This is a genomic window from Flavobacterium sp. LMO8 (assembly GCF_009495755.1).
GTDB lineage: Bacteria > Bacteroidota > Bacteroidia > Flavobacteriales > Flavobacteriaceae > Flavobacterium.
In genome coordinates this window covers 136930-194600 of the sequence record NZ_WIBJ01000028.1, presented here as the reverse complement: position 1 = coordinate 194600, position 57671 = coordinate 136930, and the positions used below count along the sequence as shown (strand labels likewise).

Annotated in this window: 49 protein-coding genes, 2 tRNA genes and 1 riboswitch (2 of these 52 only partly in view); of the genes, 26 read left to right on the top strand and 25 right to left on the bottom strand. The window is 31.2% G+C overall.

Annotated elements, in window-relative coordinates; genetic code table 11:
• Positions 1 to 688, top strand: partial view of a lipid-A-disaccharide synthase gene (gene lpxB, locus GFJ94_RS05765; protein ID WP_153200620.1) — the 3' portion only. Its footprint begins 428 nt before the window's first position; 688 of the gene's 1116 nt are visible here — the last part of the coding sequence; its start codon lies beyond the left edge, outside the window; it ends in the stop codon at positions 686 to 688.
• Positions 689 to 700: 12 nt separating this feature from the next.
• Complete coding sequence (locus GFJ94_RS05760) at positions 701 to 2713, top strand: ComEC/Rec2 family competence protein (RefSeq protein ID WP_153200619.1); 2013 nt, start codon at positions 701 to 703, stop codon at positions 2711 to 2713.
• A gap of 3 nt (positions 2714 to 2716) precedes the next feature.
• Here GFJ94_RS05760 and GFJ94_RS05755 read toward each other — a convergent pair whose 3' ends face one another.
• The 5 genes from GFJ94_RS05755 to GFJ94_RS05735 form a co-directional block, all read right to left on the bottom strand.
• Entirely contained in the window at positions 2717 to 3184 is a 468-nt protein-coding gene (locus tag GFJ94_RS05755; protein WP_153200618.1) for a thioredoxin family protein, read from the bottom strand.
• Between the two features lie 53 nt (positions 3185 to 3237).
• The gene (locus GFJ94_RS05750) at positions 3238 to 4740 is read right to left on the bottom strand and encodes a peptide MFS transporter (protein ID WP_153200617.1); all 1503 of its coding nucleotides are present in this window, start codon (positions 4738 to 4740) and stop codon (positions 3238 to 3240) included.
• A gap of 1 nt (position 4741) precedes the next feature.
• On the bottom strand, positions 4742 to 6400 hold the full coding sequence (locus GFJ94_RS05745; RefSeq protein ID WP_153200616.1) for a peptide MFS transporter: 1659 nt from the start codon (positions 6398 to 6400) through the stop codon (positions 4742 to 4744).
• Between the two features lie 78 nt (positions 6401 to 6478).
• Positions 6479 to 8197: a peptide MFS transporter gene (locus GFJ94_RS05740; RefSeq protein ID WP_153200615.1), complete on the bottom strand. Its 1719-nt coding sequence runs from the start codon at positions 8195 to 8197 to the stop codon at positions 6479 to 6481.
• A gap of 26 nt (positions 8198 to 8223) precedes the next feature.
• A complete protein-coding gene (locus tag GFJ94_RS05735) occupies positions 8224 to 10395 on the bottom strand; it encodes a S9 family peptidase (protein ID WP_153200614.1) in 2172 nt (723 codons plus the stop codon).
• A 561-nt stretch (positions 10396 to 10956) separates the two neighbouring features.
• Between GFJ94_RS05735 and GFJ94_RS05730 the strand changes: the two genes are divergently transcribed.
• The 4 genes from GFJ94_RS05730 (at position 10957) to GFJ94_RS05715 (ending at position 18688) form a co-directional block, all read left to right on the top strand.
• Positions 10957 to 14859 (top strand): PAS domain S-box protein, encoded by a 3903-nt coding sequence (locus GFJ94_RS05730; RefSeq protein WP_162523799.1) that lies wholly within the window; start codon positions 10957 to 10959, stop codon positions 14857 to 14859.
• Positions 14860 to 14904: 45 nt separating this feature from the next.
• On the top strand, positions 14905 to 16221 hold the full coding sequence (locus tag GFJ94_RS05725; protein ID WP_153200612.1) for a hydroxymethylglutaryl-CoA reductase, degradative: 1317 nt from the start codon (positions 14905 to 14907) through the stop codon (positions 16219 to 16221).
• Positions 16221 to 17135 carry a GYDIA family GHMP kinase gene (locus GFJ94_RS05720; protein WP_153200611.1) on the top strand — a complete coding sequence of 305 codons (915 nt, stop codon included), beginning with the start codon at positions 16221 to 16223 and terminating at the stop codon, positions 17133 to 17135. Before GFJ94_RS05725 ends, GFJ94_RS05720 begins: the two co-directional genes overlap by 1 nt.
• 257 nt (positions 17136 to 17392) lie before the next feature.
• The gene (locus GFJ94_RS05715; RefSeq protein ID WP_153200610.1) at positions 17393 to 18688 is read left to right on the top strand and encodes a site-specific integrase; all 1296 of its coding nucleotides are present in this window, start codon (positions 17393 to 17395) and stop codon (positions 18686 to 18688) included.
• Positions 18689 to 18706: 18 nt separating this feature from the next.
• Here the strand turns inward: GFJ94_RS05715 and GFJ94_RS05710 are convergent, their stop codons facing one another.
• Positions 18707 to 19252 (bottom strand): hypothetical protein, encoded by a 546-nt coding sequence (locus GFJ94_RS05710; protein WP_153200609.1) that lies wholly within the window; start codon positions 19250 to 19252, stop codon positions 18707 to 18709.
• Positions 19253 to 19422: 170 nt separating this feature from the next.
• On the opposite strand from GFJ94_RS05710, the gene GFJ94_RS05705 reads away from it, so the two are divergent.
• From GFJ94_RS05705 to GFJ94_RS05670, 8 genes are all read left to right on the top strand, one after another.
• Positions 19423 to 21456: a class I SAM-dependent DNA methyltransferase gene (locus GFJ94_RS05705; protein WP_153200608.1), complete on the top strand. Its 2034-nt coding sequence runs from the start codon at positions 19423 to 19425 to the stop codon at positions 21454 to 21456.
• The gene (locus GFJ94_RS05700; protein ID WP_153200607.1) at positions 21453 to 22664 is read left to right on the top strand and encodes a restriction endonuclease subunit S; all 1212 of its coding nucleotides are present in this window, start codon (positions 21453 to 21455) and stop codon (positions 22662 to 22664) included. Before GFJ94_RS05705 ends, GFJ94_RS05700 begins: the two co-directional genes overlap by 4 nt.
• Before the next feature lie 23 nt (positions 22665 to 22687).
• The gene (locus GFJ94_RS05695; RefSeq protein ID WP_153200606.1) at positions 22688 to 23212 is read left to right on the top strand and encodes a hypothetical protein; all 525 of its coding nucleotides are present in this window, start codon (positions 22688 to 22690) and stop codon (positions 23210 to 23212) included.
• A gap of 175 nt (positions 23213 to 23387) precedes the next feature.
• Positions 23388 to 23852: a mobile mystery protein A gene (locus GFJ94_RS05690; protein WP_153200605.1), complete on the top strand. Its 465-nt coding sequence runs from the start codon at positions 23388 to 23390 to the stop codon at positions 23850 to 23852.
• Positions 23843 to 24439 (top strand): mobile mystery protein B, encoded by a 597-nt coding sequence (locus GFJ94_RS05685; protein ID WP_153200604.1) that lies wholly within the window; start codon positions 23843 to 23845, stop codon positions 24437 to 24439. The genes GFJ94_RS05690 and GFJ94_RS05685 overlap by 10 nt, the downstream gene beginning before the upstream one ends.
• A gap of 2 nt (positions 24440 to 24441) precedes the next feature.
• A complete protein-coding gene (locus GFJ94_RS05680; protein WP_153200603.1) occupies positions 24442 to 27642 on the top strand; it encodes a type I restriction endonuclease subunit R in 3201 nt (1066 codons plus the stop codon).
• 193 nt (positions 27643 to 27835) lie between these two features.
• Positions 27836 to 27939: riboswitch (SAM-I-IV-variant riboswitch) on the top strand.
• 200 nt (positions 27940 to 28139) lie between these two features.
• Positions 28140 to 28439: an AlpA family transcriptional regulator gene (locus GFJ94_RS05675; RefSeq protein WP_153200602.1), complete on the top strand. Its 300-nt coding sequence runs from the start codon at positions 28140 to 28142 to the stop codon at positions 28437 to 28439.
• A gap of 103 nt (positions 28440 to 28542) precedes the next feature.
• Positions 28543 to 29985, top strand: coding sequence for a hypothetical protein (locus GFJ94_RS05670; RefSeq protein ID WP_153200601.1), 1443 nt, complete (start codon positions 28543 to 28545; stop codon positions 29983 to 29985).
• Positions 29986 to 30015: 30 nt separating this feature from the next.
• Here GFJ94_RS05670 and GFJ94_RS05665 read toward each other — a convergent pair whose 3' ends face one another.
• From GFJ94_RS05665 to GFJ94_RS05655, 3 genes are read right to left on the bottom strand one after another with little or no spacing between them, the layout of a single operon-like run.
• The gene (locus GFJ94_RS05665; protein ID WP_153200600.1) at positions 30016 to 30183 is read right to left on the bottom strand and encodes a hypothetical protein; all 168 of its coding nucleotides are present in this window, start codon (positions 30181 to 30183) and stop codon (positions 30016 to 30018) included.
• 3 nt (positions 30184 to 30186) lie between these two features.
• Positions 30187 to 30624 carry a hypothetical protein gene (locus tag GFJ94_RS05660; RefSeq protein WP_162523798.1) on the bottom strand — a complete coding sequence of 146 codons (438 nt, stop codon included), beginning with the start codon at positions 30622 to 30624 and terminating at the stop codon, positions 30187 to 30189.
• 17 nt (positions 30625 to 30641) lie between these two features.
• On the bottom strand, positions 30642 to 30812 hold the full coding sequence (locus tag GFJ94_RS05655) for a hypothetical protein (protein WP_153200598.1): 171 nt from the start codon (positions 30810 to 30812) through the stop codon (positions 30642 to 30644).
• Positions 30813 to 31054: 242 nt separating this feature from the next.
• Between GFJ94_RS05655 and GFJ94_RS12735 the strand changes: the two genes are divergently transcribed.
• Complete coding sequence (locus GFJ94_RS12735; RefSeq protein ID WP_153200597.1) at positions 31055 to 31273, top strand: helix-turn-helix transcriptional regulator; 219 nt, start codon at positions 31055 to 31057, stop codon at positions 31271 to 31273.
• Positions 31274 to 31596: 323 nt separating this feature from the next.
• Here GFJ94_RS12735 and GFJ94_RS05645 read toward each other — a convergent pair.
• Positions 31597 to 31669: transfer RNA gene (locus tag GFJ94_RS05645), tRNA-Phe, on the bottom strand.
• Between the two features lie 122 nt (positions 31670 to 31791).
• Here GFJ94_RS05645 and GFJ94_RS05640 point away from each other — a divergent pair.
• The 7 genes from GFJ94_RS05640 to GFJ94_RS05610 all read left to right on the top strand — a co-directional run bounded on the left by GFJ94_RS05640 (position 31792) and on the right by GFJ94_RS05610 (position 39396).
• Positions 31792 to 32523, top strand: coding sequence for a type III pantothenate kinase (locus GFJ94_RS05640; RefSeq protein ID WP_153200596.1), 732 nt, complete (start codon positions 31792 to 31794; stop codon positions 32521 to 32523).
• On the top strand, positions 32520 to 33785 hold the full coding sequence (locus tag GFJ94_RS05635) for a hypothetical protein (RefSeq protein WP_153200595.1): 1266 nt from the start codon (positions 32520 to 32522) through the stop codon (positions 33783 to 33785). The genes GFJ94_RS05640 and GFJ94_RS05635 overlap by 4 nt, the downstream gene beginning before the upstream one ends.
• A 21-nt stretch (positions 33786 to 33806) precedes the next feature.
• Positions 33807 to 35168: a lipopolysaccharide assembly protein LapB gene (locus GFJ94_RS05630; RefSeq protein ID WP_153200594.1), complete on the top strand. Its 1362-nt coding sequence runs from the start codon at positions 33807 to 33809 to the stop codon at positions 35166 to 35168.
• A gap of 34 nt (positions 35169 to 35202) precedes the next feature.
• Complete coding sequence (gene lptC / locus GFJ94_RS05625) at positions 35203 to 35730, top strand: LPS export ABC transporter periplasmic protein LptC (protein ID WP_238989442.1); 528 nt, start codon at positions 35203 to 35205, stop codon at positions 35728 to 35730.
• A gap of 47 nt (positions 35731 to 35777) precedes the next feature.
• Entirely contained in the window at positions 35778 to 35966 is a 189-nt protein-coding gene (locus tag GFJ94_RS05620) for a hypothetical protein (protein WP_153200593.1), read from the top strand.
• 7 nt (positions 35967 to 35973) lie between these two features.
• On the top strand, positions 35974 to 37239 hold the full coding sequence (locus GFJ94_RS05615) for a hemolysin family protein (protein WP_153200592.1): 1266 nt from the start codon (positions 35974 to 35976) through the stop codon (positions 37237 to 37239).
• A 99-nt stretch (positions 37240 to 37338) separates the two neighbouring features.
• Positions 37339 to 39396, top strand: a complete 2058-nt coding sequence (locus GFJ94_RS05610; RefSeq protein ID WP_153200591.1) for a peptidylprolyl isomerase — start codon at positions 37339 to 37341, stop codon at positions 39394 to 39396.
• A gap of 52 nt (positions 39397 to 39448) precedes the next feature.
• Here the strand turns inward: GFJ94_RS05610 and GFJ94_RS05605 are convergent, their stop codons facing one another.
• The 4 genes from GFJ94_RS05605 to lepA all read right to left on the bottom strand — a co-directional run bounded on the left by GFJ94_RS05605 (position 39449) and on the right by lepA (position 47386).
• Positions 39449 to 39886 (bottom strand): LexA family transcriptional regulator, encoded by a 438-nt coding sequence (locus GFJ94_RS05605; RefSeq protein ID WP_153200590.1) that lies wholly within the window; start codon positions 39884 to 39886, stop codon positions 39449 to 39451.
• Positions 39877 to 41142, bottom strand: coding sequence for a Y-family DNA polymerase (locus GFJ94_RS05600; protein WP_153200589.1), 1266 nt, complete (start codon positions 41140 to 41142; stop codon positions 39877 to 39879). The genes GFJ94_RS05605 and GFJ94_RS05600 overlap by 10 nt, the downstream gene beginning before the upstream one ends.
• Before the next feature lie 61 nt (positions 41143 to 41203).
• Positions 41204 to 45418, bottom strand: a complete 4215-nt coding sequence (locus tag GFJ94_RS05595) for a T9SS type B sorting domain-containing protein (protein WP_153200588.1) — start codon at positions 45416 to 45418, stop codon at positions 41204 to 41206.
• 171 nt (positions 45419 to 45589) lie between these two features.
• Positions 45590 to 47386 (bottom strand): translation elongation factor 4, encoded by a 1797-nt coding sequence (gene lepA, locus GFJ94_RS05590; protein WP_153200587.1) that lies wholly within the window; start codon positions 47384 to 47386, stop codon positions 45590 to 45592.
• Positions 47387 to 47715: 329 nt separating this feature from the next.
• On the opposite strand from lepA, the gene dusB reads away from it, so the two are divergent.
• Positions 47716 to 48717 (top strand): tRNA dihydrouridine synthase DusB, encoded by a 1002-nt coding sequence (gene dusB / locus GFJ94_RS05585; RefSeq protein ID WP_153200586.1) that lies wholly within the window; start codon positions 47716 to 47718, stop codon positions 48715 to 48717.
• A gap of 8 nt (positions 48718 to 48725) precedes the next feature.
• Positions 48726 to 49073, top strand: a complete 348-nt coding sequence (locus GFJ94_RS05580; protein WP_153200585.1) for a hypothetical protein — start codon at positions 48726 to 48728, stop codon at positions 49071 to 49073.
• 1 nt (position 49074) lies between these two features.
• Here the strand turns inward: GFJ94_RS05580 and GFJ94_RS05575 are convergent, their stop codons facing one another.
• The 7 genes from GFJ94_RS05575 to GFJ94_RS05545 form a co-directional block, all read right to left on the bottom strand.
• Positions 49075 to 49434, bottom strand: coding sequence for a nuclear transport factor 2 family protein (locus GFJ94_RS05575; RefSeq protein ID WP_153200584.1), 360 nt, complete (start codon positions 49432 to 49434; stop codon positions 49075 to 49077).
• 40 nt (positions 49435 to 49474) lie between these two features.
• Positions 49475 to 50368: a pseudouridine synthase gene (locus GFJ94_RS05570; RefSeq protein WP_153200583.1), complete on the bottom strand. Its 894-nt coding sequence runs from the start codon at positions 50366 to 50368 to the stop codon at positions 49475 to 49477.
• 103 nt (positions 50369 to 50471) lie between these two features.
• Entirely contained in the window at positions 50472 to 51392 is a 921-nt protein-coding gene (locus GFJ94_RS05565) for a geranylgeranylglycerol-phosphate geranylgeranyltransferase (RefSeq protein WP_153200582.1), read from the bottom strand.
• Positions 51393 to 51478: 86 nt separating this feature from the next.
• Positions 51479 to 52417, bottom strand: coding sequence for a mevalonate kinase (locus GFJ94_RS05560; protein WP_153200581.1), 939 nt, complete (start codon positions 52415 to 52417; stop codon positions 51479 to 51481).
• Positions 52418 to 52448: 31 nt separating this feature from the next.
• Complete coding sequence (locus GFJ94_RS05555; protein ID WP_153200580.1) at positions 52449 to 52742, bottom strand: type II toxin-antitoxin system RelE/ParE family toxin; 294 nt, start codon at positions 52740 to 52742, stop codon at positions 52449 to 52451.
• Positions 52742 to 52951 (bottom strand): hypothetical protein, encoded by a 210-nt coding sequence (locus tag GFJ94_RS05550; protein WP_238989441.1) that lies wholly within the window; start codon positions 52949 to 52951, stop codon positions 52742 to 52744. The genes GFJ94_RS05555 and GFJ94_RS05550 overlap by 1 nt, the downstream gene beginning before the upstream one ends.
• Before the next feature lie 42 nt (positions 52952 to 52993).
• Positions 52994 to 54073, bottom strand: coding sequence for a diphosphomevalonate/mevalonate 3,5-bisphosphate decarboxylase family protein (locus tag GFJ94_RS05545; protein ID WP_153200579.1), 1080 nt, complete (start codon positions 54071 to 54073; stop codon positions 52994 to 52996).
• 82 nt (positions 54074 to 54155) lie between these two features.
• Between GFJ94_RS05545 and GFJ94_RS05540 the strand changes: the two genes are divergently transcribed.
• Positions 54156 to 54632 (top strand): TspO/MBR family protein, encoded by a 477-nt coding sequence (locus GFJ94_RS05540; RefSeq protein WP_153200578.1) that lies wholly within the window; start codon positions 54156 to 54158, stop codon positions 54630 to 54632.
• Here GFJ94_RS05540 and GFJ94_RS05535 read toward each other — a convergent pair whose 3' ends face one another.
• The 4 genes from GFJ94_RS05535 to rplU all read right to left on the bottom strand — a co-directional run bounded on the left by GFJ94_RS05535 (position 54633) and on the right by rplU (position 56828).
• Positions 54633 to 55853: an NAD(P)/FAD-dependent oxidoreductase gene (locus tag GFJ94_RS05535; protein WP_153200577.1), complete on the bottom strand. Its 1221-nt coding sequence runs from the start codon at positions 55851 to 55853 to the stop codon at positions 54633 to 54635.
• Between the two features lie 74 nt (positions 55854 to 55927).
• Positions 55928 to 56009, bottom strand: a tRNA-Leu gene (locus tag GFJ94_RS05530).
• Between the two features lie 117 nt (positions 56010 to 56126).
• Positions 56127 to 56387: a 50S ribosomal protein L27 gene (gene rpmA, locus GFJ94_RS05525; RefSeq protein ID WP_008254927.1), complete on the bottom strand. Its 261-nt coding sequence runs from the start codon at positions 56385 to 56387 to the stop codon at positions 56127 to 56129.
• A gap of 18 nt (positions 56388 to 56405) precedes the next feature.
• Entirely contained in the window at positions 56406 to 56828 is a 423-nt protein-coding gene (rplU, locus tag GFJ94_RS05520) for a 50S ribosomal protein L21 (protein ID WP_111567424.1), read from the bottom strand.
• Between the two features lie 189 nt (positions 56829 to 57017).
• Here rplU and GFJ94_RS05515 point away from each other — a divergent pair, with 189 nt between their 5' ends.
• Positions 57018 to 57671 carry the beginning of a pitrilysin family protein gene (locus GFJ94_RS05515; protein ID WP_153200576.1) on the top strand. Its footprint extends 672 nt past the window's final position, so only the first 654 of its 1326 coding nucleotides appear in the window; its start codon is at positions 57018 to 57020; its stop codon lies beyond the right edge, outside the window.

Sequence of the window (57671 nt, the reverse complement as noted above, 5' to 3'; positions counted from 1 at the left end):
TGAGAAAGATTTTTACGAGAAAAAACACAATTTTCCAGTTCATTTTGTTGGACATCCTTTAATTGATGCTATAGCAAGTAGAACTGAAGTTTCGGATGAAATTTTCAGACAAGAAAATCAGTTATCTGAAAAACCAATTATTGCTTTGTTACCGGGAAGTCGTAAGCAAGAAATTTCCAAAATGCTTTCGATTATGCTTTCGGTAACCAACGATTTTCCAGATTATCAGTTTGTAATTGCTGGCGCTCCAAGTCAGGAATATGAATTTTACAAAACGTTTTTGACCAATGAAAACGTGAAATTCATTTCTAATAAAACGTATGATTTATTGAGTCATTCGCACGCAGCTTTGGTAACTTCTGGAACTGCAACTTTAGAAACGGCTTTATTTAATGTACCTGAAGTGGTTTGTTATAAAGGAAGTTACATTTCGTACCAAATTGCCAAACGAATCATTACTTTAAAATACATTTCATTGGTTAATTTAATTATGGATAAAGAAGTAGTGAAAGAATTGATTCAGGAAGAATTGAATACGAAAAACTTAAAAATAGAATTGAATAAAATTCTAAATTCAGAAAGTCGTGCAGTGTTATTGAACAATTACTCCGAATTGAAACAAAAATTAGGAGGTGAAGGCGCAAGTAAAAAAACGGCTGAATTAATTGTGAATAGTTTTAGAAAATAAAACAAATAAGCATTGAAAGTATTCAAGTTTCCATTACTCACCATTACCATTAGTTTTGCAATAGGCATTATTGCAGCATACTATTTGCAATGGAGTTTTGCAACTCTTATTGTTTCATTGTTTTTGTGTTTAAGTATTTTTTGTTTTCTATTTTGGAAAAGTAAAAAAGCTTTGCTTCAAAATACTCTTTTTGGAATCACCACTTACCTACTCGCTTTTACTTTAGGAATGATGAGTTTTTATATTCATTCCGATTTAAATTCGAAGCAACATTACTCTAAAAAGTCATTTGAAGAAACGAATTCAATTCGTGCTATAGTTACAACTACATTAAAGCCAAATGAAAAATACAACAAATATTTTATAACACTCTCACATTTTAATGATTCAATAGCTTCTGGGAAAATATTAATTTATGTTCCAAAAGCAAACAATAAAACTTTACATTCAGGTGATGAAATTTGGTTAAGTAATGCCGTTTATCCTATTCCAAAAGCTTTTAATCCGTACCAATTTGATTATTCAAAATATTTAGAAAAGCAAAACGTATTTCATCAAATTTATGCGCGTGAAAATCAAATTAAAATCATTCAAACACATAAAACGATTGATTTTCACATTGAAAATTTAAGAAACAATTTGAGTAAAAGTTTTGAAATTCATCATTTTGAACCCAAAACCAAAGCCATTATTGATGCTTTAATTTTAGGTCAACGATTGGAATTAGACAAAGAAACCATTGCCGATTATTCCAATGCTGGTGTGATTCACATTTTAGCGATTTCGGGTTTGCATATTTCCATCATTTACTTCTTTATTGTGTTCTTATTGAAACCTTTAAAAAGAGTTCGTTTTGGCGCGGAAATTCAATTGTTAATTGTCTTGGGAGTTTTATGGTTGTTTGCTTTACTTACGGGTTTGCCAGCTTCGGTAACCAGAGCTGTGACATTGTTTAGTTTCATAAGTATTGGAAATTACTTTAATCAACCGAAGGCGATTTATAACGCTTTAGCAATTTCTGCTTTTCTTATTTTATTAGTAAAACCTAATTCCATTTTCGATATTGGCTTTCAATTGAGTTATGCAGCTGTTTTATCCATTGTTTTGTTTCAACCTTTTTATAAAAAGTTTTATTTTACCGAAAACAAAATCGGAATATACTTAACTGACATTGTTTTGGTTTCATTAGCGGCACAAATTGGTGTTTTGCCATTGAGTTTGTATTACTTTAATCAATTGCCATTGCTGTTCTTGTTAGCGAATTTGGTCATTATTCCGCTTTCTACAGCGGTTTTAGTTGGGGGACTAATTATTCTATTTTTCAATTTTGTTCTTCCTGATGTTGCTATTCTTCTTGGAAAATTATTATCATTAATAATCGATTTAATGAACGATTACATCCATTGGATTGCCCAAATCAAAAGCGGAATTATTACTAATATTTCGTTTTCAGGTTGGCTGACTTTTTCGATGTATTTAGTGATAATTGCTTTTGTGTATTGGCTTTATCATATAAAAAATAAAAACATAAAATATGTTTTAGTAACCATTTTAATTTTTCAATTGAGTTACATCAGTATAAAATGGAGCGAAAATAACAGTAGTGAATTGGTAATTTTCAATGAAAAATCAACTTTAATTGGAATTAAAAACCACAATAATGTAATTGCTTTTAGCGATATTCCGGAAAACCACAATACCACTTTACAACACTACACCCGAGGAACCTTTTCAGATTCGTTGCGCATTTTCCCATTGCAAAACACTATTCCGTTTAAAAGCAAAAGAATTTTAGTTATAGATAGTTTAGGAATTTATAAAACTTCAATTCATCCTGAAATTATTGTATTAACTCAAAACCCAAAAATTAATCTAACTCGATTGATAAATGAAGTAAACCCTAAATTAATTGTAGCGGATAAAAGCAACTACAAAAACACTATTAAACTTTGGGAAGCTACTTGTAGAAAAGAAAAAATCCCTTTCCATGCTATTGCCGAAAAGGGATTCTATAGATTGAAATAATTCTTATTTTTTCTGAATAATCTGATTGGCTCCGCTAAGCCAAGCTTGTGGACCTCCCGCTACATATCCCGTACTTCCTAAAGCGTTCAAATTTATCTTAGCTTCAGCGGTTTTTGTAGCACTTACAAACCAAACCGTTGGATAACCTCTAACTTGAAGCTGTTGTTGCAATTGTGCATTTTGCAATTTAACTTCTTCGGTTTGGTTATTTTTTCTTGGAAAATCCAATTCAACTAAAACAACATTTTCTTTTGCCCATTTGATAAATTCTGGCGTTTTGAAAACTTCTTTTTGCAAACGAATACACCATCCACACCAATCTGATCCTGTAAAGAACAAGAACATTGGTTTATTTTCTTTGATGGAAATATCGGTTGCTTTTGACATATCGGTATGCCAAGTTAATTCTTCTTGCGCTTGCATTGACATACTAGTCAAAGTTAAAAACGCTATTACTAAAATCTTCTTCATATTTTAAATTTTATAAAACAAAATTAAGCAAATTGGATGCCAAAAAAAGTTAACTACTTAACTTCTTGCATTAATTTTTTAACTAAAGGTGAAATAATTATAAGTAAAACTCCTAAAATAAGGGCATAAATAGCCAACTGTTTATAACCATCTGCGTACAAAACAAGTTTATCTAAGTTAGAAGCATTTTCAGAAGCTTCAGCAATATTTGCACCTAAAATCCCAGCAAAATATTGACCATATGCACTAGCTAAAAACCACATTCCCATCATAACTGCTTGAGTTTTTTTTGGTGATAATTTTGTCATGGCACTCATTCCAATAGGAGATAAACACAATTCACCAAATGTAATCACTAACCAACCTAAAGTAAATATCCCTAAAGATGTTTTTCCGTTTAAATCAGCGAAAAATTGTGTGTAATAGAATACCCAGAATCCTCCAGCTAAAAACAAAAAGGCTAAACCAAATTTAATAATGGTATTTGGCTCGATTTTTTTCTTTGCCATCCATAACCAAACCAAACCAACCAATGCCGCAAAACCAATAACAAATAATGAGTTAGCTGAATTATTAACCCCATTTGGACTTAATTCTACTCCTGCAATGGTATTATTCAAATTATTGGCAGCAAACAAACTTAATGAACCTCCACTTTGTTCAAAAAATGCCCAAAAGAAAATAGAGAAAATAATGAACACTAAAGCAGCCAAAAGTTTCTTGTTCTCTGAAACTGAAAAATTCTTCATTTCATAGAACAAATACAAGATAGAAGCTGGTCCGATAAACATCATAAAATAATCTGTATATTTTGTATTCGCAACCATGATGATAATGATTGGAATTACTAATAATGAACCTAAATAAGTTGCAATTTCCAATCCTTTACGTTTTGAAGTTGCTACTTCTTGTAAAGGAGAAAGTCCAATAGTACTTAATGTTTTTTGTGTTTGTGTAAACGTTAACAAACTAATAATCATTACAACAGCAGCAAATCCAAAACCAACATTCCATCTTAAATTTTCTGGGACAATAGATTGCCACATAGAACCTTCGGCAACAGCAATACAAACATAACCTCCTAACAAGGCTCCTAAATTAACTCCCATATAGAAAAATGAGAATCCGGCATCTCTTCTTGGATCACCTTCTTTGTATAGTTGACCTACCATTGATGAAATATTTGGCTTGAAAAAACCTGTTCCAACAATAGTAAAACTGATTCCAATGAAAAATAGGTTCTTTGGATCGATTGCCAAAATAATACTTCCCAAAATCATTAGAATTCCACCCCAAAAAAGTGACTTTCTTAATCCCAATATTTTATCCGCAAATAAACCTCCAATAAATGTAAAAGCATACACCCAAGCCTGAGTTGCTCCATATTGCAAATTAGCAGTTTTTTCATCCATAGCCAAATGACTTACCATGAAAACCACCAACATTCCACGCATTCCGTAGAAACAGAAACGCTCCCACATTTCGCTGAAGAATAAATACCAAAGTTGTTTTGGATATTTTCCTTTAAAATCTTGAATTTGTTCTATTGTTTGCATCTTAATGAATCCCTTTTTCTTGCATTACCTTGTTTAGTTGTTTCAATAAAATGAACATCAACATTGTAGCAAACATTAATAATCCGAAGTTAATCCAGAAGAAGTCTTGCTTGTCGTCATACGTATCCCAAAGACTCGCTAAAACCCCACTTAATTTATTTCCGATAGAAGTGGATAAGAACCAACCGCCCATCATTAATGAAGTAATGTTCGTTGGGCTCAATTTAGAAACTACCGATAATCCCATCGGACTTAAGAATAACTCTCCGATGGTGATAACTCCGTAATTAGCAACCAACCACCAAACACTTACTTTTTCAGAACCATTTGCTCCCATTTTTACAGCAGCAATCATTACTAAAACAGATAAAGCCGATATTAATAACCCGAAGGCGATTTTTGTTGGAGTTGAAGGTTCTTTCTTTCTGCTTCTTAAGAATGTAAAGAATGCTACTATCAAAGGTGTTAAAATAATCACCCAACCCGGATTTATGGATTGACTTAAATTGGTTGCCCAAAGCGATACTTTAGAACCTTCTTCAGGTAATTTATCTTTCGCAACGTTTCTAAAGTAAACTGGATAATCTACTGTTTTTTGAACTTCTCCATTTACTTTTTGAATACGGAAGCTCGCATCGTATAATTCAACTGTATCCTTTTTGTATTCTACTTCTTTGGCTAGTTTCAATCCGTTGAAAACCGTTTGAGTGTTTCCTGTGATTTCTCTATCTGTATAACGATCTGCCCAAGTGTTAAGTGCTGAACCATTCAATTTGAAAACACCCCAGAATAAAATTACCACTGCGAAAATGGTTAACAAAGCACCGATTGGCCTTTTGTCTTCCGCTTTAGCTTTGAAGTACAAACTTCCATAGAAGAAAATTACCGGAATACAAGCAAAAATAAAGGCATCGGTACTATCCGAACCAAAAATATAACCATTCGGATTTGCTTCAGAAGTCACTCCTTTTAACAACCAACCAATAATTCCAAAAACTGCTGATGGAACTAAAATAAACATCACAATTTTCCAGAAAGGCATGTCACCAGGCTGTACACCTTTTTTCTCGGTTTGATTTCCGTAGTGTTTTGTTCCCAATAAGAAAACAATTACACCAACGAACATTCCTACTCCAGCCGCCATGAAAGCATATTGCCAACCTAATAAAATTTGCAAAGCAGCTCCAAAGAAGTTACAAATGAACGCTCCAACATTAATCCCCATGTAGAAGATGTTGTACCCTTCGTCTTTTTTATCTTTGAATTTATCTTCGGTATAGAAATTACCTAAAAGTGTTGAGATATTTGGTTTGAAGAAACCGTTACCTACAATTACCAGTGTCATGGCAATGTAAAGCATCGTAATATCATGAATTCCCATCATGAAATAACCTGCTCCCATCATTAAACCACCAATAACGATTGATTTTTTGTAGCCCCAATATCTATCGGCAACTAAACCACCAATGAAAGGAGTTAGAAAGACCAAAGCGATAAAAGTTCCATATAAATCGGATGCTTCTTTCTCGGTCATGGCGAATCCGGCTTCTACATCTTTTAGATAAAGGGTAAAAATACCAATCATTAAATAGTAACCGAAACGTTCCCACATTTCAGATAAAAACAAGTAAGGCAATGCTTTAGGATGACTTTTCCACATAATTTATTGTATTAAAAAAACAAACCTACAAGGGTTTCTTGTAGGTTTGAAAGATATAAAAAATATTTATAATGACAATTAGGTCATCCCATTCATCATTTTTTTCAATCTTGGAGATAAAACAGCTAAAATAACAGCTGCAATTCCACATAAAACGACAAATACCATAAAGAATTCGTACAAGTTATGAATTTCAAAACCTGCAAAAGAAGTATACTCAACTGGTAATTGTTCCTTTTCAAATAAGGCAACCTGCTCTGGAGTTAAAGTCACTTTTTTGTCTAGAACATCTTGAAGATTTACTCCTATTACTTCGGCTTTCTGAAACTTATCACCTGTTGCAGGAATAATTGCTCCTAACGAACCCGCTAAAGCATAACCTGCAGCATTTGAGATAAAGAATACACCATACAATAATGAAGCAAAACGTTTTGGAGCTAATTTACCAACCAATGACAATCCGATTGGAGATAAACAAAGTTCTCCCATAGTTTGAATTAAGTATAACAACATTAACCATTTAATAGCTAATAAACCTGAGTTACCTAAATCTTTTACATTGTGTGCGATGATAAAATAACTTATTGCAATTAAAGCTAATCCCATTGCTTGTTTTAATGGCGATACTGGTTCTTTCCCTTTAGCTCTTAATTTATCCCACAATAAACTGAATGGTAATGCTAACATTACAACGAAAATACCATTAAAAATTTGCACCATTGATGGCGGCATATTCCATCCAAAAATATCTCTATCGGTTTGATTATCTGCAATAAAAGTTAACGAAGAACCCGCTTGCTCAAATGCTGCCCAGAAGAAAATAATAAAGAACGAAACAATATAAATTACCCAAATTCTTTGTCTTTCCACTTTATTTTCGGCAGAACTCATAATTAAGTAAGCTAAAGCAATACCAGCAGAATAAATAAATGGATAAATAATTCCTTTGATTAATTGACCCATTCCTACAGAAGAGAAACTAAATTCGCCAACTAATAAATATCTAAATATAAAAAATAAGGCTACAAACAATCCGAATGCAATTCCAATAGCTTTACCAGTGAATTTTGCTGTTTGCGTTTCACCTTCTTCAAAATCATCATTTACATTGTTCTTTGGTAAACCTCCAATTGGTCTTCCCTCTGGAGTAACAACATATTTATTCTTTAATACAAAGAAAGTTATTGTTCCAATTATCATCGCAATAGAAGCCGCTAAGAATCCCCATTTAAAAGCGAAAATATCTCTAACTCCTGTTTCTGCATCTTTAACATCACCAACCCAAGGACAAATAAATTGGCCTAAGAAGGCTCCAATGTTAATCCCCATGTAGAAAATAGTAAAAGCTGAATCTAATTTGTTTTTTTCTTGTTTTGGATACAAACTTCCCACCATTGATGAAATGTTTGGTTTAAAAAATCCATTACCAAAAATGATAATAAATAAGGCAATCCACATGAATAATTTTGCACTTCCTAAACTCGAATCAAAAGTTGATGCACTAATAAACAATAAGAATTGACCAATTGCCATTAAGGTTCCACCCAACATAATACTATATCTATTTCCGATATATTTATCTGAAATAAATCCTCCTAAAAGCGGAGTTAAATAACATAATGCTAAAAATCCACCATAAATAATGGCAGCATCTGCTTCTTTAATTAATAATGAATTCACCATGAACAATGTTAAGATTGCTCGCATTCCGTAGAAATTGAAACGTTCCCACATTTCGGTTCCAAATAAAACCCATAGTCCTTTTGGGTGGCTTTGTTTAGCTGCTACTTCACTCATATAAATTAGTTTTAGTTATTGGTTTATTATAATTTTTCTTTAATAAAATTTGTCATTTTAGTATACAATTGTAAGCGTGTTTTTCCACCGTAAATTCCGTGGTTTTTATCTGGATAAATTGCCCAATCGAATTGTTTGTTTGCTTGAACCAACGCTTCGACCATTTTCATGGTGTTTTGAACATGCACATTATCGTCAGCTGTTCCGTGAATTAACAAGAAGTTCCCTTTTAATTTACTTACATGATTGATTGGTGAATTATTATCGTAACCACTTGCGTTTTCTTGTGGAGTTTGCATGTAACGCTCAGTATAAATACTATCATAATATCTCCAAGAAGTTACTGGAGCTACTGCAATTGCCATTTTAAACACATCAGCACCTTGGAACAAACAGTTTGACGACATGAATCCGCCATAACTCCATCCAAAAATTCCGATTCTTGAAGCATCAACGTAGTTGTATTTTCCAATTACTTTTGCAGCATCGATTTGGTCTTCTACTTCGTATTTTCCTAATTCTTTTTGTGTGCACTTTTTGAAAGCGGCTCCTTTGAAACCTGTTCCTCTTCCGTCTACACATGCTACAATATAACCTTGTTGCGCTAACATCATAAACCAAAAATCATTAATCCCATTCCATTGATTTGCTACTTGCTGTGATCCTGGTCCTGAATATTGAAACATGAAAACTGGATATTTCTTAGTCACATCAAAGTTTTTTGGTTTAATCATCCAAGCGTTTAATTGCTGACCTTTTTCGGTAGTTAATACAAAAAACTCTTTTGGAGTAACATCATATTTTGCTAATTTAGTTTCAACCGCTTCATTAGAAACAATTGTTTTAACAACCGCTCCTGCTTTCGAATCGTTTAAAGTATACATTGGTGCTGAAGTTGCACTTGAATAAGTGTTTATAAAAAACTGGAAGTTAGGGCTAAATGTAGCTGAGTTTGTTCCGGTTTTTGATGATAATCTTGTTTTTGATTTCCCATCTACTTTAATAGCATAAACATCTCTGTTAATAGAACCATTTTCTACAGATTGATAATAAATCATTCCCGATTTTTCATCAAAACCATAATAATTGGTTACTTCCCAATTTCCTTTTGTTACTTGTTTTTTTAATTTACCTGATTTATCGTAGTGGTAAATATGATTGAATCCGTCTTTTTCTGATGTCCAAATAAAGCTGTTGTCTTTTAAGAACGTTAAGTTATCGGTTACATCAACATAGGCAGCGTCTTTTTCGTTCAAAACAATTTTTGTAGTTCCTGCATTAGCATCTACAAAATGTAAGTCTAAATTGTTTTGGTGGCGATTCATCACTTGAACGCTTAAAGTAGTCGCGTCATTCGTCCATTTGATTCTTGGGATGTAAAAATCTTTATAATCTCCTAAGTTAATTTTTTTAGTCGTTCCCGATTTTAAATCGAAAATATGTAACGAAACAATTGCGTTTTTTTCTCCGGCTTTTGGGTATTTGAAAACTGTTTGTGTTGGATATAAACCTTGATTATACATATCCATTGAAAATTCTGGAACTTCGGTTTCATCAAACTTAATGTAGGCGATTTTTGTTCCTGTCGCATTCCAATCATAAGCTTTTACGAATGCAAATTCTTCTTCATATACCCAATCCGTAATACCGTTGATGATTTTGTTTTTTTGACCATCTTGCGTGATTTGAATTGAAGCGCCTGAAATTAAATCATAAATATATAAGTTGTTTTCAAAGGCATACGAAATTTTAGTTCCGTCTGCGCTAAAAGTTGGTTCTTGAATTGCATTAGTTGTAAAACTACTTACTGTTTTTAAAGGAATATCATAGATAAAATATTCAGCTGTGAAAGAATGACGGAAAATAGGATTTGATTTGGTAGCAATTAAAATCTTTTTCTCGTTTTTGTCAAAAGTATAACTATCTATTGACGATACTTCTGAGTGATTTTTAGTATCAAAAAGTGTAATTACTTTTTCTAAAGTTGCAAAATCATACAAATCGATTTGATAACTTTTAGAATTTCTGTCGTAATTTAACACCGTATATTGGTTGGTGTTTTTCATGGCACTCAAGGCATCCATTCCTTTTGTTCTGAAGGCACCGCCCCAAATTTCTTCTAAAGTAATTTTTTGCTGAGCTACAACTGATAATGAGCTCACTACAAAAAGCAACACTGCTAAACTGTATTTTTTCATGATAAATATGTTCTTAAAGACCCCAATTTTAGTGAAAATATATGAATTAACCATAATTTTAACTTCATTTAATAAAGTTTTTGATTTTTAAAAAATATTTAACTACATTTATGTTTGAAATGGTAACATAAATAAATGGCAGTAACACTACAAAATGGATTCTTTTTTTTTTTCAGCTTAATAGCTGTTGCCAATATATATGTCTTTATTTATTTAATACTTCTTCTAACGGTTTTTAGTTTATTTTTCTATTTTCAGCTAAAATCATCCAATATCGATTTTAGAACTTTAAGAAATACTATAAATCATCATTCTAACACGCAATACAGATATTACTTTTTGTATCTCGGATTAATATTTCCGGTTGCCGAATTGTTTTATTTGATAATTAATGAATCGAAAAGTGTTAATTCATATTTTGAATTTCTAGTTGGTGCATTTTGTGTTTTCATATTTATAATAACTTCAAAAAAAGAAATAGCTAAATACAGTTATACCATTTTTAGAAATTGTTTTTACTTATTCTTTTTGTCAGTAATTTATGGCTTTTTCAAAGAGAGCATGAGTTTTTTTTTATTTTCAAAATATTTGTTATTACTATTTTTTGCATTTGCAATTTTTAAACGATTTACAACTTTTTTAATTTTTATTGGAATTAACTTCATCCTTTTATTCGTTCTTACTATTATAAAAAACGAAGAAACCTTAAACATTGTAACCCATACAAATGCTTTGTTTATTATTTTAATTATTCATTTAAGCCAAATAATCCAAAACATTAAAACAAATCAAAGACTAATTTTTACACATGACATTATAAACAATACAAACTCAATTATTATTGCTACTGATAATTTGGGAAACGTGCTTTATTGTAATGATTCAATAAAAAAAATATTAGGATACAATCCAGACGAAGTGTTAGGAAAGGCCTTTTGGCAATTAACCGAAGATGCTGAATTTGTAGCTGGCGACTACAACGATAAATTTAAAACAAATACAGTATATTTTAGAAAATTAAAATGCAAAAATGGCGAATATAAATTTATTCAATGGACCGATTTTAAACAAAAAAACGACACTTTCGTTGCTACAGGACAAGAAATAACCTCAAAAATTAGTTTGGAGAACAAGTATTCTAATTTAATTCAAAATGCTAAAGATATCATATATGAGAGTGACCGTTATGGGAATATCATTTACGCTAATAAATTTTCAATTCAAACATTAGGTTATGAATTAGAAGAACTTTTAGGGAGTCATTTTAGCGATTTCATTAGAGATGATTTTAAAAATACGGTGTCAAAATTTTATTCAGATTCAATCTCAGAAACTGATGAATTTGAAATATTAGAATTTCCAATAATAAAAAAAAATGGTGATGAAATTTGGGTATCTCAAAAAGTAACAATTAAAAGAGATGAGAATGATGTGGCATCTGGTTTTTCTTGTATTATTAGAGATATTACGACTACAAAACTTATTGAATTAGAAGAACACAAACGAATTGAAGAAATTAGTAGATTAAACTCTATTTCCAACAAACTATCAACTTTAAATTTCTTGAATTTTCCTGATTTTGAAACACTCTTAAAACATATTTGCAAAGAAACAGCGATTGGATTAAGGATTGATCGAGCTGCATTATGGGATTTTAATGAAGACCATATTAATTTGAAAAATATTTACGTTAAAAGTGAAGATAAACATTATGCAGACCTATCTATCCAAAAAAAAACTATCAGTAATTATATTTCAAATATCGAAACTGAACCAATGATTATTGCATCCAATGTATTCCATAGTGATTGTTTATCTGAATTTAAAACTGAATACTTTCCAAAATACGACATTAAATCATTATTAGATATACCTATCTACATTGGAGGGGAATTAAATAATATATTATGCCTTGAAGCTACTATTGAACATAGATATTGGACCAATGAAGATATTAATTTTGCAAAGACAGTAGCTGAAATAATTGCTCTTTCTATTGAAACAACTAGACGCAAAGAAGCTGAAAATCAAATTATATACAAAAACGAAATATTAACCGCAATTGCAAAGGTCACTAGTAACTTATTAATTCATAAAAACAAAGACAATATTTTTGATAAATCTATTGAACAAATTGGAAAAGTACTTAAAGTAGATCGTTTTTACTACTTCGAAAATAATGACAAAACTAATTTAGTAAGCCAAAGATTTGAATGGGTTTCTGACAATAACTTGACCGAAATTAACAATCCAAATCTTCAAAATATCCCTCATGAAGAGTTTTCAGATTTTATGCAAACTCTTTTAAGTAAAAAACCATTTATAAGCTTAATTAAAAATATAACTGATGGCGATTTAAAAGATTTACTAATTGCTCAAAACATTGTTTCTATCCTAATAATTCCTCTTTTTAATAAAGATACTTTTTTAGGTTTTATTGGTTTTGATGATTGCAAAAATGAACGCATCTGGACCGATGAGGAAATTAGTATTCTTCTTACACTTTCAAACAATATTTCTTCCACGATTATAAGAATTAACAATGAAAAAGCAATTGCTGAAAGTGAAGAAAAATTTAGACTTCTAGCAAATAATATCCCAGCTTCAGTTTTTTTAGTTAAATATGATGAATTGCGAACAAAAGTCTATCTAAATGACGAAATAGAAAAACTCACTGGCTATCATCGTGATGATTTTATGAGTAATAAGATTTCATTGCTTGAACTATATCACCCTGAAGAAAAAGATGAATTGAGAATTATTATTGACAAAGCATTACAGAAGAAACAACCATATAAAGCAACTTGCCGTATTCGAAAAAAAGATGGTTCCTATGTTTGGGTTGAAGAATACGGAGAAGGAATTGTTATTAATAACGAAATAAGTTATATTGAAGGTGTTTTAATTGATATTACGGAAAGAAAAATTGCCGAAGAAGCAATTATTGCAAAAGAATTAGCAGAATCGTCTAACAAAGCTAAATCTGAATTTTTAGCAAATATGAGTCATGAAATTAGAACACCATTAAACGGAATTATTGGGTTTAGCAATTTGTTATTAAACTCTAATTTAAGTGAAATTCAAAAACAACATATAGAAACCGTTAGTCAATCAGCCTCTACACTTTTAGATGTCGTAAACGATATATTAGATATTTCGAAAATCGAAGCTGGAAAATTAATTATTAATAAAGAAAAAACAAGTCTTCACAGCATCATAAATCAATGTGTTGATATGATGAAATTCATGGCTCATCAAAAAAACCTAGAATTAATTGTGAATATTCATAATGATGTCCATTGCGTTATATGGGTAGACGAAATTCGATTGAAACAAATATTACAAAACTTGCTAAATAATGCAATTAAATTTACACAAAATGGTCAAATTGAATTAGAAATTTCGACAGTAAATAGAAATAAAAACTCCACAAAAATCAAATTTAGCGTTAAAGATACGGGTATTGGAATAAAAAAAGAAAACAAGAAAAAAATCCTAGAAGCTTTTACTCAAGAAGACAATTCTACAACTCGAAATTATGGCGGAACCGGACTTGGGTTAACAATTACTAATAGCTTATTAAAACTAATGAATAGTAAATTAGAAATTGAAAGCAAACTAAATATAGGCTCAATTTTTAGTTTTGAATTAGACCTGCAATCAGAACTTTGTAGTCAGCACTTACAAATCAATAAGCTTCATTTTAAAAAAGCGCTGATTATTGAAGACAACCAGTTGGTGAACTCTATTTTAAAAAATATGCTAAAATCTTTTAATATAGAAACACAAATTTTTCAAAATAACACAGAAACCATTTCTGATTTTATTAAAGAAAACCAAATCGACTTACTACTTTTAGATTTAGAATATCTTTCCGAAGTCATTACAAATAAAATCATTGAAGAATTAAGTAATTCCATTTCCATAATTGTTATGCAAAATTCTAATTGCAATTTCAACGAAAACGGAAATAATGAAAAGGTTCAAAGCATAATCAAGCCTATAAAATACGATGCGCTACAAAATTATTTCAACCATAATTCTAAAAAACAAACTATTCCTACATTAAAAGAAACCATTCATTTAAACAAAATAAAAGTATTGATCGTAGATGACAACAAAATAAACATGCTTTTAACTAAAACACTCGTAAGAAATAAACTCCCTAATTGCACTATTTATGAAGCTAAAAATGGTAAGGAAGCAGTTGAAATAACCCAAACCAATAATCCTGATCTTATTTTTATGGATATTCAAATGCCAATTATGAATGGTTATGAAGCTACAACTGAAATAAGAAAAACAAATTCTAATACCATCATTATTGCCATTACTGCAGGTATAATAACCGGCGAAAAAGAAAAATGCTTAGAAGCCGGCATGAACGACTTTATCATAAAGCCAATCGACAAAAATTTATTTGAAACCACTTTAATTAAATGGACAAATAGTATTCCTAATTAATTCTATTAGTATCTTTGCCGTCTATTTGAACTTAATTCAGTTGCTATGAATCAAAATGTTAAAGGCTTTTCAAAATTATCTAAAAACGAAAAAATAAATTGGATTACCAATACGTACTTCATAAATCCAGAAGAAGCAAAACAAAGCATCTTACAATATTGGAATTCCGATGAAAATTTACAAAAACTGCATGACGAATTCATCGAAAACACTTTAACTAATTTTTATCTTCCATACGGAGTAGCTCCAAACTTCATCATCAACGGAAAAAGCTATACAATTCCAATGGCAATTGAAGAAAGCTCGGTGGTAGCTGCAGCTTCAAAAGCAGCAAAATTTTGGGGCGAACGCGGTGGTTTTAAAACAACTATTATCAATACTGAAAAAATTGGACAAGTTCATTTTATTTTCAATGGAAATGCTGAAAAACTAACCACTTTTTTCAACAAAATAAAACCAACTTTCTTCGATGAAACAAATGAAATTACCAAAAACATGCAAAAGCGTGGTGGCGGAATTTTAGACATCGAACTTAGAGATAAAACCAACGAAATTCCAAATTATTACCAATTACATGCTACTTTCAACACAAAAGATAGCATGGGTGCGAATTTCATCAATACCTGTCTAGAACAATTTGCCAAAACATTAGAAAATCAAGCACAAGAATATACTGATTTTACTTCGGATGAAAAAAACATTCAAATCGTAATGAGTATTCTGAGTAATTATGTACCCAATTGTGTTGTACGTGTAGAAGTTTCTTGTCCGATAAACCAACTTTCAGAAGATAAAAACATTGATTCAGCCGAATTTGCTCAAAAATTTGCAACCGCAGTTCGAATTGCAGAAGTAGAACCTTACAGAGCTGTCACTCACAACAAAGGCATCATGAACGGAATTGACGCAGTAGTTTTAGCAACAGGAAACGACTTCAGAGCCGTTGAAGCTGGAATTCACGCTTATGCCAGTAAATCAGGACAATATTCGAGTTTATCGCATGTAAAAATTGAAAACGATATTTTCACTTTTTGGATGGAAATTCCATTAGCATTAGGAACCGTTGGTGGACTAACTTCATTACATCCATTAGTAAAATTCTCAATGGAATTATTAGGAAAACCTTCTGCAGAAGAATTAATGCAAATTGTAGCAGCCGCTGGATTAGCTCAAAACTTTGCTGCATTACGCTCTTTAACTACAACTGGAATCCAACAAGGGCACATGAAAATGCACTTAATGAATATTTTAAACCAACACAAAGCTACCAAAGAAGAAAAGCAACAAGTATTAGATTATTTTAAAAATACTACCGTTTCTCATAGTTTGGTCGTAGATTATTTGGAAAAAATCAGAAGTTAATGGAAACCCAAACTTTTTACAGTAACGGAAAATTACTCATTACAGGCGAATACGTTGTTTTAGACGGTGCGAAAGCTTTAGCATTGCCTACAAAATTCGGACAAAGTTTAGTGATAAAACAAGGAACAAACAACCAAATCAAATGGACAAGTTTTGATGCTGATAAAAGTATTTGGTTTGAAGACTTAATTTCGTTTGAAGAAATAAAAGACAAAATTATTTCCGAGAGCAATTCTAATGTAAAAAACACTTTAATTGAAATTTTACATCAGGCTTTTATTCAAAATCCAACGTTTTTAGAAAAAGAAGGCTACAAAATTGAAACCCATTTAACTTTTCCAAGGCTTTGGGGTTTAGGAACTTCATCTACTCTGATAAATAGTATTGGTGATTGGCTAAATATTGATGCATTTGAATTATTGCAAAAAAGTTTTGGAGGAAGCGGTTATGACATTGCTTGTGCGAAATCGAATTCCCCTATTGTGTATCATTTAGAAAACGAAAAACCAAATTTCAAAGCGATTCATTTCAATCCAACTTTTAAGGAGAATATTCATTTTGTGTATTTGAATCAGAAGCAAAGTAGCAAACTAGCGATTGCTAACTACATGTCAAAACATCATAATGTGAATGCGGTGATTTCAAAAATCAACACCATAACTTACGACACCATAGATTGTAAAGAAGGAAAAGAATTTGCCAAACAAATGGAAAAGCATGAAATAATCATGAGTGATGTTTTAGAAATTGAAACCATTCAAGAGAAACTTTTCCCAGATTTTAAAGGTGTAATTAAAAGCTTAGGGGCTTGGGGAGGCGATTTTGTAATGGCAATTTCTAAAGACAATCCAAAAGACTATTTCAAAGAAAAAGGCTACTCAGTAGTACTTTCTTACGAAGAAATGATTTTATAAACTCCTTTTACAAATTAATATAAAACAAAAAACCCGAATATTGCTATTCGGGTTTTGTGGTACCTCCAGTACCATTAACTTTTAATTTGATTAATTTCAATTAATACTACTTAACAACAAAAACCCTTTAATTTATTAGGATTAAACCTCATTTAAACATTTTAAAATAAAATAATTTTAAATAACATTAAACTTTAAAACACCCTAATAAACACCCTATTCATATTTTTACTATATTTGTATATAGCTTTAATTATATGATTAAGACAATTGAAAACAGCAACGGGATAGTTAGGTTTGCCTTTAAAGACGCAATTAAAAATCTTGAAATCGAGAAGAAAAAAGACAGCTTAATTTTTCTCCATTTTTCTTATGGCGGAAACAGATTCAAATACTCAACAGGCTATAAGTCTTGTTTTTCCGATTGGGATTTTGATAAACAAAGAATAAAACAAACAAAATCTAATATCATAAATGCCATAGAAGTAAATGAGTTTTTAAGCAAGCTTGAAAATGTAATAAAGAAAGAATATTCAAGATTAATAGCAGAACAAGCAGTTGTAACAAATGTTACATTAAAACTTTTTTTAGATAATTATTTAAATAAAAACATTGTTATAGACAACTCTAAGCCTAAAACTTTTTTTGAATTTTCCGATGAATTTTTAGAATTAAAATCAAAGGAAATTAGTATAATTACAAAGCGTTCATACAAACAAACCTTACTTAAAGTTAAAAATTATGGAATAGAACACAATGAAAAAATCACTTTCAACACTTTCAATAAATCATTTGTATTAAATTTTATAGAATATTTACAAGAGAATGATTTTTCACATAATACTATTTCAAAACATTTAAAAAACCTAAAAACTTTTTTAATTGAGGCTAATCAAAAAAAATTAATCAATACTATTGATTTCAATGTTAAAGATTTCAACTTTACCCCTGAAGAAACAACGGCTATTTATCTATCAGAAAACGAATTAAATCAAATGCTTGAATTAGATTTGTCCGATAAAAAACATTACGAATTAGCTAGAGATATATTTTTAATTGGTTGCTATACAGGGCAAAGAATTTCAGATTACAATGGACTAACAGCATCATCAATTAAAAAAATTAATGGAAGAGATTTTTTTTCTATAAAACAAAAAAAGACAGGAGCTAGAGTAAACTGTCCTATTACAAAAGAAATCAAGCAAATAATGGATTTAAGACACAACGGCTTGCCACCAAAAAAAATCTTAGAAAAAGACTTAAATAAATACATTAAAAAAATTGGACAAGAACTTAAATTGAATCAAAAAATTGAGTGTATTAAAAGAAAAGGCGGAAAAGAAATTAAAGAATATATTTCTAAATCTGAACTAATACACTCTCATACCGCCAGAAGAAGTTTTTGCACAAATATGTATTTAAAGAAAATGCCTGTTTTTGATATTATGCATTTTTCAGGACATAAGACAGAACGGGAATTTTATAAATACATTAGAATTGCAGGAGAGCAGAGGGCTTCACATATTGTTGATAGCGGTTTTTTTAATATTTAAAATATAAAGTAACAACAATTATAAATGAAAACACCTGTGAATAATTTCTTCATTCAAAAATTTATAATAAACAAATCCTTCGTCAGTTTTAATAATTATAGGGGTTCTAAACCCAAGACCATCAATCATTTTATAGTTGATTTTAAGTATTTTATATATTAATTCAGCATCAGATTTTTCATCATCAACTAACCAAAATATATACTCATTAACAAAAAGTAAACTTTGTATCCAATTTAGATTTAAAGTATCATTAAGTTCTTTACCAACATCGTCACAAATCTCATATTTAACACCAACGGTTAATGGCATATACAAAATTGCAAAATCAACATTTTGAATCAAATTATTAACCACTAAGTAATTATTAATTATGAAATCACAATTAAATTCATATTTATTAAATCTAGAAATCACAAACAATTTTCCGTTTGTAATACCATCTAACTGAAACTTTTCAGTAAATTCTTCTAAAGTGTTGTTTATTTTTAACAAACTTTCAACCTTTATTACAAATTTACTATCTGAGCTTCTTAAAAAATCTGTATCAATATATTCTATCATGAATAAATTTTTATAAAAGATTAAAATCAATATGATTTTATTAAATAAAAACACAAAGTAATAAACGCATATTCAAGAAATATATTTTACCGTATAATTATAACAAGTTTACGGATTCCCGCATTTTAAATTCCTTTTATTAATTTATATTTGCTACAAACATTGAATAAATGACTGCCGAACAACTCAAAGAACTTGAAAACCGACTGTGGAAAACCGCCGACGATTTACGTGCCAATAGCAAACTAACTTCTTCAGAATATAGCTTTCCTGTTTTAGGGCTTATCTTTTTACGCCATGCGTACAACCGATTTGTAAAAGCTAAAGTAGAAATAGAAAAAACACTTCCTGTGCATCCTGTACGTGGAGTAAGACCTATCAATAAAGAAGACTTTTTAACCGCCAAAGCTATTTTTTTACCCGAAAAAGCACAATGGACTTATTTAGCTAATTTACCTGAAAGTGAAGATTTAGGCGAATGCATTAATGATGCCATGCGTAGTATTGAAAATGAATATGAAGTTTTAAGTGGTGTATTACCTAAAGAATACAGCTTGTTTGAAAAAGACCTAATGCAACGTTTAGTTCGTGTATTTAATGACGAATCTTTAAACGATGTTACAGGCGATGTTTTCGGTCGTATTTACGAGTATTTCTTAAACAAGTTTGCCATGAGTGGCGCTCAAGAAGGTGGCGAATTTTTCACACCTCCATCATTAGTAAATACTATTGTTAAGATTATAGAACCTAATCATGGAATAGTTGCCGATGTTGCTGTAGGTTCAGCAGGTATGTTTGTGCAAACCGCTCATTTTATTGAGGAAGAAGAAGGTGCAGATGCTACCAACCAAGTAACTTTTTACGGTCAAGAAAAAGCCGATACCAATACCAAACTTGCCAAAATGAACATGGCAGTGCATGGCTTAGAAGGTTCTATTTTGCAAGGAAATACCTTTTATGAAGACAAACACGATTTGTTAGGAAAGTGTGATTTCATTATGGCAAATCCTCCGTTTAATGTAGATGGAATTGATAAAAGCAAAGACAGTGTAAAAAAAGACCCTCGTTTGCCTTTTGGATTGCCTAAAAACGACAACGGAAACTATTTATGGATGCAGTATTTCTATTCGTTATTAAACGAAAAAGGGAGAGCAGGATTTGTCATGGCTTCTTCGGCTTCGGATGCAGGACATAGCGAAAAAGACATTCGTCAAAAATTAGTAGAAACAGGTGCGGTAGATGTAATGGTTTCTATTGGAACAAAATTCTTTTATACCCGTTCTTTGCCTTGTACACTTTGGTTTTACGACCGTGAAAAAGAAAACGACGCCCAAAGAGCTGATACAACTTTAATGCTCGATTTAAGAGACGTGTACCGAAAAGTTTCTTCCAGCTTACACGATTTCACAGATGAGCAATTAAACAATATACAGGCGTTAGTAGGGCTTTATAGAGGTTCAGACAAGTATTTTGTTCGTGCTTTGAAAAACTACGCTCAAAACGCCAATAAGGAACTAAATAAAGCACAAGCTTCGGCACAATTACTCTTAGAAAGTTATAACAATGCTATTTTGCCTTATGTAGAGAAATTAGCACCTAAAGAATTAGTTACCGTTTTTGACAAAGAACTACAAGCAGACGATTTAAAAACCATTACCAAACTTGCCAAAAACAAAACCGAATTTGAAGTGGCTTTTGAAAGTTGCTCTAAAAATAAAACCTTAGACAAGACCCAAACTACCGAACTTAAAAAAGCAAAGAAAGATTTTAATGCTACTATAAAAGCCTTAAACCATTTTTGCAAAGAAGCAGGAAAAGACAACGATTTACGTAAAAATAAAGATTGGAAAACCAATGTTTTAGAAGTAGTAAAAACTTTAGAAACCGAGTTTGAAGTGTTTAGCAATGCCATAGACCAAATAGTTTATTTTAATAGAGAAAGCCATTGGTTGTTAGACCGCTTTCCTGAAGGCGTTTATAAAGACAATGCAGGTTTAAACAAAGTAGTAAATCGAGAAGAAATTGCCCAAAATGATTATAGTCTTACCGCAGGGCGTTATGTAGGTGTAGCACCGCAAATAGATGATGATTATGATTACGAAGCCCGAATGGCAGAAATAAAAATAGAACTACAAAGTTTAAATGAAGAAGCCGTTACACTTGCCGAACAAATACAGTCTAATTTAAATGAATTGGGGTTATGAGTTGGGAAAATAAAACCTTAGGTGATTTATTAATTATCAAAGGCGGTAAAAGACTCCCAAAGGGCTGTGAATTTATAACAAAACCTAATAACCATCTATATATTAGGGCAAGAGATATTAAAGACGGTAAAATTGATGTTCAAGAACCTGCTTATATTGATGAGAATACTTTTATACAGATTTCAAATTATATAGTTAATAAAGATGATATTGTTATTACAATTGTTGGTGCAAATATTGGAGATATTGGAGAAATAACAGAAGAATTTGACGGATGCAATTTAACTGAAAATGCTGTTAAATTAATACCACATAACTTGAATGAACTCTATCCTAAATTTTTAAAATATTCAATATATGGCGATTATCAAAAAAACAAGTTCCAACAAATAGCATCAGGTTCGGCTCAAGGTAAACTTGGTATTTATAAAATTAAAACCTTTGAAATCGAAGTTCCCAAAATAGAAACCCAAAAACGCATTGCTTCTATTTTATCCAATTACGACGATTTATTAGAAAACAACCTGAAACGCATAAAGTTATTAGAAAAAACGGCACAGAATATTTACAAAGAATGGTTTGTTAATTTCCGTTTCCCTAATTATGAAAACACAGCTTTTGATAAAGAAAGTGGTTTGCCTGTGGGGTGGAGTAAACTGAAAGTAATTGATTTTTTTGACTTTGTGAAAGGAATTGAAGTTGGAAGCAAGAACTATCTTAATGATGAAGCAATTAATACAATACCTTTTTTAAGAGTTGGAGACATCAGCAAAAGAGATAGCGGTATTTTTGTTTATCAAGAACTTGTAAAAGACAAAACTGTTGACGTTAATGATATTTTAATATCATTTGACGGAAGTATAGGTAATATTGGATATGGTTTATTCGGTGCTTATTCCTCAGGATTGAGAAAGATTCTTGATAAGAATGATAGTTTTGGTAAAACTTTCAGTTTATGCCTTATGAAATCTGATGAAATTCAGCAAACAATTAAGGCTCATGCAAAAGGTTCAACAATTCTCCATGCAGGCTCATCTATTCAATATTTGGAATTTGTAAAGCCTTCAGATGAAATATTAAGAAAATACAAAAATCTCAACGAACCATTTTTTGATGAGATAATAAATCTAACTGTTCAAAACCAAAAACTCAAAGAAGCGCGAGATATACTGTTGCCGAGATTGATGAATAGAACGATAGAAGTGTAAGTAATTCTTGAAAAAATATGCAAATGAAAAATTTTGTTAAATACTTAAACAGACACGGTGTTTTTGTAATTCTTCCATTTTTTATGTATCTCATTTTTAGATTAATGTTAGTGGAAGAATGTAATGAATTTGAAAGATATGGTTTTGGTTTTTTCTTTTTTTTCTTTCTTATCATTAGTAACTTTTATTTTGTTCTATATCAAACAGAAAAAATTCACGAACACGAAGATAATAGTGGTGGACGTTTTAAATTTTTAGCTCATACATTAGGAATAATATTTTTTTTATCATTAACTTTTGCTTCTTACTATTGGTGCTTATTTGATTATAATAAATCAAGTTTTCTAAAAGTTAGTGAAGCAAATGAATATTTAGATTTCTTTTATTATAGTTTTGGTGTTTTTATAATGAATAATACAAGTGAAATTCAACCTAACAGTTTATATGCTAAATTATTTGTTGGAACAGAAATGTTGACAGCTTTTATAACTCTAATTTTAATTTTAGCAAATTATAAAGATTTGAAAGCCAAAAAGAGTCTGAGTTAAAAAGAAAGCGGAAAAGCAATTGAAGATATGATGATAAGATTATAAAACTTTATTAATAAAAAATCAAGCTAAAAATTGAAAATAATTTTATTATTTAAACCTATAGCTTAAAAATAATTTGCTTAATTCAAGTTATAACTTTAAATTTGTGTTATTATTTTAAAGCTAAAGATTGATGAAAAACACAAAACAACAATTGCTTTTAGAGCAAACCAACAAAAAAATAGCTACACTAAAGCCATTACAAGCGGTCGTGCCGCCACCAAAAGGTTGGGTAAATATGGTGCGTATTGCTTTAAAAATGTCGTTACGTCAATTAGGAAACCGCATGAATTTTTCGGCTCAAAACATCAAGCAAATAGAAGAACGAGAAGTAAATGGTACTATTTCTATTAATTCATTAAGAGAAGTGGCTAATGCTTTAGATATGCAGTTGGTGTATGGTTTTGTTTCAAAACACGAATCGTTAGAACAAATGATTGAAAAACGAGCAAAGGAGTTAGCAGTTGAAATTGTTATGCGTACAAATACTACAATGACTTTAGAAGACCAGCAAAATTCTAACGAACGCATACAAAAAGCTATTGCTCAAAAAACAGCAGAAATAAAACACGAAATGCCTAAGTATTTATGGGATTAAAAATAGAGTACATAGATGGGCAAACCGCATTAAGTGAGGAGGAAATGGAAGGACTAAAAATACCTTCTATTACTACTCGTGGCGAGTTAGACGAATTTGAGCAACTTAATATTGAAAAAGCAATTGAATGGACTTTTCGTTTAAAATTAAAACCCGAACAATTGTTTACCGAAAAGTTTGTACGAGATTTACATAAGAAAATGTATAACGATGTTTGGAAATGGGCAGGAAATTTTAGAAATTCGGAAAAGAATATTGGTATAAAAAGCTATCGTATAGGAATGGAATTAAAACAACTACTAGACGACGCTTTGTTTTGGTTTCAAAACAACACCTATTCAAAAGAAGAAATAGCTATTCGGTTTAAACATAGAATAGTAAGTATACATTGTTTTCCAAACGGAAACGGAAGACATTCTCGTTTAATAGCCGATTTAATTATGAGCAAATTATACGACGATAATTATTTTTCTTGGGGAAAAGGGAACTTAATAAAGGCAAACGAAACAAGAGAAAACTATATTAAAGCATTAAGAGAAGCCGACAATCAAAACTATCAACCATTGATAGACTTTGCAAAATCATAACTATGGGTAACAATTATTCAGAAGACCAATTAATAGAGCAAACTTGTATTGATATTTTTAAAAATCAATTACAGTGGGAAGTTGCTAATGTTTTTAAAGGCGAAACCTTTGGTGTAAATGGCACTTTAGGTAGAGAGTCAGAATCTGATGTTTTATTAAAAGCACGGTTTTTTGAAGCCATAAAAAAACTAAATCCAAACTTGCCACAACAAGCTTATGATTTAGCTTTTGAACTCATTAATGAAGATGATGTTACTAAGGCTATTGCCGAACAAAACCATGAAAAATATAATTTTTTAAAACAAGGAATCCCTGTCACTTTTAAAAACGACAAAGGAGAAATTATCCGAAACAAAAAAATAAAAGTTTTTGATTTTGAAAACCCACAAAACAACAATTTTATTGCTGTTCAACAATTATGGGTAGAAGGAAAATCTAAAAGAAGAAGAAGACCTGATATTGTAGGTTTTGTTAATGGAATTCCGTTGTTATTCATAGAATTAAAAGCACACCACAGAAAATTAAAAGTAGCTTTTGAAACCAACTTAAAAGACTATAAAGATGTAATTCCTAAAATGTTTCATACTAATGCTGTTATTATTTTAAGTAACGGTTTTGAAAGTACTATTGGAGCAATTACTTCAAAATTTGAACATTTTCACGAATGGAAAAGAATTGAAGAAAATGAGGAAGGAATTATTAGTTTGGATACTATCCTAAAAGGAGTTTGCGAAAAATCAAGATTTATAGACCTTTTTGAAAACTTTATTTTATTTGATAATTCAATAGGTTCAATAGTAAAGTTAGTGGCTCGTAACCATCAATTTATTGGTGTAAACAAAGCAGTTCAACATTTTAAAAAACAACAGGAAGACTACAAAAAAGGATTGTTAACTAAAGAAGAGGCGCAAAAGCTAGGTGTATTTTGGCACACACAAGGCTCAGGAAAAAGTTACTCTATGGTTTTTTTATGTCAAAAGATATTAAGAGAATTGGGCGGTGGTTATACCTTCCTTTTAATTACCGATAGAACCGAATTAGACAATCAAATATATGCTACATTCTCAGGAGTTGGAGCGGTCACAAATGCCAATGTAAAAGCTACTAGTGGAGATAATTTGAAAGAACTTTTAAAAGCAGATCAACGTTATATATTTTCATTGATCCATAAATTTAATTTTGATGAAGTAATTACAGAACGTGATAACATTATTGTAATTAGTGATGAAGCTCATAGAACACAAGGCGGTTCATTGGCAATGAATTTACGTCAAGCATTACCAAACGCTTCCTTCATTGGATTTACAGGAACGCCACTTTTCAAAGATGATGAATTAACAAAAAGAATTTTTGGAGATTATGTTTCTACTTACGACTTTAAACGATCAGTAGAAGACGGAGCTACTGTTCCATTATATTATGAAAACAGAGGAGAAAAACTTCGTTTAGATAATCCACAAATTAATGATCAAATTAGAGAGGCAATTGAGCAAGAAGAATTAGATGATGATCAAAGAGATAAATTGCAAAGATTATTTCAAAGAGAATATCCAATTTTAACGGCTGAAAAACGATTAAGAGCTATTGCAAAAGATGTTGTTTATCACTTCAATAACAGAGGTTATAAAGGAAAAGCATTATTTGTGGCTTTAGATAAAGTTACTGCTGTTAAAATGTATAATTACATTACGGAAGAATGGAATAATTACGTTTTAGAGAAAGAAAAAGAGATAAACAATATAACAGAACTGCAAGAGCAAATAGTTGCTCAAAATCAGTTAAAATGGACAAAAGAAACTGAAATTTCAGTTGTAGTAAGTGGTGAACAAAACGAAATAGATAAATTTAGAGGTTGGGGTTTAGATATAGAACCACACCGCCTAAAAATGAATACTCGAGACCTTGAAAAGGAATTTAAAGAAGAAGAAAATCCGTTTCGTTTAGCTATAGTTTGCGCCATGTGGATTACAGGTTTTGATGTAAAAAGTTTATCTACTTTGTATATTGATAAGCCTTTAAAATCCCACACTTTAATGCAAACCATTGCAAGAGCAAATAGAGTCCACGAAGGTAAAAACAACGGTTTAATTGTAGATTATATAGAAACCTACAAAGCTTTATTAGAAGCTTTAGCAGTATATGGCAGTAGCGGAGGAAAAGGTGAACCAAAACCTGGAGAGCCTGAAACACCAATAAAACCATTAGAAGATTTAGTAGCGGAGTTAGACGAAACTATAACAGCTACAGAATTATTCTTAAAAGATGAATGTAAGTTTGATTTAAAATTAATTATTGATGCTGAAGATAATTTATATCGAATTAAATACATTCAGGATGCTTACGATGCTATTTGTATAAGTGATGAAACAAGAAATAAATTTGGGGTATTGGCTAGAGAAGTATTTAAAAAATACAAAGCATTAATGCCTGATGAATCTATTTATTCTTTCAGAGATAAAAGAGACGCTATTAATGCAGTCTATTCTATGATGACCAAAAATATAGATGAGGCAGATATAACACCATTGATTGCTAAAATTCAAAATGTAGTAAATGAGTCTATAAACACTCTTGATATTTTAATGGAAAAGTCAGAGAGCTATGGAACAAAGATTGATTTAAGCGGTTTGGATTTTCAAAAAATACAAGAAGAGTTTTTAAAACCTGAAACAAGAAAAAATATCATGGTTCAGGAATTAAAAGACCGCATCAATAAAAAATTAGAAAAACTATTGGCACAAAATCCGTTGCGAGTTGATTTTTACGAAAAGTATCAAGAAATTATAGAACAATATAATTTAGGTAAAGAATATGCCTCAGTAAAAGAGCTATTTGACAAACTTATTAAACTATTTGGAGAACTTACTGAAGAAGAAAAAAGAGCTAAAAAAGAAGAACTTACAGAAGATGAATTAGCAGTTTTTGATTTATTAAATTCAGGGAAGAAAGTAACAGATAAAGAAAAAGTGCAATTAAGAGAAACAGCAATTAAATTATTAAATAGTTTAAAGGAAAATGAATTTAAAGTAACCCAATGGGCTTCAAAAACTCAGACTTCTTCGGCTGTAAAAAAGTCGATTAATAATTATCTATTTGAGCTGTTACCATATCCAACTTATGAAGATGGAGATATAGCAGTTAAAACAGAGCTTTTATTTGATTTCTTTAAAACGCAGTATGGGAATTTTAATAGTGTAGCTTAATTTATTAAGTATAAATAGTAGAATTAAAGAAAATAAATAGTTGTTGAGATGTGAAAATACTTAATTATCTAGCTATTACAAACCAAACAAATACAAGTATTTATTAAATAATTGACAGATTAACAGTTAAAATGTTGTGTAATTCGATTATTTTTACTATATTTGCAAAATAAATACAGTATCTAAAAACTGATTATATCAGTTAGAGTAGTGTTAACAACACTCACCAACCTGTTTATCTTGGGATTTAAAAGGTGGTTCAATGATGCGGACATTTAGTCAAATAAATCTTAAATACTATGAAAAATTACTTTCTCCGTAAAAGAATAAATAACAGTTTATTCTCAAATCTTACTATTTTAAAAACAAACTTGAAAGGTTTGTTTTTTTATTTTAATTCATTTGTACTTGAATGGTGTGAATTATTGTTTTTAAAATAACTTGACTTAAGTCAAAATTACACAACAAAACAATATTAATAAAACCTAACATTATATATGACAGAAGCAAATCCAAATATTTTAATTCAAATCAGTAAAAATGATTTAAAACAACTTATTCAAGAAGCAGTAAAAGAAGAAATGAGTAAGATTAATGATGCAATCAGATTGAATCCAAAAGAATCTGAAAGTAAATCAGATTTATTAACAAGGAAAGAAACCGCTGAACTTCTAAGTGTTTCGGAGACTACTTTATTTCTATGGAATAGAGATAAAAAATTAGAAAACAAGAAAATAGGCAATCGGGTTTATTATCTTAAAAGCGAAGTGATTTGCAAACTTAACTCAGTCGCATAAACTCTTTCTAGCCATTTTCAGGCGCAATTTCAATTAAATTATTAACCAATATTCAAGCGTTGTGAAACCCTCGCTAGGATAACTATTTTCAAAAATTAAAAAAATGAAATATTACATATTAAAACCAAAAAAACTGAACCTTGAAAATCTTGTAGATATATATCAACCTGATTTTAAATTTAACCTTGATAAAGCTTATTTAATTATCTATTTAGTTATTAAACTCTCCAATAAAAAGAACAATTCAAACGAAGTACGTTTAAGTTCAAAAATGTTGCAATCAATGATTGGGTACGATTATAACAAATACATTAAATTTTTATTAGAAAATTATTTAGGTCACGGAAACATACTTAAAGGATACAGATATTCTAAAGGCAGTACTTTTGGATATAAATTAACCGATTATTTTTTTAATAACGGTTTTGAGTTATATGAAATTAGCGATTACAAATTGATAAATAAATACAAATCAATATTTGTAAAAAATAAAATTAATGAGCAAGTTAGGAAACACTATTATTTCCTGTTGAAATTTTTCAAAAACAAAAAAATATCGGTTTATGAGCCGTTTCAAGCAATTGAGATGACAAACTCTTTTGAAACTAAAAAAGGTCTTAAAAACGCCCTAGAATTAGTAAATTTTATGAACGGTGAATTTAAGTTAACTCTAAAATCTCGTACCGATGGAAGAGTACATTCTAATTTAACAAGATTGTCAAAAAAATCAAGACAGTTTTTGCAGTACGAAGAGGAAAATTTATCCGAAATTGACATTTCCTCTGCAGTCCCATTTATTCTATATTTAGTTATGAGAATGTATCTAGATAACAACCTAACCTATCTAACTAATTTTTCTTATAGTAATTCTAATCTATTCATTTATATGTTGGATGAAGTTACGGGAGATATAGAAAAAACTGAGCTTAACGATTTTGGAGAGTCAATAATTAATGGGAAGTTGTATGAGCAATTTAGTGAACTGTTATTGAATCAAGATTTTTATGAATCAAAAGGAATAGAATTTAATAAAGTAATTAAATATTATCAATTTGCATTTAAAGAAATGTTTGGGTATTATTTTGATGGAGATTTAAAAGAATTAAAAGATTTAAAAAAATTTGCTAAAAGAAGATTTCTTTCAATGCTATTTGCAAAAACGAGTAAATATCATTTTGAACAGCTTGTTTTTAAAGAGTTATATCCAAGTATTCATAAATTTATTAATGAGTATAAAAATGCCAACCAATATAAAGATTCAGAAACAATGATATACAGCAAAAAAGAAAGACATAAAAAACTTTCTCATTTATGTTTTCAGTTTGAAGCAAAAGTTATGATTGATAATATTGCTAGAGAATTTGACGTAATGTATAAAGGAAAGGTTCCTGTTTACACAATACATGATTGTTTATTAACCACTTCTAGTAATGCAGAAGAATTAAAAACTTTTATGCAAAATAAATTTATTGAATTGTTTGGCATAGCACCTAATTTAACAATTGAATATCTTAATCCTTATAAACAAATAAAGCAAGCTAGCTAAAAACAAACCCGCCAATTAAAGCGGGTTTTTTTATTTCTTTTTCTTATCATCAAAAAATGAAGCAATTAAAATTAGAAGAAAAATAAAAAATCCAATTTTTATTAAATCAAAAAATCCAAATGGTTCTGAATCTTCTTCCTCCATTCTTAAATCAGTCAAAACACTTGCTTGCAAAAAAACATATAAAAAATAATTCATAATCTATTCTTTAACATAAACATAGCCATCTGGGTCTGCTCCAGAAGCAAAATTATCATAACTAAAAGAAGTACTACTCAATTTGTAAAAATAATGATACACAATAGTACTGCCAAAAGTATAATTCCACATATAAAACTCATTATTAGATTCCTGATTTACAATATATAAACTACTGTTTGCACAATATGAATCTTTTACACTTAAAGGCGTGCTAGCCAAATTACCATCACTTTGATAATCATAATAAACAACATCATTATTTGTTATTACTATTTTACTGTCAATATAAGTTTCCATTCCATTGCTATAATAATGCACCCATGAACCTAATAGCCAGCTAGGAGGGTTTAAACAACCACTAGAGGAGTTGTTATCGTCTGTGTTTGAACAACTAATTATTATAGTTGTGAGAAATATTATAGAAATAATTCTTATCATAAATTATATTTTAAAAATTAATTAGAATCTATTATTTTACGCCCTTTTACTACAACTCCATACCCGTTTTGGTCATAGTCCCAAGAATCTGTTATTTCTCCATCTCTTGAACAATCAATGTTCTCTAAATATTCCCAACTTTCATTTACCCATTCTGTATAGTTACTAGAAGGAGTTGATGTTTGCAATCTTTCATTGCAATTACAAGTATTAGTAGAATCATCTGACGAACACGATAAGACTAATAGATAAGCAAAAATAAAAATAACTTTTTTCGTAATATTTAAAATTATACGAGTTTATGAAGTGTTCAATCAGAATCCTTACGAAAATCCGTAAACACAAATTAATTTTACAAATATTAGTAAAAAAATTAATATAACACAAATATGTGTCTGTTTAATTTGTTTTATATGTTGAATTTTATTTCGTGGTAGAAAATGAAGAAAAAGAAATAATCAAAACTCTCGGAGGAAAAATAAGAAAACGCAGATTAGAACTAAATCTGTCGCAAGAACTATTATCTTTTGACTCAAACATACCAAGAAATCAGATAGAAAGGATTGAACGTGGAGAAATTAACACTTCAATAATCACTCTTTACAGATTGTGCAAAGTATTAAAAATAGATATGAGGGATTTATTCTAACCACTTTATGTGACTTACATAATAATAGAAAACAAAAATCCCAATTAAATACAAAGTTCCTTATTTAATAATAAAGAATAACAATCAAAAATATATAAGCGTATAACAGTCTTAATCTTCCATCCGAGTAGATTATACTAAAAATTGGTGATTTATGTACGCCCCCCTTAATGTGATAATTGGAAAAATCTAAAACTAAGTAACAAAATAAACAATTAGATTCAAATAGGTTTAATTAAAGCCTCATTGATTTTAAAAACACCCTGTGAAACACCCTAAAAACAAAAAACCCTTAAAAACTTAATGTTTCTAAGGGTTAAAAGTGGTACCTCCAGGGATCGAACCAGGGACACATGGATTTTCAGTCCATTGCTCTACCATCTGAGCTAAGGTACCTTTACAATTTAGAGCATTACTGCTTGCTGATTGCGGGTGCAAATATAGAACGATTTTTATATTTTCCAAAACAAATAATAAAAAAAATCAATTTGTATATTTGCACTTCATAAAACAAAACCATGATTTTAACAATCGATATTGGAAATTCAAGAATTAAAGTTGCTGTCTTTGAACACAATAAGCAACTTGACTTTTTTATTTTTGAAACAAATGAAGCGCTTAAAAACTTTGAAAATATTTTTCAAAAATATCCCAATCTTCAAAAAATCATCCTTTCTTCAGTTGGAAAACTAGATGAAGAAGTGATAGAATTTATTCAAAATCGATTCCCAACAGAAATTATTGACCACAAATCGAAGTTTCCTTTTACCAATTTATATGCAACCCCAGAAACTTTAGGAATTGACCGAATGGTTTTAGCCGCTGGCGCAACCTTAATGTATCCCAATCAAAATAGATTAATTATTGATGCCGGCACTTGTATTACTTACGATTTTGTAAATACTAAAAATCAATATTTAGGAGGCGCCATTTCACCTGGAATTAAAATTAGATACAAGAGTTTAAACAATTACACTTTAAAATTGCCATTATTATCGATAAGCGAAGATTTTAATCTTGTAGGAAATAGTACAAAAAACGCCATTCATAGTGGGATAATCAATGGTGTAATCTTTGAAATTGAAGGGTTTATTTCACAATATTCTCTTAAAAATCAAGATTTAACAATAATTTTAACAGGAGGAGACGCAGATTTTTTGGCTAAAAGATTAAAAAGCACCATATTTGCCAATTCAAATTTCTTATTAGAAAGTTTGAACTTATTATCACTATACATACATCAAAAATGATTAAAAAACTTATAGTATTAGCTAGTATATTTTTATCTATAAATTCTTGGGCTCAAGACAATACAGCATCACCTTATTCATATTATGGTCTTGGAGAAATCAAATTTAAAGGAACTGAAGAGATAAGATCCATAGGAGGTTTAGGTATTGTTGCTGACAGTATTCATTTAAATATTTTAAATCCGGCATCTTATTCAAAATTAAGGTTTAGCACATTTGCGATAGGATCTACATCTAATTTTACAACTTTTAAATCAGATAATGTAAGTGAAAAATCTCAACGCACTAATTTAAATTATATAGCAATTGGGTTTCCAGTAAAAAAGTTTGGCGTGTCTTTTGGCTTAATGCCTTATTCCGCTGTAGGATATAAAATTGAAAATACAGAATTTAATATTATTGACAACACAGAAAGAAACAAAAGATCTACTGGAAATGGAAACATTAATAGCCTTTTTGCGGGAACAGGATATACAATTAATAAAAATTTTAGTGTAGGAATTAACGTAAATTATAACTTTGGTGAGATAGAGTCACAATATGTAGAAAGTATTTATTCGCCTTTTATTTTACAATTAAGAAGTAGAGAGAAAAACATTTCTAACATAACAGGGCTTTCTTTTAACGCTGGCTTATTTTATAGCACAAAATTAAAAAATAATAAAAACTTATACGCAAGTTTTACATATAACCCTGAAACTAAATTAACTTCAAAAAATAGCAGAAACATTGCAACAATTATTTACAATGTTAATGGACAAGAACTAATAAGTAATCCTTCAGAAGATATCGCAGTTGATGACCAAAAACTAGTCATTCCTTCTAAATATAGTTTAGGTGGTGGAATTGGAGTTAAAAACAAATGGTTATTAGGAACTGAAATTACTTTTACTGAAAACAGCAAAACAACAAATCGTTTTGGTAAAATTGATGGTGTAACTTACGAAAATTCAGCAAGAATTGCATTTGGAGGATATTTTATTCCTAAATATGATTCATTTTCAAGTTACTTTAGTAGAATAACATACCGAGCTGGTTTTAGATATGAAAATAGTGGCTTAGTAATAAGAAATGAAAGCATAAACGATTATGGCATGAATTTTGGATTAGGCTTGCCAGTAGGATTATCAAAAATCAATTTAGGTTTTGAATATGGTAAAAAAGGAACCACCACTCAAAACTTAATTCAAGAAAACTATTTTAATATAAATGTAGGATTCTCGTTAAATGATTTATGGTTTAGAAAAAGAGAAATTAATTAATAATTTATAGTACCCGAAAAAATGAAAACGAAATTAACTTTACTATTTATAGCAGCAGCTAGTTTTTTTGTTCAAGCACAAAACACAGAAGCTTGTACTGAAACATTAAGCTTAATGGCTACTTCAGTTAAAGCTAAAGATGTAACAGCTTACGACTATTTAACTACTTTGAGAAAAGATTGTCCTTCTTTCCACAAAAGTATTTACTCTTTTGGCGAATTAGCTGTTAAAATGAAAATCGAAAAAGCAACAACACCTCAAGATAAAGAGAAATATGTTCGTGATTTATTAAAATTATACGATGAGCACGATCAACATTTTCCAGGTAATGGTGCTGGAAATAAAATGAAAAAGGGGTTAGCATTATTTGAAAATAAAATTGGTACTAATGATGAAGTATATCAATTATTGGATGATGCTTTTAAAACTGATTATGCAAATTTCAAATATGCAAAAGCAATGTATGTTTACTTTGAAATCTTAGTAAACAACCACAAAGCTAATAAAGGAGTTGAATTACAACAAGTATTTGATAAATATGACGATATTTCTAAAAAACTTGACGAAGAAGAAAAAGAATTATCAGAAGAGAATGATGGTTTCTTAACAAGAGAAGAAGCTGGACAAGTTTTATCTGACAAGGAAAAAACAAGAAAAGCAAGAATTGAAAACAGTTTAGAAATCTTTGGAAATGTTAGAAATGACATGGACAACATTGTTTTAGAATTGTCTACTTGTGAAAAACTTATTCCATTTTATCAAAAAGGATTTGAGTTGAATAAAACTAATGAGGAATGGTTAAAAAGAGCCGCTAGCCGTTTAGATGCAAAAGGATGTGATTCTGATCCAATATTTTCAAAAATATCAGAAGCGCTTTATAAATTAAATCCAAGTGCTGAAGCTGCGTATCAGTTAGGTGTAGTAGAAATTCAAAGAAAAAATACTACTAAAGCTTTAGATTATTTCAATCAAGCTGCTGACTTATTCACAGACAACACTAAAAAAGCAAATGTATATTACAGAATTGCGGTGATGTATAGCAAATCTAATAAAGTGCAATCACGTACTTATGCAAGAAAAGCATTAGCCGTAAAACCATCATTTGGTAAAGCCTATTTATTAATTGCTCAATTATACGGAAGTAGCATCAATGATTGTGGAAACGACCAATTTGAAAAAAGAGCGATGTACTGGTTAGCAGCACAATATTGCGACAAAGCTGGTGCAGTTGATTCATCAATCAAAGCAACAGCAAATAAAACAGCTGCAAGCTATAGAGCTGCCGCTCCTTCTAAAACAGAAATTTTTCAATCTGGAAAAGCAGGCCAAAGAATTGCTTTTAACTGTTGGGTTGGTGAGAGCATTGTAGTTCCAAGTTTATAAGATGAAGCTATTCATTAAAAATAACATTTTAAACATGGTCACGATATTTATCGTGACTATGTTTTTTTCATGTGAAAGCGACATCAAAAAGGTGCAACAACTTAGTGAAACAAGTTTTATACCTACTGGAGAAGCTGACACTTTAAATTTAAAATACACCGATTCTGGCAAAATCAAATCGATTTTGAAAAGTCCAAAAATGTTAGACTATAGTAATATTACCAATCCTTTTACAGAATTTCCAAAAGGCATTCACGTAACCTTATTTGACAACAAAGGAAACACCACTACGGTTGTTGCAGATTATGCTATTTCTTACAAGAAAACAGACATTATTGATCTGCAAGGAAATGTTGTCATAAGTTCGCAAAACAGTAAAAAACTAGAAACTTCTCAATTGTATTTTGACCAAAAAAATGAATGGTTCTTTACCGAAAAACATTTTAAATACACTGACGAAGCTGGTGGATATTTAGAAGGCCCTGGAGTAGATTTCAGTAAAGACTTCAAAATTTTTAACATGCAACAAAGTAGTGGAGAAGTAAACACTTCTGATAAATAATTGTTTTGCATTTTCCTTTTTATTACATTTGATAAAATTATTTTACCATGGCGTATTTAAAATTCATCCAATATATCTATTTAATTTTTGCAATTTTCTTCTTATACGATGCTTTTAGAAAATATCAAGAGGGAAAAGAATTAAGCGACATAGGCTTAAGCCTTGTTATTGCTGCAGTTGCACTTGGTATGTTTTTCTTTAGAAGACATTTTCACAACAAATACCAAAAAAAGTAAATCTTAAATGGAGATCGCCATTATTGTAATTTGTTTACTGCTTTCGGCTTTCTTTTCTGGAATGGAAATCGCTTATGTTTCTTCTAACAAAGTGTATTTATCCATTGAGAAAAGACAACAAAACTTTAATGCCTCTATCCTAAATAAACTTACCGAAAAACCTTCACAGTTTATCACATCAATGCTCGTTGGAAACAATGTAGTACTGGTAGTATATGGTATTTATTCAGGAGAATTAATCATAAATTGGCTCAAAGATTATTTCATATTTACAGCATTTTTTGGATTATTGCTTCAAACCTTAATTTCAACAGCAATCATCTTATTAACAGCCGAATTTCTTCCGAAAGTTTTCTTTCAAATTTATGCTAATTCCTTTATTAAGTTTTTTGCAGTTCCTAGCTATTTCTTTTACCAATTATTCTTTTGGCCAACAAAATTTATCATTTGGATTTCAGATATTATCTTAAGAACGTTCTTTAAAACTCCAGGCGATCAAGTCCAAGAATATTTCAGTAAAGTTGAATTAGGCAACTACATTACGGAACAAATGAACAATGTTTCGCATGATAATGAAATTGATTCTGAAATTCAAATCTTTCAAAACGCATTAGAATTTTCCGATTTGAAAGCGCGTGATATTATGACGCCAAGAACCGAAATTAGTGGCGTTGATATTTTAGATCCTATTACAGAATTGAAGGATTTATTTGTAAAAACGGGTTATTCCAAACTGCTTATTTATCAAAATTCTATTGATGATATTTTAGGTTATGTCCATTCTTTTGAATTGTTCAAAAAACCAAAAACGATTAAAAGTGTCATGATTCCTGTGGAATATATTCCAGAAACGATTTACATTAAAGACGCTTTAGATTTACTAACCAAAAAAAGAAAAAGTATCGCAGTTGTTTTGGATGAATATGGCGGAACATCTGGAATTATAACTGTGGAAGATATTATTGAACAACTTTTTGGAGAAATTGAAGACGAACACGATTTAGACGAAGAATTAATAGATGAAATCATAGAAGACGACTCCTATTTATTCTCTGCCCGATTAGAAGTTGAATTCTTAAATGAAAAATACAACTTGCAAATTCCAGAATCTGATTCGTACACTACTTTAGGTGGTTATATTGTAAATCATACCAAGGAAATTCCAACAAATGAAGAAAAAATCATCATAGAAAATTTCGAAATTATCATCCATTCGGCAAGTAATAAAAAAATCGAATTGGTTCGTTTTTCCATAAAAGAAGAAAAAAGATAAAAATCTTTAAAAAATTGAAGTAAAATATGACTTTACTATTTTATTATTAAATAGATAATTGTATTTTCGCCCTCTGAAAAAAATTAAACACAAATAAAAATGGCAGTTTTATCTAAAATTAGACAACGTTCATTCTTCCTAATTATTATCATTGCTTTAGCATTGTTTTCATTTGTATTAGCAGATGTTATTCAAAGCGGCACATTTAGCTCAGGAGCTAACGATGTAGGTTCGGTTAATGGCACAGACATTGAAGCACAACAATTTATGCAAAATGTTGCTATGATTGAAAAACAAGGACAAGGTACTAGCACAACTCAAGCTATGAATAGTGCTTGGGAACAAGAAGTTAGAAGAATTATCCTTACAGAAGAATTTGACAAATTAGGTTTAAAAATCGGTAGCGAACAATTAATCAACGTTATCAAACAAAATCCTAACTTAGCTCAAAATCCTCAATTTTTGAATGCTGCTGGTCAGTTTGACGAAAATAAATTCAAAGAATCTTTAAAAGGAATCAAAAACGCTCCAGACCAAACTCAATGGTTACAATGGAAAGAATTTGAAAAAAATATTGAAAGATATGCTGTTGAGCAAATGTATAACACTATGATTAAATCAGGTGTTTATACAACTAAAGCTGAAGGTAAATTCCAATACAAATTAGAAAACGATAAAGCAGATTTCGATTATGTAACGGTTGCTTTCTCAACTGTAAACGATGATCAAGTTAAGGTTACTGATGCTGAGATTATCGATTTCATGAAAAAATCTCCTAAAAAATACAAATCAGATAATACAACAAGTATTGACTTTGTATTAGTAGAAAACAAACCATCAAAAGAAGATGAGCAAGCTATGTTATCTTCAATTGGTGAAGTTAGAGTTAAATTTGATTCAGTTGCAAATGTTGGAGAATTTGTTAATGCAAACTCTGACATTAAATTTGATTCAACTTATTTAGCTAAAAAAGATTTACCTCTTGATTACCAAGAAGCATTATTCAACTTACCTGTTGGTGGAATTTACGGACCATACGTTTTCAATGGACACCAATGTATTTCTAAAATGATTGCTAAAAAAGGAAATGCAAGCGCAAAAGCAAGTCACATTTTATTAGCTTACAAAGGAGCTCCTCAGTCTACAGCAACTAGAACAAAAGAAGAAGCTCAAGCTTTAGCAAATGACTTATTAACTCAAGCAAAAGCTAATCCAGGAAACTTTGCTATGTTAGCGATGACAAACTCAGATGATCCAGGTTCTAAAAATAATGGTGGTGAGTATGACAATATTACTCCAGGTCAAATGGTTCCTCAATTTAATGATTATGTATTTAATAACGCTATTGGTTCAATTGGTGTTGTTGAAACTGACTATGGTTTCCACGTAATCAAAGTTATGGATAAATACAATGCAGTTTTAATGGGAACTGTTGCTCAAAAAATTCAACCATCTGAAGCTACAATTGATGGTATATACACAAAAGCAAGTCAATTAGAAGCAGATGCTAATGAAAATTCAGATTTTGCAGCTTTAGCTAAAAAATCAGGATTAGAAGTAATTCCAGCTACTAACTTAAAAGGATCTGACGAATACGTTCAAGGTGTAGGTTCTCAAAGAGAAATTATCAGATGGTCATTCAATAAAGATACTGAAGTAGGTGATGTTAGACGTTTTGAAGTTCCTCAAGGTTTTGTTATTGCAAAATTAAAAGATAGAAACGAAAGCGGTTTATTACCTATTGATATTGCAAAACAATCTGTTGAACCAATCATCAGAAATCAGAAAAAAGCTGAAATTATCAAGAAAAAAATGAGTGGTTCTTCATTAGAAGCAGTTGCTAAAGCATCTGGCGCTTCTGTTCAACCTGCTACTGGAGTTTCTTTAAAAATGCCAGTTCTTCCAAATATTGGTAACGAACCTAAAGTTGTTGGCAAAGCATTTGGTTTAGCTGCTGGTAAAACTTCAGAAGTTATTGAAGGAAATTCTGGTATGTTCATGGTAAGAGCTAAAGCAGTAACTAAAGCTCCAGAAGCTCCAAGTTACACTACTTACATTACACAAGATAGATCACAAAATCAATCTTATGCCATTTCTAAAGCGTACACCGCTTTAAAAGACAAAGCAGAAATTAAAGATAATAGAGCTAATTTCTAATATCGATTGACTAAAAATAAAAAAAGAGGCTGATTTTCATCAGCCTCTTTTTTTATTTCATTTGTTTGATAGCATAGGTTACAATTCCCCAAATTATCAACTCGTTTTCTTCTTCTATTTTTATGGGTTGATATTGTGGATTTTCGGGCATTAAATACACTTCGCCATTATCTTTCTTGATTCTTTTTACGGTAAACTCACCATCAATAAGGCAAACTGCTATAGCATTGTTCCTCGGTTCCAAACTTCTATCAATTACCAAAATATCTCCATCATCAATTCCTGCACCTATCATGGAATTTCCACTTGCCTTGGCATAAAAAGTGGCTTCTCTATTTTTGACTAACAGATGATCTAAACTTAATTTTAACTCCTCAAAATAAGCAGCTGGTGAAGGAAAACCTGCTTTTATTCCACCCGAAATAAAAGATGTTGGAATAGGATTTTCCAAATCGGGAATAAAGAATGTTATTTTAGGATTTACTTGCATTGCACTTCTATTAATTCGTTAAAGTTGGTTGTATATCGTTTCGACAAGTGATTTTGTTTCATTTTCCAAGTGCGTTTCAAATCTTGAGTTGCTAATCGAATTTTACGCTCTCCTACTTTCTCGTGATAAGCATCCATTACTTCCATTAGTTTTTGAAACTTTGGATTTTCATCATCAAATAAATGAAACTGCTTTTGGTTGGCTGGAATAATTTCGGTTACAATCACGCCTGCTTTTTTATAAATAGCGCCTTCTTCATATAATTCTTTCAACATTTTTACAGCCAAACCACTAATTGAAAAAGCAGTATTACTAGGAAAAGACAACGTTTGCAAACGATAAAAACTATATTTTGCTCCGTCTGCTTTGAATCTATCTTTGCTCAAATATAAAATCACACCATAACAACAGGAATTTTGCTTTCGCAACTTCTCAGAACAAACACTAGCAAAAGTGACTACGCGTTCTTTAAGTTCATTGAAGTCGGATATATCTTTTTCGAAACTACGAGTTACGGCTATATTTTTCTTAGCTTTTGGTTCTTCCATCTCTAACACGGATTTACCTTCTAATTCGTATTTTAAACGCATTCCTACCACTCCCATTTCTTTTCGAATAAACCATTCGTTGTGAGGCAAAGTAAAGTCGTAAGCGGTTAAAACTCCTTTCGCTTGCATTTTCTTTGTTAATCGGAAACCAATTCCCCAAACATCGCCAATTTTAGTCCATTTTAAGGCTTTGATTCGTTTCTCATCGGTATCGATTACATAAACCCCTTGTGTTCTTTCGTGAAATTTCTTCGCAATTTTATTCGCGATTTTAGATAATGCTTTGGTAGGCGCAAAACCAATTCCCGTAGGAATACTCAACCACTTTATGATACGTTGCCGAATTTGTAAACCATATTCATGATAATCAAAAATATCTTGACCTGAAAAATTCAAAAAAGCTTCATCAATACTATACACCTCAACATTTGGAGTAAAATGTTCTAGTGTTTTCATCACACGGTGACTCAAATCGCCATACAATGCGTAATTAGAAGAGAAAACTTGTATATTGTGCTGTTTAATTACATCTTGAACTTTGAATTCGGGCGCACCCATAGAAATTCCAAGAGCTTTAGCCTCATTACTACGCGAAATAATACAACCATCATTATTAGACAAAACAACGACAGGCTTACCATTCAAATGAGGCTGAAAAACACGTTCGCACGAAACGTAAAAGTTATTACAATCGACTAAAGCATACATCTTGTAAAGTTACTTCAACTTTCACAAAAAGAAAATCAGTCAATTGTTAATGTTAATAAATTTATCGCTTCAGAGAAAAATGCGCTTTAAAAATTTGTTTTGTCGTACCATTCTGAGGCAAGTACTCTACTGTAAACCAATAATCGGTAGATGGCAATGCTTCACCATTGTATGTTCCGTCCCAACCTGAACTCGCAGGCGACATTTGTTTTAAGAATTTTCCGTAACGATCAAAAATATTAATCACCGCATCTGGCTGATGACTTAAATCCCAAATGTTCCAATTGTCGTTAACTCCATCTCCATTTGGAGTGAAATAATTTGGATAATTGATGATGTAAATTGGACCTACAATTGTTGGAGAACATCCTCCTAAAATATCATAAATATTTACGTAGTATTCACCTGTTGGCAAATTAGTAAACACATTACTTGATTGATATTCGGTTACACTTCCATCCGGATAAACCAATTGATACAGATAATCTCCAAATCCACCCGTTAAATTTACAGTGATAAAGGTGTTATTTTCAAACGGAGTACTCACCGTAAAATCAGCAACAGCTGGACCTGACTGAGTAATAGTTACAGTAGTTGTGTTATAGTTACAATTGGCTCCTACATCTGGTGTAAGTTTTATAAATTCAACCGTATAAACACCTGCTTGCGAAGCGGTATAACTTGGTCCCGTTCCCATCAAAGTCCCATTTAAATACCAATTCACGGTAAAAAATGCAGGATTTAGACCAGAATTCATAGTAAATGTTCTTAATACATCACCCGTTTGAGAATCTACACAAATAATTCCTCCTTGAATCGGATTATCTAACAATGGATGAACTGTGAAAGTAAATGAAATTTCATCATTACAATTTGGATTACCAATAGCCGAAGCATACACATAATACGTATAGGTTCCTGGAGCTGAAATATTCAAATTCGTAATCAAATCAGCAGCATTTCCACCTGATTGTGAATAATAACCAATGTTATAAGTTGTTGTTGGCAATGTTGGCAACACATAGGTTCCGCATTCTTCATTATCGAAAACCAAGCCCAAAGTAGCTAAGTTAGGTGTTTCGGAAACTACAATATCAAAACTATCTTCTTGTGTACAAATAGTTCGATCTCCATTTACTGCGTACACATAAATTGTTGTAGTTGTATTTGGTGTATTAAAAATAGTTCCTGGCGGCACAGGATTTACTCCATTTGGATTATAAAAATATCCTATCGTATAATTAAAGGGTGTTGGCGCTACGTGTGTTAATGGTGGCAATTGATAATTATCAAACTCACATAATGGTGGAGCAATATAATCAGGCAAATTAATACCGCTGTATGTAATGGTAAAAGGACGATTGATTTCACAACCTGTTGTAGTATCAATATTATACAAATAGAAAGTTTGAGTAGTATCAAAAACTTGGGTTGAAGAAACCACTGTTCCTCCTCCACTTGGCCCACCAGGCGCCGTATAAACTGTTCCGTTTGTAATTGTTCCTATCGTATAAGGCAAGCATTCTGTTCTACCTGTAACGTTATCAGCAGGTGGAAATGGATCCAAAGAAATCGTAAAACTAGATTCGTTTTCGCAGTTATTAGCATCGGGTCCGTTGTAAATATAATAGGTTCCAGGCGATAAATTTAATCCTGTTAAATCAATTATTTCGCCAGCATTTAATTGTTGTTGGCCAATTACTGTTGGACCACCAGATAAAGTATAGTAGGTACTATTCGTTAAAACAGGTAAAACAAATTCACCACAATAAACATCACTTACGATTGTATCTACAGGTGGTAATGGATGAATTGTGATGTTATAATTCAAGTTAGAAGTACAATTAGGTAACGTTGTTGTATTTGTAAAATAATATACAACTTGTGAAGAAGTAATATTCAAATCTATAATTGGAGTGCCTCCACCATTAGGTGCTGTAAAATATCCTCCGAATGGAACGGCAGGCAATGTGTAAACACCACAACCTGAAACCGCAGTAAAAACAGAAGTATCTACCAAATCAATCAAAAATGGATTTTCTAAAGGACAACTTCCTGGCGCTCCTGAACTTGTTGTATGAGCCAACTGATTGTAAACGTAATACGTACCTGGGAAATTAGGTCCGGATACACTTATTACATCACCCGCAAATAAAGGAGTTCCTGAGCCATTTGGCCCAGAAAAATAATTACCATTTACTAATGCAGGTAAAATATAATTATCACAACTCACAACATCTGCAGGATCATTTGCTAATGGCAATGGATGAATGTAGAAAATAAATTGGTCATCTCTACAAAACACTCCATTTACTTCTGCATAATAATATAAAGTCTCTGTAAAAGTTGCGGCTGTTGTATTCAAATATTCTGTTCCTGCTGGAACAATAACTCCAGTTCCTGAAGGTCCTCCTGGTTGTGTGTAATAATTCCCAATATTTTCTGGTGGTGTAGGTACAATAAATCTACCACAATGGTCTAACTGTGGAACATATTCGTTAATTAAAGTCAGATTAAAACTCTCTTCATTTGTACAACCATTTGCATCTGGACCCGCAAAAATATAATACGTTCCTCCATCTACTAAAATATCTCCAATATTAAATTGTACTTGCCCAGGTGTTGTTGGTCCGCCTGGCAACAGATAATACGTTCCATTCACAATAACTGGCAATGTAAATTGACTACATTCAATTGGATCTGGAATATCATCTACAACTGGTAGCGGATTAACCGTAATCGTCAGAGAAGTAACATCAAAACAAATTGGATTTGAATTGTCTTGAATTCGGATTCCAACAGTAACTGTAGTCGTTCCGTTTGGAATTGTAATAAAAGTTATAGGATTTGTTCCCGAGGAAGCTTCTCCAACAGAATTATAATAAGTAACATTATAATTTGCTGGCGATTGACCATTCAACACTTCATCTGTCGTAGTCGTTGTAAACGTATAATTTGTTCCACCTTGTGTTTCACAAACTGAAATTGGACTTGGTGATGTTGCAACTACTACATCTGTTACAATTAAATCAAAAGGATATTCTGCATCACAAAAATTTCCTGAAATTGTATTGAATATTTTGATAAAGATTGTTTGTCCTCCAGAACTCGAGTAAGAAGTTAAATTTCCATTTGGAATTGGATTATTCGCTACAATATCAGCAGGCGTTTCATAATAAAAAACATCGTAAGTAGCCGAATCTATTCCTAAAGCTACTTCATCATTAGTTGTTAAATTGAAATTATAAGAAGCGGCACCCGTATTACAAGTTAATAAATTGGGAGGATTTGTAACTACTAAATCGGTAAACACAATAGTATCTGTAATCGTACATGTTCCTCTTACTGCTTCAACTGTATAAGTTCCAGCATGAGTAACGGTGTAAGAAGGATTCGTTACCCCAGGAATTGGAAATCCATTTTCATACCAAGTATAAGTAAATGTATTATCTAAATTAGTATTTAGTTGAACCGTATCTCCTGTACAAATAATTTGATCTGGACCCAAATCTAAAGTTGTTGAAAAACTTCCAGCAGCAATAAACACAGCAGAATCAAAACCCGAATTACCATAATCGCCAATTATTAAACGAATTCTATATGGCGTGTTTGGAACAACAACAGAAGAAGCATTCATTACTACTGTTTGTCCTCGCATATTAAGTGAAGAAGTTGGATTTGGCACATTATAAATTCCGAAAAAAGTTGGGTTTACAGAAGCACAACTATTATTAGGACTAGATGGGTCATTATAAATACTATTTCTTATCGTAGTAACAGAAACAGGTGTATTTGTTCCGGGAATTACAGCTAAATTATTTGAAACTCCTGAAGTTAAATTTGTTAATTCAAACGCAAAAACATCACTAAATTCGCATTGATAAAAACCGTACTCGTTTGAAGCAAATAAAAAGTTAAAACTAAAACTATTTGAAAGAGGAATAAAATCAAACTCTAAATATTCGGCATCTACTATTGGACTTGCACCACCATTGCTATCACTTAAACTCTGTAAAAATGGATCGCCAGGCGAATTAACACTGCTACTCAAATTAACACCGGTGTATGGACCTTGCGTATGAGTTGCAATGCCATTTCTAATTATAATTCCTTCCGAAATAGGAAAAGTAGAACCATTTTGATTAAAATAAGCAACAGACTGTGTGGAAGAAACCGATATATTAGAGACTTCAACACATGAATTTCCTAGTAACAAATCAACTAACTGAGCAGGCGAATTTGTAGTATTATCAACTGTTATAGCTTGTGAAAACAAACAATTTGAGTATATAAAGGCGGATATTAGTAGTAGATATTTCAAGATTCTATTAGATTATAAAACATTGATATAAATGTAATGAAAAAAGATAAAAACAGAATATTTTAAATTAAAAAAGTTTGAATGTTAATAAAAATTCAAACTTTTTTACAATTTATTGATTATTTGTTAATCATTTAATTTCAACACTGCCATAAACGCTTCTTGCGGAATTTCTACGTTTCCTACTTGGCGCATACGTTTTTTACCTTTTTTCTGTTTTTCTAATAATTTACGCTTACGAGAAATATCTCCACCATAACATTTAGCGGTAACATCTTTTCGTAAGGCTTTAATCGTTTCACGTGCTATTACTTTTGCCCCAATTGCTGCTTGAATAGGAATATCAAACTGTTGTCTTGGGATTAACTCTTTTAGTTTTTCACACATTTTTTTACCTATATAGTAAGCATTACTTTCATGAATTAATGCAGAAAGTGCATCTACTGGTTGTGCATTTAATAATACATCTAAACGAACTAATTTTGATTCACGCATTCCTATTGGATGATAATCAAAAGAAGCATATCCTTTAGAAACTGTTTTTAATCGGTCGTAAAAATCGAATACAATTTCCGCTAACGGCATATCAAAATTTAACTCAACACGCTCAGTTGTTAAATAGGTCTGATTAGTAATTTGACCACGTTTTTCAATACATAAACTCATTACGTTTCCAACAAAATCCGATTTTGTAATGATCGTTGCTTTGATATATGGCTCTTCTACTCTATCTAATTTAGATGGTTCAGGTAAATCAGAAGGATTATTTACAATTAAAATAGTATCCGGTTCTTTTTTAGTGTACGCATGATACGAAACGTTAGGAACAGTAGTAATTACGGTCATATCAAACTCACGCTCTAAACGCTCTTGGATAATTTCCATGTGAAGCATTCCTAAGAATCCACAACGGAAACCAAATCCTAATGCCGCCGAACTCTCCGCAGCAAACACTAAAGAAGCATCATTTAGCTGAAGTTTTTCCATTGAAGCGCGTAAATCTTCATAATCTTCTGTATCAACAGGGTAGATTCCCGCAAATACCATTGGTTTTACATCTTCAAAACCTGTAATCATATTGGTAGTTGGTGTTTTTGCATCGGTAATAGTATCTCCTACTTTTACCTCTTTAGCTTCTTTTATTCCAGAAACTAAATAACCAACATCACCAGTAGAAATAACACTTTTTGGAACTTGATTCAATTTCAATGTTCCTACTTCATCCGCAAAATACTCATTGCCAGTGGCCATGAATTTAATTTTTTGGCCTTTTTTAATTTCTCCATTAATTACACGAAAAATTACTTCAATTCCTCTAAATGGATTGTAATGTGAATCAAATATTAATGCTTGTAATGGCTCATCTTTATCTCCTTTAGGAGCAGGAATTTTCTCAATAATTGCAGCTAAAATGTTTTCAACTCCAAAACCTGTTTTTCCAGAAGCGTGAATAATATCTTCTAATTTACATCCTAATAAATCAATAATATCATCACTAACTTCTTCAGGATTAGCGCTTGGTAAATCAACTTTATTTAAAACCGGAATAATTTCCAAGTCATTCTCTAAAGCCAAATATAAATTTGAAATGGTTTGAGCTTGAATACTTTGTGCAGCATCTACAATTAATAACGCCCCTTCACAAGCTGCAATAGAACGCGAAACTTCGTAAGAAAAATCTACGTGACCTGGAGTGTCTATTAAGTTTAAAATATAATCTTCCCCTTTGTAGGTATATTCCATTTGAATAGCGTGACTTTTTATGGTAATACCACGTTCACGTTCCAAATCCATATTATCTAATAATTGCGCTTTTTCTTCACGAGCTGTTACGGTTTGTGTAGCTCCTAATAAACGATCAGCCAAAGTACTTTTGCCATGGTCGATGTGCGCAATAATGCAAAAATTTCTTATTTTCTTCATCTTCTAATGCTATCAATTTTTGTAAAATACAAGTGTATTTAATCTGCAAATATAAGCTAAAGTTTTGATTGTATATCAACAAAAAGCAACTCCAAATTTCAAAAAAGAATGCAAACCACATAGAAACATAGAATTTTAATAAAGGCTAGAGGAATTCATAGTATTTGCATACGCACATAGGCTGATGTAATCTTAAAAACCTACATAAACTATCTTAAAGCGAAGCTTCTATTTTTCAATCCAAATCAACTATGCTTCTATGTGGTAAAAACTTAAAAAAACAATAATTAAAAAATCTTGTCGTATTTTTGCAAAAAAATTGAAGCATTATGCCTAAAATTGGTAACATCATACTACCCGATTTTCCTTTATTATTAGCCCCAATGGAAGACGTGAGTGACCCACCATTTCGTCGTTTATGCAAATTACATGGCGCTGATTTAATGTATTCTGAATTTATTTCTTCGGAAGGATTAATTCGTGATGCTATGAAAAGTAAGCAAAAACTAGATATTTTTGATTACGAACGCCCCGTAGGAATTCAAATTTTTGGCGGCGACGAAGAAGCTATGGAAATGTCATCAAGAATTGTGGATGCTGTTCAACCTGATTTGGTAGACATCAATTTTGGTTGTCCTGTAAAGAAAGTAGTTTGTAAAGGTGCTGGAGCAGGCGTTTTAAAAGATGTAGATTTAATGGTGCGATTAACAAAAGCGGTTATTAAAGGCACTAGTTTGCCTGTTACCGTGAAAACACGCTTAGGTTGGGATGAAAGCTCTATAAACATTGATGAAGTTGCCGAACGTTTGCAAGACATTGGTGTGCAAGCCTTAACGGTTCATGCTAGAACACGTGCTCAAATGTACAAAGGTCATTCGGATTGGAGTCATATTGAACGAGTAAAAAATAATCCAAGAATTACAATGCCGATTTTTGGAAATGGCGATATCGATTCACCTGAAAAAGCATTGGAATACAAAAATAAATACGGTTTAGACGGTATGATGATTGGTCGTGCTGCGATTGGTTATCCGTGGATTTTTAATGAAATTAAACATTATTTTGCCACAGGAGAAAAATTAGCACCACCAAGTATGAATGACCGAATTGAAGCTGCAAGAAACCACTTAATTTGGAGTATCGAATGGAAAGGCGAACGTTTAGGCATCAACGAAATGCGTCGTCATTATACCAATTATTTCAAAGGCATTCACGGTTTTAAAGAATACAAACAAAAATTGGTTACCACAGATGGTATTAATCAATTATTAGATGTTTTTACGGAGATTGAGCAGGTGTATGCGGATTATGTTTTTGGAGAATTTAACTAAACCTAAAGATGAAAAAACTAATTAAAATTATTATTTATGTTATAATTATTATTTTCTCTTTAAAATTAATAATTGCCGTTGGAAATTATATTAAAATATCAAATTCCACGGAATATGTAATTGCAAAAAAATTCATCAAAGAAGATCCAAGTCTAAAATCTAAAATTGGTGAAGTTAAAGATTTTGGCTCGTTTCCAAAAGGAGGAATTCAATGGAAAAATGGTTTAAATTCAGCTCAAATAGAAACTAACGTGATAGGATCAAAAGGAGAAGCTTACGTTATCGCATTTATCAAAGAAAATCATGAAAAAAAGTGGATTTTAGACACATTGTTGATTTCAAAAATCGATAAATAACCTACCCATGATACACCCTAGAAAACACAATCTTCCCTTCTTTAATTTCTAAAACTTCGGCTACTAACATATCAGCTTCACCTGCTACTTGACGTGTGTATTCCATAAAAACTCGGTCAGTGTTAGCGGTTAACGAAGTTACTTTGTAATGAAGTGTTGGTAATCTATCAAAAGCATCTTGCCACCAAACGCGCATGGCTTCTTTTCCAATAATTAAACCATTAGTTTCAGGCTGACGAATTTTTAATTTCGGACTAAAATGTTGGGCATCGTCATCATACAACGCCAATAAGTTTTCTAAATTCTTTGAATTAAAAGCATCGAACCAGCGGATGGCAATTTGTTGTAATTGATTAGACATAGTAAAAATAGAGCCGCAAATTTTGGTTGCGGCTTATGAATTATTTTGTGTTTTTTATATTGATGATTTCTTGTTCTGTTAAGAATCTCCAATCACCTCTTGGTAAGTTTTTCTTAGTTAATCCTGCAAAAGTAACACGGTCTACTTTTAAAACGTCATATTTAAAATGTTCGAAAATTTTACGAACCACTTTTACGTTTGAAGTTTTCATTTTTATACCAATTTCGCTTTTTGGTTGGTCTTCAATATATGTTACTTCTTCAACAAAAACTTTATGCTCTTCAATTGTTAATCCATTTTGGATTTTTTCTAAATCTTCAAATTTTAAATTCTTATCTAAAGTTACCTGATACACTTTTGAAGAACGTTGATTAGGAACTGTAAATTTCTGAACAATTTCGGTATCATTTGTAAACAACAACAATCCTGTTGTTGTTTTATCCATTCTTCCAACAGGCATTAAGTTAGCTTTAGTAGCATTTCTTACTAAATCTAACACATTGGCAGAACCGGCAGAATCATCGCCAGCAGTTGAAAAGTTTTTAGGCTTATTTAATAAAATATATTCTTTCTTTTCAGGTGTAATATTCACACCATCAAACTGAACCGAATCTGTTAATTTAACTCGATAACCCATTTCGGTAATTACTTCACCGTTTACTTTTACATTTCCACTCTGAATGTAAATATCCGCATCTCTACGGCTACACATTCCCGAATTAGAAATGTAACGATTTAAACGAATTTCATCTGGATTAGAAGGTTTCTTTGGAGATTTTGGTGCCTTTGCAGCTTCTTGAGCAGCTTCAGGTTTTGTTGCGAATTTAGAAGGAGCCTTGCGAATTGGCGCATTACCTCTTGAATTGCTACCTTTTTTGTATCCTCCCTGCCTTGCAGAACCCGGACGGCTTTTATCGTTACCTTGACGTGACATAATTATAAACAAATTTTTGCAAAGATATAACTAATAAATTGAAACGACTACTTTAGTTTTTTAAATAACAAAAAGGAGTTGTGCCTAATGTAATTATTTAAAATTAAGGCGTTAAAATCAATTTTTTTCCGTGAATTAATACTGATGGCTCTATTAAAACGATACAGAAAACGCCTGCAACTATAATGAATTTCAGCAAAAAATGCAGCTTTAAATATTCTGATTTTGAGGTTGCTTTCCACAATTGCAATGCAAAAAACAATAAGGTAATTAGACTTAAATAAAAATAAATATCCATGTAACCCACATCGTAGATTTCAACAAGAAAGTAAACAGGAATTAAAGTTGAAATTGCTAAAATTGAAATGATTGATTTTGCCATTTTATCACCAAAAACAACGGGAATTGTTTTATAATCGGTTATTAAATCGCCTTCTACATTTTCTAAATCTTTAATTAATTCTCGAATTAATATTAATAAAAACAAAAACGTTGCATGCGCAAAAATGACTTCATAAAAGTTTTTGTAATACATTAAAATTCCAAAAAATGGCAAAACTGCTAATATTGAAGCAGTAAAGTTTCCAATCAAAAACATTTTTTTCAACTTGTGTGAATAAAACCAAATGAGAAAAATATAAGCTGAGAAAAATAAAACTGCTCGCCATGAAATGAAAAACATCAACAGAGCCACAATGAAATTAATCGTAAAATAAACTTTTAGCTTGGTTTCTTGGCGCACCAAACGGTCAATCATGGCTTTTTTAGGGCGATTAATTAAGTCTTTTTTGGCATCGTAAAAGTTATTGATAATATAACCCGAAGCTATAGTTAAAGTAGAAGCAACTACAATTAAAAACAAGCGCCAATCTAGAATAATATCTAATGCTCTTTTCTCGGGAGCCAAAATAAATATAGCGGAAAGATATTGAGCCAATGCAATCACCCAAATATTATATCCTCTAATCACAGAGAAAAAGCTGAAAATTTTAATAAGGACTAATTTGGACTTGCGAGTAAGCATTTCTTTTTGGGTTATGGGTTATGGGCGATAGGTAATGGAAAAAGACTTTAAAGTCGATGACCAATTACCGATGACCAATTACCATTCTAAAAATTATAAACTACTTCTAATTTATAGTCTTTTAATGACGCTTTTGCTTTGTCTAAATCTTGAGTAAACCCTAAAATATAACCGCCACCGCCAGAACCACATAATTTCAAATAGTAGTCGTTAGTATCGATTCCTTTTTGCCAAATTTGATGAAACTGCTCAGGAATCATTGGCTTGAAGTTGTTCAACACTACTTTTGATAATTGCTTGGTGTTTTCTAATAACGATTTTACGTCGCCATGCAAGAAATTTTCCACACAAGCATCGGTATATTTTATAAATTGTGATTTAAGCATAGTTCGGAAACCATTATCTTTTAAGTTTTCCATAAAGATAGAAACCATTGGAGCTGTTTCACCCACAATTCCTGAATCGATTAAGAAAACCGCACCTTTTCCTTGTGTGCTTTGTGTTGGAATTCCGGTTGCTTCAATATTATCTTTCGAGTTGATTAAAATAGGAATACTTAAATAACTGTTTAATGGATCTAAACCTGAACTTTTTCCATGAAAAAAAGATTCCATTTGAGAAAAAATCGTTTTTAATTGCAATAATTTTTCACGCGTTAAATTCTCTAAAACCGTGATTTTATCATTCGCATATTTATCGTAAATCGCTGCTACTAATGCTCCGCTACTTCCTACTCCGTATCCTTGTGGAATACTCGAGTCAAAATACATTCCGCTGTTTACGTCTTGTTGTAAAAACTCTAAATTGAAAGTAACCAATTCAGGTTGTTCTGCTTGCAATTGTTCTAAATAATCAACAAATTTCTTTAAACTTTCGTTTGATTTAATTGCACTTTCCGAAAGATTTTCATCTTTCTTTAAAGCACCATTATAGAAGTTATAAGGAATTGAAAGTCCTTTCGAATCTTGGATAATTCCATATTCTCCGAAAAGTAATATTTTTGAGTAAAAAAGTGGTCCTTTCATTTTTTAGTGTTCAGTTTACAGTTTATAGTAATCAGATTTTTAATTTCTTTGGGTTTTGTCTTGTGTCGAAAACAGCAACCACTACAATATGCTTTTCATTATAATGATAAAAAAGTGTATTCTGTTTTGTAACCACACACTTTCTAAATTTAACATTTTTACTTGAAACAGGAAATGATTCTGGACTTTTTGCTACAATTTTCAAAACTAAATGTAGCTTATTCACAAAATCATCTTTAACTTTCAAATTCCATTTTAACACCAAATATTCAAAAAGCTGATTCAATTCATTTTGAGCTCTTGGCGTTATTACAATTTCTCTCATTATTTCAAATGTGGCTTGATAAAATCTTCAAAAGAAGAAAACTCTCCCTTTTCATATTGCTCCATTGATTCGTTTAGAATGTTTTGTTGCTCTTCAGTTAAATCATCCCACCAATCTTTCTCTTCTTTTTGAAAAATTTTTCTAATAGCCTTTATTACTGAGGGATTTTCTGTTTCCATCAGCAATTTCATTAGCTCTAATTTTTCCAATCGAATGTCCATTTTCATCAAAATCTATGGTAAATATACAAATTATTTCAATCGATTTGCTCCTTTGCCGATTTCATCACAAATATAATGTCCTTTTTGACAAAACTCAACCAATTCATCTTGAATAAATTGCAATACTTTTTGTTTCACATTTTCAGGATACAAAACGTGCACATTTGCACCTGCATCTAAAGTAAAACAAACTGGAATTTGAGTCTCATTTCTGAATTTCCAAATTTTATTAATGATTTCTAAGGTGTTTGGTTTCATTAAAATAAAATAAGGCATTGAAGTCATCATCATAGCATGTAAAGTCAAGGCTTCGCTTTCTACAATTTTGATGAATTCTGCTATATTTCCAGTAGATAAAATTGCTTTTATACTTGATAAATTTTCGTGCGCTTGAGCAAAACGTCTTTCCGCATAGGGATGATTATGCATTAAATCGTGCCCAACCGTACTCGAAACTTGCTTTTCACCTTTATCGACTAACAAAATTGTGTCTTGATAGTTTTTAAAGTTGGAATGGATTTCTGAAAATTCCACACCAAACAAATCTGAACTACCATTAATTTCTGCATGATTGCCCCAAACCACTACTTCCCCTTTAATACTTCTACAAGCACTTCCACTTCCTAATCGAGCTAAAAAAGAAGCTTTTGAATATAAATATTCGTCAGAAATAGTTGGATTAATAGCTTTTTCCAAACTCATAATATTCATTGCTAAAGCTGCCATTCCGGATGCCGAAGAAGCAATTCCTGAACTGTGAGGAAACGTATTTTGAGTATCAATTTTGAAATGATATTCCTTCAAAAACGGACAATATTGCTCTATTCTTTCGAAGAACTTTTGAATTTTTGGTTTAAAATCTTCTTTTGGTTTTCCTTCAAATAACAAATCGAATGAAAAACTATTGCTATCCAATTTTTTTACTACTTCTAATTTCGTAATTGTTTTGCAATTGTTTAACGTAAAACTTATCGATGGATTTGCCGGAATTTGGTTTTCCTTTTTTCCCCAATATTTCACTAATGCAATATTACTAGGCGCACTCCATTCAAAATTAGCCGATTCAATGGAATTATATGTTGTTGAAATAAAATCTTTTTCGGTAAGCATGGCTTAAAATTTTGACAAAAATACCGATTTTGATTGATTTGTTCTCTTGATATTTCGTTAATTTGCCTTTAAAATTAAAATTATGAACAAATATCTCAAAATAATATATTGCGTTGCCATCTGTTTAGCTGTTGGTTACTTGTCGAGCAACGTAACGCAATCGAGCATTACCACTTGGTATCCAGAAATCAAAAAGCCTAGTTTTAATCCGCCAAATTGGGTTTTTGCACCCGTTTGGACGATGCTTTTCATTATGATGGGAATTGCTGCAGGAATGATTTGGAACAAACTAGAATCAAACAAAGAATTAGTAAAAAAAGGGTTGTTATTTTTTACTATTCAATTGCTTTTAAATGCCTTGTGGTCGTATTTATTCTTTGGATTGAACAATATTTTGTTGGCATTAATTGAAATTATATTGCTTTGGTTAATTATTTATGAAACCTATCATGTTTTCAAACAAATTGACAAAAAAGCATCCTATTTATTGATTCCGTATTTAGCTTGGGTAGGCTTTGCCACTATTTTAAATGGGAGTATTTATTGGCTGAATAGATAATTAATTTGTTTCAGCAATAGAATTTGCTACAATAAATCCGCCTGTCCATGCATTTTGGAAGTTGAATCCGCCTGTTATAGCATCTATGTTTAAAATTTCTCCTGCAAAATAAACATTTGGTAAAATTTTGCTTTCCATAGTTTTGAAATTCACTTCTTTTAAGTCAATTCCACCTGCGGTTACAAATTCTTCTTTGAAAGTGCTTTTTCCGTTTACGTGAAATTCGCCATTCGTAAGTTGTTCAATTAACGAATTCAATTGTTTTTTATTTATATCAGCCCATTTTAATTCGTCTGAAATTCCAGCTGCATTTACGAGGTTTTCCCAAAGGCGTTTTGGTAATTCAAAATGTGCGTATTTTGAAACTAATTTTTTGGCGTTTTCTTCTTTGATGTCTTTCAACAAATCTAACGCTTCTTCAAAAGTTGTTTCGTTTAACCAATTGACTTGAATAGCAAATTGATACTTTTTTTCAGCTAGTTCTCTTGCTCCCCAAGCTGAAAGTCTTAAAATTCCAGGTCCGCTCATGCCCCAATGCGTAATTAACAAAGGTCCAGACGCTTCTAGTTTGGATTTCTTAACCTTTACTGAAGCAACTGCAGAAAGCCCCATTAAATCTTTAATTCGTGGGTCTTTGATGTTAAAAGTAAACAACGAAGGAACTGGTTCGATGACCGAATGACCGAGATTTAGTAACAATTCCCAGATTTTTGGATTACTTCCAGAAGCCATTACTATTTTTTCGCAAGTAAAAACTTCTTGAGTTGTGGTTACTTTCCAATGCGAATCCGTTTTGTACAATTCCTGAACACTATGATTGGTTAAAACATCAATCTTCAGCTTTTTCACCGCTTCTTGAAAACAATCAATTATCGTTTGTGACGAATTAGAAACAGGAAACATCCTTCCATCGTCTTCAATTTTAAGTTCTACTCCATGTTTTTCGAACCATTCAATCGTATCACCTGAACAAAATTGATGAAATGGTCCTTTTAACTCGCGCTCGCCACGCGGATAAAATTTTACTAAATCATTTGGCACAAAACACGCATGTGTAACATTGCATCGCCCACCACCCGAAATGCGTACTTTTTCTAATACACTTTTTCCTCTTTCAAGAATAGCCACTTTTAAGTTTGGGTTTTTCTCTACAATGTTGATTGCAGTGAAAAATCCGGCAGCGCCACCGCCAATAATTATGATGTCGTATTTTGAGTTCAAATGATTTGTTTTAATTTTAAATAAAAGTAGTTATTTTAAAATAAAAAAGCTCCAACTTTCGTTAGAGCTTTTTGTGCGGGTAAAAGGACTCGAACCTTCACACCTTGCGGCACCAGATCCTAAGTCTGGCGTGTCTACCAATTTCACCATACCCGCGACAATTGGAGTGCAAATATAAGTAATTGCATTAAATATGCAAACACAAACCAAATTTATTTTAATAAAAAAACCTCTCATTTTGAGAGGTTTTTAATATGTTGCTAAATAGGATTATTAAGCTTCAAACGGAACTACAGATACATATGATTTGTTTTCCGCTTTTTTCTGGAATTTTACAACTCCATCAACTTTAGCATGTAAAGTATGATCTTTTCCCATGTAAACATTTTCACCTGGGTTGTGCTTAGAACCTCTTTGTCTAACAATGATGTTTCCAGCAATAGCAGCTTGACCACCATAAATCTTTACGCCTAAACGTTTCGATTCTGATTCTCTACCATTCTTCGAACTACCGACACCTTTCTTGTGAGCCATGATGTTATATTTTAAATGTTATTCTTCAGTTTTTGGTTTTTTAGTCGCTTTAGCTTTTGGCTTAACTTCTTCAGCAGTTTCAGTTACTTCAACTTCAACTTCTTTTTTAGCAGCTTTTTTCTTAGCTCCAGCAGCAACAATTCCTTCAATTAAAATTTGAGTGAATGATTGTCTGTGACCGTTTTTCTTTTTGTAACCTTTTCTTCTTTTCTTTTTGAAAACGATTACTTTATCACCTTTTAAGTGTTGTAACACTTTGGCTTCTACAGAAGCTCCTTCTACAGCTGGGGCGCCTAAAGTTACTGTTCCGTTTTCATCTAATAAAAGAACTTTGTCAAAAGAAACTTTAGTTCCTTCTTCTGAAGCTAAACGGTGAACATAAACCTTTTGGTCTTTGCTTACTTTGAATTGTTGCCCTGCTATCTCTACGATTGCGTACATAACAATGATTTTAGTTAAAAATTTTAAGGTTGCAAATATACAATAATTTCTAAACCAAACAACTATCTGTTCAATAAAAATAATAGAATTTATAATTTCGGTAAAATTTCTCGAATAAAATTTCAAATTATTGTAACAATATCTCGAAATTGCGTCTAATTAAAATTATATCAAACAAATTAATAACGTATGAAAAAATCTTTAATGGCTTTGGGTACTGCACTAATGCTTGGCGGAACTGCTTCTGCTCAAAAAGTAACATTCGAGGAATTTGATTTAGACAACGGATTACACGTTGTGCTTCATCAAGACAATTCTGCACCAGTGGTAATTACTTCTGTAATGTATCACGTAGGGGCTAAAGATGAACAACCTAACCGTACTGGTTTTGCTCACTTTTTTGAACACCTTTTATTTGAAGGAACAAAGAACATAGGTAAAGGCGAATGGTTTAAATTAGTTACAGCAAACGGAGGAAACAATAATGCTAATACTACTGATGACAGAACGTATTACTATGAAGTTTTCCCTTCAAATAACTTAGAATTAGCTATTTGGATGGAATCAGAACGATTAATGCATCCTGTAATTGACCAAAAAGGGGTTGATACACAAAACGAAGTAGTTAAAGAAGAAAAAAGATTACGTGTTGACAATCAGCCTTACGGAAACTTAATTAAGGCAGTTAAAGAAAACATGTTTAAAGTACATCCATACAAATGGACAACCATTGGAGAAATGGAGCATTTAGATGCAGCTACTTTAGAAGAATTCTTAGCTTTCAATAAAAAGTTCTATGTGCCAAACAATGCAGTTTTAGTAATTGCAGGTCAGTTTGACAAA

Excerpts from the sequence above, each read along its gene's own strand:
- lepA (WP_153200587.1), bottom strand. The coding sequence starts at position 47,386 with ATGAAGAAAATAAGAAATTTTTGCATTATTGCGCACATCGACCATGGC.
- GFJ94_RS05740 (WP_153200615.1), bottom strand. The coding sequence starts at position 8,197 with ATGAGTGAAGTAGCAGCTAAACAAAGCCACCCAAAAGGACTATGGGTT.
- GFJ94_RS05545 (WP_153200579.1), bottom strand. The coding sequence starts at position 54,073 with ATGCTTACCGAAAAAGATTTTATTTCAACAACATATAATTCCATTGAA.
- lptC (WP_238989442.1), top strand. The coding sequence starts at position 35,203 with ATGGTCACGATATTTATCGTGACTATGTTTTTTTCATGTGAAAGCGAC.
- GFJ94_RS05680 (WP_153200603.1), top strand. The coding sequence starts at position 24,442 with ATGGGTAACAATTATTCAGAAGACCAATTAATAGAGCAAACTTGTATT.
- GFJ94_RS05745 (WP_153200616.1), bottom strand. The coding sequence starts at position 6,400 with ATGTGGAAAAGTCATCCTAAAGCATTGCCTTACTTGTTTTTATCTGAA.
- GFJ94_RS05640 (WP_153200596.1), top strand. The coding sequence starts at position 31,792 with ATGATTTTAACAATCGATATTGGAAATTCAAGAATTAAAGTTGCTGTC.
- GFJ94_RS05570 (WP_153200583.1), bottom strand. The coding sequence starts at position 50,368 with ATGTCACGTCAAGGTAACGATAAAAGCCGTCCGGGTTCTGCAAGGCAG.
- GFJ94_RS05565 (WP_153200582.1), bottom strand. The coding sequence starts at position 51,392 with ATGCTTACTCGCAAGTCCAAATTAGTCCTTATTAAAATTTTCAGCTTT.
- GFJ94_RS05615 (WP_153200592.1), top strand. The coding sequence starts at position 35,974 with ATGGAGATCGCCATTATTGTAATTTGTTTACTGCTTTCGGCTTTCTTT.
- GFJ94_RS05735 (WP_153200614.1), bottom strand. The coding sequence starts at position 10,395 with ATGAAAAAATACAGTTTAGCAGTGTTGCTTTTTGTAGTGAGCTCATTA.
- GFJ94_RS05715 (WP_153200610.1), top strand. The coding sequence starts at position 17,393 with ATGATTAAGACAATTGAAAACAGCAACGGGATAGTTAGGTTTGCCTTT.
- GFJ94_RS05690 (WP_153200605.1), top strand. The coding sequence starts at position 23,388 with ATGAAAAACACAAAACAACAATTGCTTTTAGAGCAAACCAACAAAAAA.
- GFJ94_RS05635 (WP_153200595.1), top strand. The coding sequence starts at position 32,520 with ATGATTAAAAAACTTATAGTATTAGCTAGTATATTTTTATCTATAAAT.
- rplU (WP_111567424.1), bottom strand. The coding sequence starts at position 56,828 with ATGTACGCAATCGTAGAGATAGCAGGGCAACAATTCAAAGTAAGCAAA.
- GFJ94_RS05695 (WP_153200606.1), top strand. The coding sequence starts at position 22,688 with ATGAAAAATTTTGTTAAATACTTAAACAGACACGGTGTTTTTGTAATT.
- GFJ94_RS05670 (WP_153200601.1), top strand. The coding sequence starts at position 28,543 with ATGAAATATTACATATTAAAACCAAAAAAACTGAACCTTGAAAATCTT.
- GFJ94_RS05665 (WP_153200600.1), bottom strand. The coding sequence starts at position 30,183 with ATGAATTATTTTTTATATGTTTTTTTGCAAGCAAGTGTTTTGACTGAT.
- GFJ94_RS05730 (WP_162523799.1), top strand. The coding sequence starts at position 10,957 with ATGAGTTTTTTTTTATTTTCAAAATATTTGTTATTACTATTTTTTGCA.
- GFJ94_RS05750 (WP_153200617.1), bottom strand. The coding sequence starts at position 4,740 with ATGCAAACAATAGAACAAATTCAAGATTTTAAAGGAAAATATCCAAAA.
- GFJ94_RS05580 (WP_153200585.1), top strand. The coding sequence starts at position 48,726 with ATGAAAAAACTAATTAAAATTATTATTTATGTTATAATTATTATTTTC.
- GFJ94_RS05675 (WP_153200602.1), top strand. The coding sequence starts at position 28,140 with ATGACAGAAGCAAATCCAAATATTTTAATTCAAATCAGTAAAAATGAT.
- GFJ94_RS05620 (WP_153200593.1), top strand. The coding sequence starts at position 35,778 with ATGGCGTATTTAAAATTCATCCAATATATCTATTTAATTTTTGCAATT.
- GFJ94_RS05720 (WP_153200611.1), top strand. The coding sequence starts at position 16,221 with ATGGAAACCCAAACTTTTTACAGTAACGGAAAATTACTCATTACAGGC.
- GFJ94_RS05700 (WP_153200607.1), top strand. The coding sequence starts at position 21,453 with ATGAGTTGGGAAAATAAAACCTTAGGTGATTTATTAATTATCAAAGGC.
- GFJ94_RS05710 (WP_153200609.1), bottom strand. The coding sequence starts at position 19,252 with ATGATAGAATATATTGATACAGATTTTTTAAGAAGCTCAGATAGTAAA.
- rpmA (WP_008254927.1), bottom strand. The coding sequence starts at position 56,387 with ATGGCTCACAAGAAAGGTGTCGGTAGTTCGAAGAATGGTAGAGAATCA.
- GFJ94_RS05540 (WP_153200578.1), top strand. The coding sequence starts at position 54,156 with ATGAACAAATATCTCAAAATAATATATTGCGTTGCCATCTGTTTAGCT.
- GFJ94_RS05755 (WP_153200618.1), bottom strand. The coding sequence starts at position 3,184 with ATGAAGAAGATTTTAGTAATAGCGTTTTTAACTTTGACTAGTATGTCA.
- GFJ94_RS05685 (WP_153200604.1), top strand. The coding sequence starts at position 23,843 with ATGGGATTAAAAATAGAGTACATAGATGGGCAAACCGCATTAAGTGAG.
- GFJ94_RS05560 (WP_153200581.1), bottom strand. The coding sequence starts at position 52,417 with ATGAAAGGACCACTTTTTTACTCAAAAATATTACTTTTCGGAGAATAT.
- GFJ94_RS05705 (WP_153200608.1), top strand. The coding sequence starts at position 19,423 with ATGACTGCCGAACAACTCAAAGAACTTGAAAACCGACTGTGGAAAACC.
- GFJ94_RS05600 (WP_153200589.1), bottom strand. The coding sequence starts at position 41,142 with ATGTATGCTTTAGTCGATTGTAATAACTTTTACGTTTCGTGCGAACGT.
- GFJ94_RS05555 (WP_153200580.1), bottom strand. The coding sequence starts at position 52,742 with ATGAGAGAAATTGTAATAACGCCAAGAGCTCAAAATGAATTGAATCAG.
- GFJ94_RS05575 (WP_153200584.1), bottom strand. The coding sequence starts at position 49,434 with ATGTCTAATCAATTACAACAAATTGCCATCCGCTGGTTCGATGCTTTT.
- GFJ94_RS05610 (WP_153200591.1), top strand. The coding sequence starts at position 37,339 with ATGGCAGTTTTATCTAAAATTAGACAACGTTCATTCTTCCTAATTATT.
- GFJ94_RS05660 (WP_162523798.1), bottom strand. The coding sequence starts at position 30,624 with ATGATAAGAATTATTTCTATAATATTTCTCACAACTATAATAATTAGT.
- GFJ94_RS05725 (WP_153200612.1), top strand. The coding sequence starts at position 14,905 with ATGAATCAAAATGTTAAAGGCTTTTCAAAATTATCTAAAAACGAAAAA.
- GFJ94_RS05630 (WP_153200594.1), top strand. The coding sequence starts at position 33,807 with ATGAAAACGAAATTAACTTTACTATTTATAGCAGCAGCTAGTTTTTTT.
- dusB (WP_153200586.1), top strand. The coding sequence starts at position 47,716 with ATGCCTAAAATTGGTAACATCATACTACCCGATTTTCCTTTATTATTA.
- GFJ94_RS05605 (WP_153200590.1), bottom strand. The coding sequence starts at position 39,886 with ATGCAAGTAAATCCTAAAATAACATTCTTTATTCCCGATTTGGAAAAT.